This is a genomic window from Pedobacter sp. AK017 (assembly GCF_014200825.1).
Lineage (GTDB): Bacteria > Bacteroidota > Bacteroidia > Sphingobacteriales > Sphingobacteriaceae > Pedobacter > Pedobacter heparinus.
This window is the reverse complement of the sequence record NZ_JACHCW010000020.1, coordinates 1-57,671: the sequence shown is the minus strand read 5'-3', so window position 1 is coordinate 57,671 and position 57,671 is coordinate 1. Positions and strand designations below refer to the sequence as shown.

Annotated in this window: 46 protein-coding genes (1 of these 46 running past the window's edge); 36 read left to right on the top strand and 10 right to left on the bottom strand. The window is 40.6% G+C overall.

What is annotated here, in order from left to right; genetic code table 11:
• Nucleotides 1–4,232: the 5' portion of a translocation/assembly module TamB gene (locus HDC92_RS22185; RefSeq protein ID WP_183877152.1), read on the bottom strand. 907 nt of this gene lie to the left of the window's left edge; the window shows 4,232 of its 5,139 coding nt (coding positions 1–4,232); the start codon lies at nt 4,230–4,232; the stop codon falls past the left edge of the window.
• 255 nt (nt 4,233–4,487) lie between these two features.
• Between HDC92_RS22185 and HDC92_RS22180 the strand changes: the two genes are divergently transcribed.
• Entirely contained in the window at nt 4,488–7,421 is a 2,934-nt protein-coding gene (locus HDC92_RS22180) for a DNA gyrase/topoisomerase IV subunit A (protein WP_183877151.1), read from the top strand.
• Nucleotides 7,422–7,423: 2 nt separating this feature from the next.
• On the opposite strand, the gene HDC92_RS22175 is transcribed toward HDC92_RS22180, so the two are convergent.
• Both HDC92_RS22175 and HDC92_RS22170 read right to left on the bottom strand, forming a co-directional pair.
• Nucleotides 7,424–9,760, bottom strand: a complete 2,337-nt coding sequence (locus tag HDC92_RS22175; RefSeq protein WP_183877150.1) for a M1 family metallopeptidase — start codon at nt 9,758–9,760, stop codon at nt 7,424–7,426.
• 23 nt (nt 9,761–9,783) lie between these two features.
• Complete coding sequence (locus HDC92_RS22170; RefSeq protein ID WP_015809270.1) at nt 9,784–10,371, bottom strand: HupE/UreJ family protein; 588 nt, start codon at nt 10,369–10,371, stop codon at nt 9,784–9,786.
• A gap of 63 nt (nt 10,372–10,434) precedes the next feature.
• On the opposite strand from HDC92_RS22170, the gene HDC92_RS22165 reads away from it, so the two are divergent.
• The 3 genes from HDC92_RS22165 (at nt 10,435) to HDC92_RS22155 (ending at nt 13,096) form a co-directional block, all read left to right on the top strand.
• Nucleotides 10,435–10,920 carry a DUF6702 family protein gene (locus HDC92_RS22165; protein WP_183877149.1) on the top strand — a complete coding sequence of 162 codons (486 nt, stop codon included), beginning with the start codon at nt 10,435–10,437 and terminating at the stop codon, nt 10,918–10,920.
• Between the two features lie 74 nt (nt 10,921–10,994).
• A complete protein-coding gene (locus HDC92_RS22160) occupies nt 10,995–11,345 on the top strand; it encodes a VOC family protein (RefSeq protein ID WP_183877148.1) in 351 nt (116 codons plus the stop codon).
• A gap of 95 nt (nt 11,346–11,440) precedes the next feature.
• Nucleotides 11,441–13,096 carry a hypothetical protein gene (locus HDC92_RS22155; protein WP_183877147.1) on the top strand — a complete coding sequence of 552 codons (1,656 nt, stop codon included), beginning with the start codon at nt 11,441–11,443 and terminating at the stop codon, nt 13,094–13,096.
• A 48-nt stretch (nt 13,097–13,144) separates the two neighbouring features.
• On the opposite strand, the gene HDC92_RS22150 is transcribed toward HDC92_RS22155, so the two are convergent.
• The 4 genes from HDC92_RS22150 to HDC92_RS22135 form a co-directional block, all read right to left on the bottom strand.
• Nucleotides 13,145–14,200: a hypothetical protein gene (locus HDC92_RS22150; protein WP_015809266.1), complete on the bottom strand. Its 1,056-nt coding sequence runs from the start codon at nt 14,198–14,200 to the stop codon at nt 13,145–13,147.
• Between the two features lie 105 nt (nt 14,201–14,305).
• Nucleotides 14,306–15,187, bottom strand: coding sequence for a class I SAM-dependent methyltransferase (locus tag HDC92_RS22145; RefSeq protein WP_015809265.1), 882 nt, complete (start codon nt 15,185–15,187; stop codon nt 14,306–14,308).
• Nucleotides 15,188–15,203: 16 nt separating this feature from the next.
• Nucleotides 15,204–15,956 (bottom strand): ABC transporter ATP-binding protein, encoded by a 753-nt coding sequence (locus HDC92_RS22140; protein ID WP_015809264.1) that lies wholly within the window; start codon nt 15,954–15,956, stop codon nt 15,204–15,206.
• Nucleotides 15,953–16,687: an MlaE family ABC transporter permease gene (locus tag HDC92_RS22135; protein WP_015809263.1), complete on the bottom strand. Its 735-nt coding sequence runs from the start codon at nt 16,685–16,687 to the stop codon at nt 15,953–15,955. The genes HDC92_RS22140 and HDC92_RS22135 overlap by 4 nt, the downstream gene beginning before the upstream one ends.
• A 162-nt stretch (nt 16,688–16,849) precedes the next feature.
• Between HDC92_RS22135 and HDC92_RS22130 the strand changes: the two genes are divergently transcribed.
• From HDC92_RS22130 to HDC92_RS22095, 8 genes are all read left to right on the top strand, one after another.
• A complete protein-coding gene (locus HDC92_RS22130) occupies nt 16,850–17,539 on the top strand; it encodes an SDR family oxidoreductase (protein ID WP_183877146.1) in 690 nt (229 codons plus the stop codon).
• Between the two features lie 22 nt (nt 17,540–17,561).
• The gene (locus tag HDC92_RS22125) at nt 17,562–18,296 is read left to right on the top strand and encodes a PspC domain-containing protein (RefSeq protein ID WP_183877145.1); all 735 of its coding nucleotides are present in this window, start codon (nt 17,562–17,564) and stop codon (nt 18,294–18,296) included.
• Between the two features lie 2 nt (nt 18,297–18,298).
• A complete protein-coding gene (locus HDC92_RS22120) occupies nt 18,299–19,234 on the top strand; it encodes a LiaF transmembrane domain-containing protein (RefSeq protein ID WP_183877144.1) in 936 nt (311 codons plus the stop codon).
• Nucleotides 19,235–19,852, top strand: a complete 618-nt coding sequence (locus HDC92_RS22115) for an RDD family protein (protein ID WP_183877143.1) — start codon at nt 19,235–19,237, stop codon at nt 19,850–19,852. It begins immediately after the preceding gene.
• Nucleotides 19,853–19,913: 61 nt separating this feature from the next.
• Complete coding sequence (ispG, locus tag HDC92_RS22110) at nt 19,914–21,848, top strand: (E)-4-hydroxy-3-methylbut-2-enyl-diphosphate synthase (RefSeq protein ID WP_183877142.1); 1,935 nt, start codon at nt 19,914–19,916, stop codon at nt 21,846–21,848.
• Nucleotides 21,849–22,056: 208 nt separating this feature from the next.
• Nucleotides 22,057–22,647 carry a TetR/AcrR family transcriptional regulator gene (locus tag HDC92_RS22105; protein ID WP_183877141.1) on the top strand — a complete coding sequence of 197 codons (591 nt, stop codon included), beginning with the start codon at nt 22,057–22,059 and terminating at the stop codon, nt 22,645–22,647.
• Between the two features lie 35 nt (nt 22,648–22,682).
• Nucleotides 22,683–22,907, top strand: coding sequence for a hypothetical protein (locus tag HDC92_RS22100; protein ID WP_183877140.1), 225 nt, complete (start codon nt 22,683–22,685; stop codon nt 22,905–22,907).
• Nucleotides 22,908–22,953: 46 nt separating this feature from the next.
• The gene (locus HDC92_RS22095; RefSeq protein ID WP_183877139.1) at nt 22,954–24,216 is read left to right on the top strand and encodes an MFS transporter; all 1,263 of its coding nucleotides are present in this window, start codon (nt 22,954–22,956) and stop codon (nt 24,214–24,216) included.
• Here HDC92_RS22095 and HDC92_RS22090 read toward each other — a convergent pair.
• A complete protein-coding gene (locus tag HDC92_RS22090; protein WP_183877138.1) occupies nt 24,206–25,027 on the bottom strand; it encodes an alpha/beta hydrolase family protein in 822 nt (273 codons plus the stop codon). The genes HDC92_RS22095 and HDC92_RS22090 overlap by 11 nt on opposite strands.
• Nucleotides 25,028–25,198: 171 nt before the next feature.
• On the opposite strand from HDC92_RS22090, the gene hemA reads away from it, so the two are divergent.
• The 22 genes from hemA to HDC92_RS21980 all read left to right on the top strand — a co-directional run bounded on the left by hemA (nt 25,199) and on the right by HDC92_RS21980 (nt 52,014).
• Nucleotides 25,199–26,428 (top strand): glutamyl-tRNA reductase, encoded by a 1,230-nt coding sequence (gene hemA, locus HDC92_RS22085; protein ID WP_183877137.1) that lies wholly within the window; start codon nt 25,199–25,201, stop codon nt 26,426–26,428.
• A 24-nt stretch (nt 26,429–26,452) separates the two neighbouring features.
• Nucleotides 26,453–28,033: a hydroxymethylbilane synthase gene (gene hemC / locus HDC92_RS22080; protein ID WP_183877136.1), complete on the top strand. Its 1,581-nt coding sequence runs from the start codon at nt 26,453–26,455 to the stop codon at nt 28,031–28,033.
• A gap of 7 nt (nt 28,034–28,040) precedes the next feature.
• Nucleotides 28,041–29,009, top strand: a complete 969-nt coding sequence (gene hemB, locus HDC92_RS22075) for a porphobilinogen synthase (RefSeq protein WP_183877135.1) — start codon at nt 28,041–28,043, stop codon at nt 29,007–29,009.
• Between the two features lie 20 nt (nt 29,010–29,029).
• A complete protein-coding gene (gene hemL / locus HDC92_RS22070) occupies nt 29,030–30,403 on the top strand; it encodes a glutamate-1-semialdehyde 2,1-aminomutase (RefSeq protein ID WP_015809250.1) in 1,374 nt (457 codons plus the stop codon).
• 32 nt (nt 30,404–30,435) lie between these two features.
• Nucleotides 30,436–31,302: a sensor histidine kinase gene (locus HDC92_RS22065; RefSeq protein WP_036674225.1), complete on the top strand. Its 867-nt coding sequence runs from the start codon at nt 30,436–30,438 to the stop codon at nt 31,300–31,302.
• Nucleotides 31,303–31,304: 2 nt separating this feature from the next.
• Nucleotides 31,305–32,009, top strand: coding sequence for a response regulator transcription factor (locus HDC92_RS22060; protein ID WP_015809248.1), 705 nt, complete (start codon nt 31,305–31,307; stop codon nt 32,007–32,009).
• On the top strand, nt 32,009–32,524 hold the full coding sequence (locus tag HDC92_RS22055; protein WP_183877134.1) for a hypothetical protein: 516 nt from the start codon (nt 32,009–32,011) through the stop codon (nt 32,522–32,524). Before HDC92_RS22060 ends, HDC92_RS22055 begins: the two co-directional genes overlap by 1 nt.
• Before the next feature lie 25 nt (nt 32,525–32,549).
• Nucleotides 32,550–33,572, top strand: a complete 1,023-nt coding sequence (gene hemE, locus HDC92_RS22050) for a uroporphyrinogen decarboxylase (protein WP_015809246.1) — start codon at nt 32,550–32,552, stop codon at nt 33,570–33,572.
• A 7-nt stretch (nt 33,573–33,579) separates the two neighbouring features.
• A complete protein-coding gene (gene hemJ, locus HDC92_RS22045; protein WP_015809245.1) occupies nt 33,580–34,128 on the top strand; it encodes a protoporphyrinogen oxidase HemJ in 549 nt (182 codons plus the stop codon).
• 65 nt (nt 34,129–34,193) lie between these two features.
• Nucleotides 34,194–34,883, top strand: coding sequence for an outer membrane beta-barrel protein (locus HDC92_RS22040; RefSeq protein WP_183877133.1), 690 nt, complete (start codon nt 34,194–34,196; stop codon nt 34,881–34,883).
• 17 nt (nt 34,884–34,900) lie between these two features.
• Nucleotides 34,901–35,893: an ABC transporter ATP-binding protein gene (locus tag HDC92_RS22035; RefSeq protein ID WP_183877132.1), complete on the top strand. Its 993-nt coding sequence runs from the start codon at nt 34,901–34,903 to the stop codon at nt 35,891–35,893.
• Nucleotides 35,894–36,098: 205 nt separating this feature from the next.
• Nucleotides 36,099–38,615, top strand: coding sequence for a DUF5686 and carboxypeptidase-like regulatory domain-containing protein (locus HDC92_RS22030; protein WP_255484640.1), 2,517 nt, complete (start codon nt 36,099–36,101; stop codon nt 38,613–38,615).
• Nucleotides 38,616–38,678: 63 nt separating this feature from the next.
• A complete protein-coding gene (locus tag HDC92_RS22025; protein WP_015809241.1) occupies nt 38,679–38,987 on the top strand; it encodes a GNAT family N-acetyltransferase in 309 nt (102 codons plus the stop codon).
• A gap of 22 nt (nt 38,988–39,009) precedes the next feature.
• A complete protein-coding gene (gene yiaK, locus HDC92_RS22020; RefSeq protein ID WP_183877130.1) occupies nt 39,010–39,993 on the top strand; it encodes a 3-dehydro-L-gulonate 2-dehydrogenase in 984 nt (327 codons plus the stop codon).
• Nucleotides 39,994–40,088: 95 nt separating this feature from the next.
• Entirely contained in the window at nt 40,089–41,210 is a 1,122-nt protein-coding gene (locus HDC92_RS22015; protein ID WP_221271002.1) for an alginate lyase family protein, read from the top strand.
• A 17-nt stretch (nt 41,211–41,227) separates the two neighbouring features.
• Nucleotides 41,228–43,072, top strand: a complete 1,845-nt coding sequence (locus HDC92_RS22010) for a glycoside hydrolase family 97 protein (protein ID WP_183877129.1) — start codon at nt 41,228–41,230, stop codon at nt 43,070–43,072.
• Nucleotides 43,073–43,084: 12 nt separating this feature from the next.
• A complete protein-coding gene (locus HDC92_RS22005; RefSeq protein ID WP_183877128.1) occupies nt 43,085–45,022 on the top strand; it encodes a glycoside hydrolase family 127 protein in 1,938 nt (645 codons plus the stop codon).
• 84 nt (nt 45,023–45,106) lie between these two features.
• Nucleotides 45,107–46,330 carry a glycoside hydrolase family 88 protein gene (locus HDC92_RS22000; protein WP_183877127.1) on the top strand — a complete coding sequence of 408 codons (1,224 nt, stop codon included), beginning with the start codon at nt 45,107–45,109 and terminating at the stop codon, nt 46,328–46,330.
• A gap of 9 nt (nt 46,331–46,339) precedes the next feature.
• Complete coding sequence (locus HDC92_RS21995; protein WP_183877126.1) at nt 46,340–48,253, top strand: glycoside hydrolase family 97 protein; 1,914 nt, start codon at nt 46,340–46,342, stop codon at nt 48,251–48,253.
• A 15-nt stretch (nt 48,254–48,268) separates the two neighbouring features.
• Entirely contained in the window at nt 48,269–49,507 is a 1,239-nt protein-coding gene (gene fucP / locus HDC92_RS21990; protein WP_183877125.1) for an L-fucose:H+ symporter permease, read from the top strand.
• 147 nt (nt 49,508–49,654) lie between these two features.
• Nucleotides 49,655–50,290 carry a PAS domain-containing protein gene (locus HDC92_RS21985; RefSeq protein ID WP_183877124.1) on the top strand — a complete coding sequence of 212 codons (636 nt, stop codon included), beginning with the start codon at nt 49,655–49,657 and terminating at the stop codon, nt 50,288–50,290.
• Nucleotides 50,291–50,379: 89 nt separating this feature from the next.
• A complete protein-coding gene (locus HDC92_RS21980) occupies nt 50,380–52,014 on the top strand; it encodes a glycoside hydrolase 43 family protein (RefSeq protein WP_183877123.1) in 1,635 nt (544 codons plus the stop codon).
• A gap of 3 nt (nt 52,015–52,017) precedes the next feature.
• Here HDC92_RS21980 and HDC92_RS21975 read toward each other — a convergent pair whose 3' ends face one another.
• Together HDC92_RS21975 and HDC92_RS21970 are read right to left on the bottom strand one after the other, a co-directional pair.
• Nucleotides 52,018–52,647, bottom strand: a complete 630-nt coding sequence (locus tag HDC92_RS21975; protein ID WP_183877122.1) for a DUF6266 family protein — start codon at nt 52,645–52,647, stop codon at nt 52,018–52,020.
• A 214-nt stretch (nt 52,648–52,861) separates the two neighbouring features.
• Nucleotides 52,862–53,782, bottom strand: a complete 921-nt coding sequence (locus HDC92_RS21970; protein ID WP_183877121.1) for a glycosyltransferase family 10 domain-containing protein — start codon at nt 53,780–53,782, stop codon at nt 52,862–52,864.
• A 445-nt stretch (nt 53,783–54,227) separates the two neighbouring features.
• Here HDC92_RS21970 and HDC92_RS21965 point away from each other — a divergent pair, with 445 nt between their 5' ends.
• Together HDC92_RS21965 and HDC92_RS21960 are read left to right on the top strand one after the other, a co-directional pair.
• A complete protein-coding gene (locus HDC92_RS21965; RefSeq protein WP_183877120.1) occupies nt 54,228–54,737 on the top strand; it encodes a UpxY family transcription antiterminator in 510 nt (169 codons plus the stop codon).
• Nucleotides 54,738–54,878: 141 nt separating this feature from the next.
• A complete protein-coding gene (locus tag HDC92_RS21960; RefSeq protein WP_183877119.1) occupies nt 54,879–57,260 on the top strand; it encodes an outer membrane beta-barrel family protein in 2,382 nt (793 codons plus the stop codon).
• The last annotated feature ends 411 nt before the right edge of the window (nt 57,261–57,671 follow it).

Below are 57,671 nucleotides of genomic sequence, written 5' to 3'. Positions count from 1 at the left end.
CTTCCATTGGATACATCATATCTGCCGGTTAAACTGGTTTTTCCACTCGGGTCCATTGTCGCAGTCAGGTTTGCTTCCCCCTTAATTTTCAGGTTATCACCATTTGCGGGGTCAACTACGACATTCAATTCTGCACCAGGGTCTATGGTAATCGTGGCGCTCAAATTAATCCCTTTAATTGGGGCTTTACTCACCGAATCTGAAACTGAAAGGGCTTTCGTGCCGTTAAAAGGTGGTGCATTAAAGTCAACAAACTGCACAATACCTTCCTGATCGATAATTGTTGGATCATCAGCCGGCATGGCAAAGAAAAATTTGGTTTTGTCCTCAACCCTGATGGTCATGTTCACATCCGGCTGGTTCATGTCGCCACGTACCTTAATGTTACTGGTTAAATATACAGTCCCGTAGATGAGCTCATTATCTTCAGCAGTAGAGTTCAGTGCCCTGAAATTATTGGTCCTGATGTCCATATTGAACTTAAAGTCGCGATAATTGTTAGTCAGTATACCCCCAGTAATCACTGCTTTCTGGTTTAGGGAGTCAAGGATAGTAAACTTATTGAAATTTATGCCTGTATTCGTAAAACTGATACTTTCGTTTGGCATCCTGAAGAAAGAGTTTACATACGCAATATTGAAACCTGCCTGGTTAAATTTCAGGTCGCCCAGTACTTTTGGGGCATCCAGGCTACCTTTAACAGAAAGTTGTCCGCTTACTGTTCCTGTTCCTTTCCTGATCTGGCCCATAGAAAGGCTTTCTACTGCTTTTAAATCTATTTTATCGATATTTAATGTCATGTCCAAAGCGCTTTCAGGTGCAGTATAATAAAAGCCACTGGCTCTTAATTCATGTACACCAGATAAAGCAATATTGGTTTCATAAGTGTTTTCTGTATTGTTGTTTACCGCAATGCGCAAAGTACCCAGCATGTCTTTCTGGTACCGGAGCTGGTCTACGGTCAGGTTGGCTTCAAATTTAGGGCTGCCGGCCAGGTCTTTCACATTTACAATGCCGTTAATTAGACCACCGGCCATCGCACTGTCGGCCTCCGCAAAACGGGTAAGGGTTTCTATCTGGAAATCTTTAAATTCTACTTTAAGTGGGGCATTAGGGGTATTGGTTTCACTGTTGATACTCAGCAGTTGTTTGCCCTGGCTCAGGTTAAACTGGTTGGCCAGTATACCAGATGTACCAAATTGCAAATAGTTTTCGGGGGCTACAATCCATTTTTCATAGTTTAATAACAGCTTTTGCGGGTCAAAGCTAAACCTGTAATTTTTATTGAAAGATTTAAATGTACCACCAAGCATGTATTTATCCCTGCGTTTGCTATCCCTCAAAAATATATTAAGATCAAGGTTATTGTCATCTGCTGCCCCACTGATCTCATTGTTGAAGAAGGATAAGGATGGGCTTTGCAGGCTTTTGATAGTTAGCTTATAATTTAGCTTCTGGTCTGTATTGTTAACATTCAGCCTTGTACTGTCGACCCGGTAACTTCCATACACAAGCTGAGGAAATACAGCATTCATGACCAGACTGTCTTTTTGGGTGTCCAACAGGCCCCACATGCGTGAGGGAGCAAAGGTACTGAGTTCCGGTACAAAGTTCTTTAAGATTTTGGGGTTATAAAAATTTACATAAAACCTGAAGCGCTGTTCCGGTATTTTTGTTACGGTCCCAAACTGATAATATTTGTTGATCTGATTGATCATGGCGGCAGCTAGATTGCTAAGCTGGTATTTACCATCTATTTTAGCCCTCAGGAATTCTGATTTTAGAGTAAGCAGGTTATGGTCGGCCGATGCTTCAGAATGAACAATGATGGTATCGACATTAAAACGTTGCCCCTCTTTAACTACCTGCAGGCCATTTACGATGATGTCGCCATTCAGGTAATCCGGATCAGCGGTTTTTACATCAGCTTTAATTGTTCCGGCCAGTTTGAACTCAGTCGGACTAAAGTTCAGCTTTTGCAGGTCAACCTGTTTCAGGTTAGCATTAGCTTTTATATAAGGATATTTGCCCGAAATATCGACATGGGCCGTAAGGGCAAAATTGGCATTGGTATCGGCCATGCTGCTCTTTAAGTCCAGTTGCTGTTGCTTATAGGAACCGCTCAGCAGTAAGTTGCGGTAATTGTATTTGTTGTAATAGACATTTATTACCTGCCCGTTTAGGGTGGCATTGGCTTTTTTAGCATCCAGCCCTTTTCCCTTAATATTAGCTTTTACAGTAATGCGGCCAAGCTGTGGTTCCATTTTTAACAATCTGCCCACATTGAAATTGTTCAGGTTGATGTTAGCTGTATAATTTTCCCGGCCTTTGGGCCCTTTCATACTGGCCAGCAGGTTGGCCGAACCCATATCGGTACTGATGTTAAAACCCGTATTGAAATTGGTCATGGATCCTTTAAATTTGCCCCTGGCATTAATGGTATTGGGCAGTGTAATGTTTGCAGGCAATGATTTCTTTGGGATTACTACAAGCAGGTCACTTTTGCTGAGTGAAAATCTCTTAACGTTTAGGTCAAGCACTACTTTTTCTATATCAGGTAATCCTTTTGCGGTGCCACTTACATCAATATGGGTGCTTTTCAAGCCATCTACCTGAAGTTTCGGGATCACCAGGTTATTCATATAGCCACGGGCAAGGGCATTTACTTTTATTTTCTCGTTTCGGTAGCTTGTCGGAAAGGCCTCACTAAAATAGGCTGCATCCTTTAAACTTATCGTGGTATTCTTTACCTGTGCATAAATTTTTACCCTTTCAGGATGTTTGGTCAGGTCTTCGATAGCCGTATAATCCAGTTGTGCATTGCTTTCAATACTGGTATTCGGGGTTTTAATCGTAAGATTGTTAACTTTGGTCTGCTTTTCAGAATAGGCTATGTCGCCCTGCAATGTGTTAAGCTCAAAACCACTCTTTTCTTTCATAACTCCAGCTTTTACATTCAGCTTTATGCCTGCATCGCTATAAGCCAGATTTTTAGCTTGCAAGCCAAGCTGAGTAATCAACAGATGGTTAAAGTCCATCCCTTTAGCGGGTTTTTCGGCGTAATTGTCAAATTTCACCTTGTTCTGCGCCAGGCTCAGGCTGTTTACCCGCAGCGCAATTCCCGGGGTTTTGGTTGTTTCAGCTGTTTGTGTATTGTTTTTAGTGGCAGCGACGGGCTTAGCCGGTTTGAATGAAAAAGCAACATCCGATCTGTTTAATGCTACATCACCCAATTCGTATTTGCTATGCTGCACATCTGCAATCAGTTTATTGAACGATAATTCTTTTAGGTCTGCATTCGCCTTCATGTCCGATTCACCGGAACTGAAATTTACCCTGCTGTTGCTTAATGTGGCTTCTTCAATGTTGTATTTACTATTGGTCAGGTCAACAAATAATTTGCTAAGTGTAAGGCTGTTTAAATCTACATCTGCGCTTGTTTTCGACAGCCTGTCATCAAAACCGATTTTAATGTTGTTAAAGGCAAAGTCCTGTATTTCTACCAAAGGTAATTTTCCCGAAGCTGTTTTGGCAGTATCAATACTGTTCTCCAGGTGTGCCTGCAATTGGGTAAGCGGTTTTTGCTGCAGGTATTTAACAGAGGTGTTTTTTAAGGACAATGTTTTGATCACATAGTGCTGGTTGTCGAGGTCAAAATTTTTAATGTTGGCTTTAAATTCTCCCAGGTTTAACCGCATGTCGTTGCCCGCAACATCATCATGGTAAACAATACCAATGTCTTCCAGATTAATCTTGCTCACCGAAAATTTAAGGGTGGAGGTACTGTCCTTTTTTACTTCTTCTTCGGTTTTGGTCTGGTCCGACATAAATGCGTCTACTAAAAAGGAAAAATTAAAAGAAGTGTCGGGGTTAATGCGGGTTACATTTGACCTTATTTTCTGCAAAGTGATGTTGTTCACTTCAACTTTATTATTTAACAGCTGGAACAGGCTAATGTCTACTGCCATTTTTTGTGCATAAAGTAAAGTGTCACCTTTTTTATCTTCAATATATAACTTGTTCAATATAATGTCCTTTGGAAGACCGATTTTTATACTTTCCAGGGTGATTTCAGTTTTCGTTTTCTTTTTCAGATAGCCAATGGCTTCATCTTTTACAAAATTTTGAACAAAAGGAATATTTAAAGAAAAGGCAATAAGGATAACCAGCAGGACGATACTTGCGATGATCCAAAGCAGAATTTTTAGGCTTTTGCGTATATATTTATTCAAACTAATTTAAATTGAGTGCTCTGAACCTCATTAATAACCAAAATCATGCCACCAGAAGCAAAATTTTGGGGATTCTATATATCTACAATCTAAATAATTAAATTGTTTAAAACAATGTTAATAGAGGCCTGTTTTTTGAAAACAAGTAAATACTTAATGACGTGTATGGATAGTTCTGCTGCTGCCAACTGTTAAAAACTCAGTTCTTAAATTTCGTTTTCAACCCTTATATTTACAGCATACAATCCTTTTTTGATGAGCGAAGAAATAGAAAACAACATAAACGAAGAGAATAAACATACCGTAATTCCAATCAACGGACTTTATGAAAACTGGTTCCTCGACTATGCTTCCTATGTAATTCTTGACCGCGCTGTGCCACACATCAATGATGGCTTGAAGCCGGTGCAGCGACGTATCATGCATTCTTTGAAAGAGATGGATGATGGACGCTTCAATAAGGCAGCCAACGTGATTGGAAATACAATGAAATACCATCCGCATGGGGATGCTTCCATAGGTGATGCCATGGTGCAGATTGGACAAAAAGATCTGCTGATTGATTGTCAGGGTAACTGGGGAGACCCGATTACCGGTGATAATGCTGCTGCGCCGCGTTATATTGAAGCCCGCTTATCTAAATTTGCCAATGAAGTTGTGTTTAATGGTGATACAACCATCTGGCAGTTGAGTTATGACGGACGTAACAACGAACCGGTTACCTTGCCTGTTAAATTCCCCCTGTTGCTTGCCCAGGGAGCTGAAGGTATTGCCGTTGGTTTAGCAACCAAAGTAATGCCACATAACTTTATCGAATTGCTGGATGCTTCTATTGAAGCATTGCAAGGGCATCGGCCTAACATTTTGCCTGATTTTTTTACAGGTGGTATGGCCGATTTTTCTGCTTACAACGAGGGAATGCGTGGGGGCCGTATCAGGGTGAGGGCCAAAATCACCGAAAAGGATAAAAAAACACTGGTTATTACAGAAATACCTTACAGCACGACTACCGGATCGGTAATTGACAGTATCTTATCGGCTAACGACAAGGGCAAGATCAAGATCAAAAAGATTGAGGACAATACCGCTGCCCATGTCGAGATCGTGATCCAGCTGGCACCAGGTATTTCTCCTGATGTGACCATTGATGCCTTATACGCCTTTACTTCATGTGAGGTTTCAATATCACCAAATACCTGCATCATTAAGGATGAAAAACCTCAGTTTTTAAGTGTTAATGATATCCTGATAGAGAATTCGATGCACACCAAGGCCCTGTTGAAAAAGGAACTGGAAATTAAGCTGCATGAATTACAGGAAAAGATATTTTTCAGCTCATTGCTAAAGATATTTATTCAGGAAGGGATGTATAAAAATGCTGAATATGAAAATTCAGTCAATTTTGAAATGGTGGTAGAGGTTTTGAACAGGTTGTTTGAGCCTTTTAAACCAGGTCTTTACAGAGCAATACTTCCTGAGGATTTTAAAAAGCTGATTGATAAACCCATGAGCAGCATTACCCGCTTTGATGTTAAAAAAGCGGATGAACAGATGAAAGCCCTTTCTGATGAGATCAAAGTGGTTAAAAACCATTTACGGCATTTAACGGAATATGCCATTGCCTGGTTTCAAAAATTAAAGGACAAGTATGGTAAGGGCAGGGAGCGTAAAACTGAGATCCGTTTGTTTGATCGGGTTGAGGCATCTAAAGTAGCCTTAGCCAATGTTAAACTTTACATGAACCGTGAAGATGGTTTCATAGGGACCGGATTGCGGAAGGATGAATTTGTTGCCGATTGTTCAGATATTGATGAGCTCATTGTTTTTAGGGAAGATGGTAAATGCATCATTACGAAAGTTGCCGATAAAACTTTTGTAGGTAAGGGTATCCTGCATGCCCAGGTATTTAAAAAGGGGGATGAACGGACCATTTACAACATGATCTATAAAGATGGGGCGAGCGGGGTTTCTTATATTAAGCGTTTTGCCGTTGTAGGGGTTACCCGTGATAAGGAATACGATCTGACAAAAGGGAGTAAGGGCTCAAAAGTGCTGTATTTTACAGCTAATCCTAATGGAGAAGCCGAAATTGTGACTGTACAGCTTAAACCACATAGCAAGTTAAAAAAGCTGCAGTTCGATCTCGATTTTGCTGAAATTGCGATAAAAGGACGCGGTTCACAGGGAAATATTGTTTCTAAATATCCGGTTAAAAAAATACTGCTGAAAAGCAAAGGCGTATCTACACTTTCGGGACTAAAAATCTGGTATGATGATTTGCTAAGAAGGTTAAATGTGGACGGAAGGGGCAAATATCTTGGTGAATTTGATGGCGAGGATAAAATATTGCAGGTACATAAAGACGGCTGGTATGAACTGAGTACTTTTGAGCTGAGCAACCACTTTGATGCCGATCTGATCTTAATTCAGAAGTTTGACCCTGAAAAACCTTTTGCAGTTGTGCAATATGAGGGTAAAGCCAAAAACTATTTTATCAAAAGGTTCGTTTTTGAGCCGATTGCTGTAGGCAAAAAAGTAAGTCTGATTAGTGAGGAGAACGGATCGAAGTTCCTTTACCTCAGCAGCAATCCGGCAGCGGTTTTAACAGTTGATGTATTGAAAGGAAAAACCCAGGTTCCGGAAACACTTGAAATTGTTCTTGCCGAATTTATTGATGTAAAAGGAATTAAAGCCAATGGAAACAGGCTTACTGCCCATGAAGTTAAAAATATAACCATTTCAAATCACACGGAAATTGAACCTGCTGAAGAAGTTAAAGTTGTTTCTGTGGCAAATGAGGCTGAGGATGAGTTTCAAGAGGATGAAGCCGCTGCAACGAATATAGAAAATGGGGAAGAACTGGTTGATCCTGCATTGAGTAAAGATGCAGATGAGGAGGAAGCTCCGTTACCTGAACCTGAAATTCCCGCTACTGAAAAGCCTGCTGCGGCCGAAAAACCTAAAAAACAATGGGACAGCGGGGCCACCAAACCTGCCGAAGCACCTAAGCCAAAAAAAGAAACGGGTCCTGCCAAAGAAAAGTCTGCTGATGAAACAAAACCGAAAAAAGAGCCCATAGCCAAACCTGAGCCGGAACAGGAAGAGAAACCCGCAAAAAAAATAGATTTTGAGATCACCAATCCGGATGATATCAAAATTGATGATAAAGGACAGCTAGGGTTCTTTTAGTCCTATTGCCTTTGTCTGGATTGCTGCATTGGGTTGGTCTGTTCAGTCGATGACCCACGGGGTGCCTGCTGTTGTTTAAACAGTTCAAATCTGGTTGGCTGATTTTTTCTTGGCCATGAGTTATTGCTTTCATCTATATCGGCAGTTTCGCGGTATGGATCCAGTTGTACAGCAATTACTTCTTTATCTTTCGCAAAAACTTTGGTTACTTTATTTTCATTTTTTCTCCAGATATAGGCAGGAATGCGGTCCACCTCCTTGCTGCCATCCTTAAAGGTCCATTCAATAATGATGGGCATCACCAGTCCCCCTATATTCGAGAAATCCAGTTCATAAAAGTTCTTCTTGCTTTCGTAAAGTTTTTTTTCTGCTGCGGAAAGGTTGCTGAAGTATTGCTGAAATTCTTGATCGGCAGACTTACTCACCTCAAAGCGGTTAAATTTATTGTAAAAATCCTGTAGGCTTGTATCTTGTTCTATAGCGAATTTTATGCCTTCTTTGCGGTTGCGTTCCCTGCTGATATTGTAAAGGTCCTTGTCATAAGCCTTTTTAAGTTCTACGTTTTCAATAGCCGCATTCATACTGTTCATACGGTAGTAGCGTACATCATCCAGTGAAATGTCTACCGGGTCAGTACTAAAAAACCAGCCTCTCCAAAACCAATCAAGGTCTACCGCCGATGCGTCTTCCATCGTCCTGAACAGATCTGCAGGGGTAGGATGTTTAAAGGCCCATCGTTTTGCATATTCTTTAAAAGCATAATCGAAAAGCTCACGGCCCATAACGGTTTCCCTTAAAATATTCAGTGCCGTAGCTGGTTTTGCGTAGGCATTTGGTCCAAAATTAACGATGTTTTCAGAGTTGGTCATAATGGGCTCCAGCTGGTCTTTAGGCAATTTCATGTAATCCACTATTTTATGTGCAGGGCCGCGCTGCGAAGGGTAGTTAATGTCCCATGCCTGCTGGGCCATGTACTGGCAAAAAGTATTTAAACCTTCGTCCATCCAGGTCCATTGTCGCTCGTCCGAATTCACTATCATCGGGAAAAAGTTATGCCCAACTTCATGTATAATTACACCGATCATACCATATTTAATGGCCTCCGTGTAAGTGCCGTCTTTTTCTGTACGTCCGAAATTAAAACAGATCATCGGGTATTCCATTCCGTTGGCAGCCTCTACAGAAATGGCTACGGGATAAGGATAGGGGATAGTGTGCTGGGAATAGATCTTTAAAGTATGTGCTACCACTTTGGTCGAATACCTGCTGTAAAGTGAATAAGCTTCCGGGCAATAGTAAGACATAGCCATTACCTTTTTACCTTCTATACTGGTTGCCATGGCATCCCAAACCAATCGCCTTGACGATACCAGTGCAAAATCCCTTACATTTTCGGCAAGGTAGGTCCAGGTTTTTTTAGCAGTCGATTTTTTGGTGATGGCTGATTTTGCTTCGGCCAGGTTTACAATTTCAATAGGTACTTTTGTAGATTGTGCGGCATTCCATCGTTTTAAACTGGCAGCACTCAGCACTTGGGCATAATTCTGACATTCGCCTGTAGCACCTACCACATGATCGGCCGGTACAGTCATGTTTACCTTATAATTGCCAAATACAAGTGCAAATTCGCCCCTACCTTCAAACTGTTTATTTTGCCAGCCCTGGAAATCAGAATAAACAGCCATGCGTGGAAACCACTGGGCAATGGTAAACAGATAGTTGTCGTCCTCAGCAAAATATTCATAACCACCTCTGCCTCCATCTATTACGCGGTTGATGATTTTGTAATTCCAGGTTATTTTAAGTTTATATTTTTGTTTGGACTGTAATACATAGGGCAGGTCTATACGCATCATGGTATTGTTGATGACATAAGGCAGGGCAGTCCCCTTTTCATCTGTAACCTTTAGTATTTTAACGCCCAGGTCATTTTCAGGGTTAATGATATCTGATAAGGCCTTATAACCCATCTGATCTGTCATCCTGCTCTGTTCTGTCAGCTTATTATCGCTGCTGGCCTTATGCTCATTTTCATCCAGCTGTACCCATAAATAACTTAGTGGGTCGGGAGAGTTGTTGTAATAAGTAATGGTTTCTGAGCCGCTTAAACGCAGGTTCTTTTCATCCAGTTCTGCATTAATTTCATAATCAGCACGCTGTTGCCAGTATGCTGGGCCAGGTGCACCGGAAGCCGAACGGTAGGAGTTAGGGCCGGAAAGAATGGTGCCAAGCTGTTCAAATTTGTTCCCGTGATTAGAACTGGGGTTATGAAGTATATGCTGACCGAAAGCTTTGGCGCTACATAAAAGCACAATAAAAAACAGCAGTATCTTATTCATTGGTGGAGGTGAAGTTTAAGTTATTATCCTAATAATGCCGGGAAACGTTCTGCCGCCATTACAAATGATATTCCAAATATAGCAGATGAAAGAAAGAAATTCCAATCCCATCGTTTTATTTTTACCATCCAGATCAGGATAAATGATAAGATCAATGTTGCAATAACGATCAGTATCTGGCCAAATTCCAGTCCGATATTAAAAGCAAATAGTTCGGCGGTAATGCTGCTGCTTTTACCCAACAAGCTTTTCAAGTAATTAGAAAAGCCTAAGCCATGAATCAGGCCAAAGAAAAGGGTCATGGTATACTTGAATTTCTGACCTTTGGGTTTTTGCCTTTTGCCCAGTATGTTGGCTGCAGCGGTAACCATTATGGTAACGGGAATTAAAAATTCGATTAAAGGCGTATTTACAGTTATGATTTTGAATACACTTAAGGCCAGGGTTATGCTATGGCCAATGGTAAAAGCTGTTATCAGGATTAGTACTTTTTTCCAGTCGGTTAGCATATAGGTCCCGCACAGCACCATCACAAATAAAATGTGATCATATCCCTGCCAGTCTAAAATGTGTCGCCAGCCTAATTGAAAATAAAGTGGGAAGTCCTGCATTGAATAAATTTGTAACTTAGCTAAATCTATAGCAATATCCTCATTTGAATTAAGAAAAACAAAATGCTGCAGTGTATATTATTTTTTTGGTTAAATATATTTCATCCCTTTTATGTGAGTGTAACAGAAGTTGCACATAATAAAAGTACCGGAACGTTACAGGTTAGCATCCGTATTTTTTTTGATGATTTTGAGAAAGCCCTGGAAAAAAAATACAATACAAAAGTGAATATCCTGAAACCGTCCGACAGGAAACAAGTGGATGCACTGATTGCTTCTTATATAAAGGAGCATTTTAAACTCAATGCAGACCGTAAGGTACTCACCTTAAAATATCAGGGTTACGAAATCGAAGAAGATGCAGCCTGGTGTTATTTTGAAACCGACAAAGTGTCTGCAATTAAAGAATTGGGTATAAAAAATGATATCCTGTTTGAACAGCATAATTCGCAAAGCAATATGATCCATGCAATAGAAAATGGTATACGTAAAAGCACCAAACTTGATAATCCGAAAAGCGAGGTTGTATTTGTATTTGGGACTTTGTGACTAAAGAAGTAAATATAATCTACTGATAATTTAAGAAACGTAATCTTTATAATAAAGTATCCCTATCTTAGTTTATGGTCAAACGAATTGTAGCAAATCTTCATACAGAAAACATTGCCAAAGCCGAAGCCTTTTATAAAAATATACTAGGGCTTGAATGCTTAATGGATCACGGCTGGATTACAACCTACGGAATTGAAAATCAAAAAATGACTGTTCAGGTCAGTTTTGCTTCCGAAGGTGGTTCAGGAACATTGACACCAGACCTTTCAATTGAAGTGGATGATTTCGAAGAAACTTTAAACCGCACAATGGAAGGGGGATTTGTTATTGAATACGGCCCCATAGTTGAGCCCTGGGGAGTAAAAAGATTTTATACCCGTGATCCTTTCGGCAAGCTCATTAATATTCTATGCCATGTCTAAAAGCCGTTCTTTCCGTATTTAACTTGTCAATTCCATACTCATTCTGTCCGACGTAACAACATTTTCAATTAAATAATCATCATTAGAAAAATCTTATGAAAAAGCATATGCTCCTTATGTTTCTCTTAAACCATATATTGTTTACGCAGGCACAAGAAAGAAACTCGCCTGAGAATAATGTAGTGATCACATCGCAGGGGCAGACAACCCAGGTATATACCAACGAAAAACGGGAACTGACTGTCAATATATCGCCAAAAGATGTAGCTAAGTTCAAAGCTGCCGGCCTGGTTCGCTACAGTGATTTAGGTGCCAAAGGTGATGGAATAACGGATGACATTGATGTTATTGCCGCAACTCATGCATTTGCCAACCTGCAGGGCCTTCCGGTTAAAGCAGACGCTGGAGCCACCTACTATATTGGAGGGCAGGAACGCACTGTGGTCATCCAAACTGATACTGATTTCGGCACTGCGGCCTTCATTATTGATGATACCGAAGTGAAAAACCGTACTGCGGCTATTTTTACAGTAAGTTCAGACCTGAAATCCTTCAAACTTGCAACCATATCCTCAATTAAGCGAAACCAGCAAAAAATCGATCTGCCCCCCTTACCAGGTCGCTGTTTAATCTCGGTCACCAATTCCAATGTAAAACAATACATCAGGTTTGGGCTAAACCAGAATAATGGCTCTTCGCAAACCGACCTCTTTATTGTTGACAAAGACGGTAAGGTAGATATGAACGCACCAATCATCTGGGATTTTGAACAGGTTACAGATATCACCGCTCTGCCCATCGATGAAAATTTGCTGAAGATTACCGGAGGCAATTTCACTACAATTGCCAATAAAGCCGAATCCAAGTCTACCTATTATAACCGCGGCATTGCGATCAGAAGATCTCATGTACTTGTTGAAGGGTTGAAACACTACATCGAAGGCGAAGGCGACTACGGTGCGCCTTATGGAGGCTTTATCAACATTGGTAACTGTGCTTATGTAACGGTAAAAAACACCATCCTAACCGGACACAAAACTTATAACACCATTGGTGCCGCCGGCAAACCTGTCTCAATGGGTACATATGATCTTTCCGTCAACCGTGCAGTTAATGTATCTTTTCTGAATTGCAGCCAAACCAATGACATCGACGACAACAAGTACTGGGGCATTTTAGGATCAAATTTCTGCAAAAACCTTGTTTACGATCATTGTACACTCTCCCGGTTTGATGCCCATCAGGGAGTTGCCAATGCCACCATCCGCAACTCAACCCTGGGACATATGGGGGTAAATGCCATAGGTAGTGGACTTCTGACAATCGAAAATTCGACTATTCGCGGCCGAAGCCTTGTTAACCTGCGCCCCGACTATGGCAGTACATGGCAGGGAGAACTGGTGATCCGTAACTGTACTTTTGTACCGGCGGGCGGCAAACCCTTTAGTGCCTCTTTGATCAGCGGATCTTATTCAGGTCAGCATGATTTTGGCTATACGTGCTATATGCCGGAACGGATCACAATTGAAAATCTTCAAATAGACGATTCCAGTCATCCAGACAATTACCAGGGGCCGGCCATTTTCGCCAATTTCAATCCGCAAATGACAGACACTGCCTACCAGGAAAAGTTTCCCTATGTTAAAACTAAAGAGGTCATTCTCAGGAACATCACAACTACCAGTAAAAAAGTATTGAGGATCAGCGATAATCCTTTCATGTTCAGGGATGTTAGGGTCAAAACTAATTAGAAATACAATTATGAATGTAATTGTTCTAAAAGTAATGCCCCTTTTTGCCTACTGATATTGAATATAAATTGGCACGGGCTTTAATTTCATCAGGTCTTCCGGTGTCATTAGCCTATTGGGTGCTTTTTTCAGGTCGTTTTTATAAAACAGTTTAAATCCGGTAAACTGTACCGGTTCCGAATAGATAAAGTGACGGTATGTGCCCTTTTTAAGTTCCGGTTCGCCCCATCCATCCATATGCATTACAATTTGCACTTCCGGACGTAGTTTGATGTTCTGATAATTGGTTACCATTTTCTTGGTAAAACGGTGCACAGTAAATACTTTAGGTGGCAGATTGTATTTTTTCACTATATCCGCAAGGTATTGAGAAACATAATTGATATCTGCTGCATCATAGGTACCGATCTTTTTTCCCGGAAGTGAACCATCTTTCATAGAAAACTCCGGATCTATCCCTAAATGAACATAAGGTAGTTGTAAATATTTTTCGATATGAGGAAGCTCTGCTTTAATACTGCTCAGTGCAACCTGCAAATCTAAAAATACAATGGTATTCGGACGCATTTTGGCTATTGCCAATACAGAATCGATTTGTGAGTTGGCCATACGGTTAATGTATTTGCCATCTTTTCCTGCTGTACCACTGGCCACAGCAGCAATATAATGCAGGCCTGCCTGTACAGGGGTGCTGGGATCTACTTTTTCCCAGTGCTTAATTTCAACATTCAGCCTTTTCCACATTTCTTTAGGAGCGTATTCGCCCAGGGCTCCCATTTTTTTAGAATGGAGGTTTCCGTAATACACCACAATACGTTTAAAAGGAAGTATAGCACCTGCAAGGGGGTAAGGCTGGTTTTTTACAGGCCATTTGCCAGTAGTATCACCATTTGCCAGTTTTTTTAACAATGTATTATACTTAGCTGTATCAACCGGCACACGGGTATTCGTTTCTTCAACTGCCTCTTCAACCGCTACAGTATCACCAGAAGCCGTGATCTTTGTTTTTCCCGTCGCTTTTTTTGCGTCGGACGCACAGCTGGTAAATAGCCCTATTGTTGTTGCACTAATTAGGATAATGCCTGCCAGATGATTTAATTTCATAGAATGTAAGATTAAAATTATGCAAGTATACCATCTTTAAAAGGAATAAAAAAACAGCTGTAAAGGTATTCCATAAATTTATTTAATGTTTAATTACCGTAATAATCAGAAACTATTGAATTTACCGAAAACCCCAAGCGGTAGTTTAATGCCGGATGTGGCCTGTAAATACAGTTCGCCGGTTTCGAGGTTTTTAACCTGAGGAAAGGAGGTTTTAATTAAATTTTCAACAATCACAGATGAAAAGCCAAGCGAATAGGTGTTCAGGATTAAAAAGTGTTCCTGCTCATCCAGCAGTTGTACCACTTCCAGCATCATTTCCTGGATATGGTCTTCCAGTTTCCATTTTTCGCCATTTGGGCCGTGGCCAAATGCTGGAGGATCTAAAATGATTCCATTATATTTTTTGCCACGTTTAAGCTCTCTTTTTACAAATTTCAGGGCATCTTCAACTACCCACCTCACATCTTTCAGCTTAGAAAGTTCCTGATTTTCGTTTGCCCAGTTTACAACCTGTTTTATCGAGTCTACATGTGTGGTATCCGCACCGGCAGCTTTGGCAATTAAAGAGGCCGCACCGGTATAGGCAAAAAGGTTCAATACCTTAGGTACCGGAGTTTTAAATTTTTTAATAGAGGATGAGATATAGTCCCAGTTTACTGCCTGTTCGGGGAATACGCCGACGTGTTTAAACGAGGTAAGGCCCAAACGCAGGTTTATGGTTACGTCATTATTGGCATATTCTACATTCCACCTGTCAGGCAACTTTACCGAATTTTTGATCCACTCTCCTGAAGTGGCCGACCGACCCTTAAAGCGGATGTGAGTTTGTTTTTTCCATTCCTGATCAGACAATGTCTTTTTCCATACGGCCTGGGGCTCTGGCCTGGACAAGACCAAATTGCCAAAGCGTTCTAATTTTTCAAAATCACCACAATCAATTAACTCATAATCTTTCCAGTGTGTGGGGGTTAGCAGGCTTATCATAAAAATGGGGTATGTATTAAAATTTTCCTTTGGCAGCCTTCATAAAGCGGCTGGCAAAAACAAAGTCGTTTAGTTCCTGAACATCAGTATGGGCAATTTCTTTATTGGAACCTTCCCAGAATTTTTTACCCTCATGAAGAAAGAGGATGTAATCGCCGATTCCCATTACCGAGTTCATATCATGGGTAACTACAATTGTTGTGGTATTGTACTCTTCGGTTAGCTCCTTGATCAGTTCATCAATTACGATAGATGTTTTAGGATCAAGGCCGGAATTGGGCTCATCAACAAATAAATATTTTGGGTTCATCGCAATGGCACGGGCAATACCCACACGCTTTTTCATCCCTCCCGAAAGCTCTGCAGGAAAAAGTTTGTTCTTACCTTCCAGGTTTACCCTTTCCAGGCAAAAGTTTACCCTTTCCAGTTTTTCCTTACGGCTTTGTTCGGTAAACATATTTAAAGGGAACATGATGTTCTCTTCAACTGTCATGGAATCGAACAGGGCAGAACCCTGGAAAAGCATGCCAATCTCTTTCCTGATCTCGATCTTTTCTTCAAAGTTCATAGTGGTAAATTCGCGGCTATCATATTCTACACTACCTTCTTCGGGCTGGTGCAGGCCTATCATACACTTTAGCAGGGTGGTTTTACCAGATCCTGATCCGCCAATGATCAAGTTGGTTACTCCAGCTTCAAACTTGCCTGATATACCCTTGAGTACTTCGTTATCACCAAACGATTTATGGATATCTTTAATTTCGATCATAGCAATAACTGGGTTACAATGTAATCACAGGCCAGGATAGAGATACAGCTGACTACTACTGCCCTTGTACTGGCCTGCGCAACTTCCAAAGCGCCCCCTTTTACATAAAAACCTTCATAAGCGGGTACAGAGGTAATGATAAAACCAAAAACAAATGCCTTAACCAGGGCAACGGTAATGGTATAAGGATTGAAATCTGTGGTGATACCCTGGATATATTCGGCAGGGGATACCGCGCCGGATAAGGTACCACCAATATAACCACCGGTGATGCTTAAAAACATAGACATGATAACCAGTAAGGGTACCATAGTAATGCCTGCAATAATTTTAGGGAGGATGAGGTAACCTGGAGAATTGATGCCCATAATCTCTAAGGCATCGATCTGTTCACTTACCCGCATGGTCCCGATCTCGGAAGAAATGGCTGACCCGATTTTACCGGCAAGCACAATGGCACTGATGGTAGGGCTAAGCTCAAGTATACTGGAGTCGCGGTTTACAGAGCCAATAATCGTTTTAGGTATGAAATCGCTAACCAGCTGGAAAGCAATTTGTAACGTCATTACCGCACCAATAAAAGTAGATATAATGGCAATCAGGCCTAAAGAGCCAACGCCGATAAAATCCATTTGTTTAAAAATAGCTTTCAGGTATATTTTAAATTTTTCAGGTCTTCTAAATACGGCCTTCAGTAAAAGGAGGTATCTGCCAAAATTGGTAAAATTCATTCAATGAAATATTAACTACAGTATTTACGCAATGTTCATACAAAGAAACAATAAAAAGTTGAAACCTTCACAAGCCGATATTTTTCTAACAAATCTTTTGCTGCTAAGTTTTAGGCTATGTCAGTTTTTTGTAATATTGTGGCTGATCAAACAAGTATAACAATGAATGCAATCATAACCGGAGCCACCAGGGGTATTGGAAAAGCCATTGCGCTTAAACTGGCAGAACATGGATATAACCTTGCCGTATGTTCAAGAAACAGCCAGGAGCTGGAAAAATTTGCTGAAGAGCTGAAACATACAGGGGCGCGCATCCTCACCATTAAAGCAGATTGCAGTGTTAAAGCTGATGTATATGCCTTTTGCGATGCTGTGCGCGAACAATTTGGTACTGTGGATGTTTTAGTAAACAATGCAGGGACATATTTACCTGGGCTTTTGCTCGATGAAGCCGATGACAGGCTGGAAATACAGTTAAATTTAAACCTGAATGCTGCTTATTATTTGTCCAAATACTTTGGTAAAATGATGCGGGAACGAGCTTCAGGGCATATCTTTAACATCTGCTCTATTGCCTCGAAAGCTGTTGTAGAAAATGGGGGCAGTTATTCTGTAACTAAATCGGCCTTGCTTAGTCTTAATGATGTATTGAGAGAGGAATTATCAAAACACAACGTTAAAGTGACCGCGATATTACCCGGTTCTACATTAACTTCATCCTGGGAGGGAACAACAATCCCGGCTGAACGTTTTGTACTACCAGAAGACATTGCCAGTAGCTTATACACTGTTTTAAACTTAAGTAAAGGTGTAAATGTTGATGAGATCGTTTTAAAGCCGGTACAGTTTTAAAAACAACAGGAGGGAAATTATCATGGAAAAGAGATTATTTAGAAATGAACACGACAAGGTAATTGCAGGCGTATCATCTGGTGTTGCCGAGTATATGGAGGTGGATGTGACCATTATCAGATTACTGTTTGTGCTTTCGACTATCTTCTTAGTGGGTACGGGAATTTTGGTTTATGTGATCATGTGGATCGTTGTGCCGGTAAATAATGATCCGGCAGCTCGCTTCTCAAAATTTAATGAATTTTTTAAGGGGCAGCAAAATCCATTTCAGGCATCAAATCCGTTTGAGCCGCAAAAGAAAACAACAGAAAATACCGGGCCCTTTCAGAACCGGACTTCTTCAGGTCTAAATGATACAGGTGTAGGTAATGAAAGTTTTGAGTCATGGAAAAAATCTGGTGATTTTAAACCTTACAAGAAAAATAACAATGAAACCGGACGTACCGTTGCAGGTTTGTTTTTGCTGGTTATAGGAGTGTACTTTTTTATGGATGAGTTTGACTTGATCCCTTTTCATTTTCAGCTTACTAAGCTCTGGCCCCTGGTATTTGTAGCGATAGGTGCAAGTTTTATCATCAGGGCCAAAAATAAAAATGCCTGGGAAAACTGGAAAGAGCAAAATATGCAGCCCCAGGAAAATTCAGGAAACACAGCGGATGCACCCGGTGCAAATGTAAATCCAGTAAAACCTGAAGACCCAGATGCATCCGAAGGCAACACCGGAAGTAGTATTGATTTTACAAAAAAGGAAATATAGTTATGAAGCTGGACAGAATAATGTGGGGTATCATTCTGCTTTTTATTGGTGGAGTGCTTCTTTTGGAAAATTTCGGGATAATTAACTTTTACTGGTGGAGTGTGTGGCGTTTCTGGCCTATATTTCTGATCATCGCTGGTGTAAACATCCTTTTTAACAGAAATAAATCACAGATCGGGAGTATTGTATCTATCGTTGTTTTGCTGATTACCCTAGTCCTGCTTTTTTTTAAGGGTCAGGAAGTACCTGCCCATAAAAAACGTGTATCGACAGAACAGCGTATAGACGGTGGTGATGGCGATATGGAAGATGTTGTGGAGCAGACCTTCAGTCAGCCCTACACCGATTCTGTACCTGCCAGAACCGTTCTGAACATATCAGGTGGCGGGACCTCTTTCGATCTAAAAGGCCATACAGATAGTCTGATTAGTGCTACTGTTCAGAGAAGAGGTGGGGCGTTCTCTTTAAAAAATGAATTTGCAGATAGTGTGCGTACTTTATCCTTTAAGATGAAGGGCAACAGCAGCTGGAATGTAGGTGATGGAGGTAACAATGTAGATTTAATGTTAAATACCCTGCCGGTTTGGGAAATTCATGTAAATATGGGAGCCGGAGAGGTTGATTTCGACCTCTCATCTTATAAAGTACGGGAATTTAGTTTTGATGGTGGTGCCGCTGCGCTGGATGTGAAACTCGGAAATACTTTACCCATTACCGATGTGAAAGTGAAAACTGGGATTGCCGATGTGAAAATAAACATCCCTATGGCATCCGGTTGCAGGATAAAAGCGAAGACAGGACTTTCTTCCAGGGCGTTTACCGGCTTTACTAAAAAAGCTGACGGTACTTTTGAAACCTCGAATTATAGCGCTTCGACTAATAAAATATTTATTAATCTTGACGGTGGATTGAGTAGCTTTGAGGTGAAAAGATATTAAGTGGATCCCAACGATAGTGAATATACTGTAGTCATCAATGGAAAGCCTGAGGGGCCGTATAGGCTAGATCAGTTAAAAATATTGCACATTGAGACCGGAACTTTTATCAGAAAGCCGGGTATGGACGATTATAAAGAAGCGCACGAGTTCCCGGAACTGCGTGCGCTTCTTGGGTTTACCTATCAACAAACTGCTCCGCAGTATTTTGCTGCTTTCGATCAGCGGCTGCTGGCCTGTGTAATTGATTATTTTTTTATATTCACGGCATACGTACTGCTGATCCTGGTCAGTTTTATTTTTGTGGAAGAAAAAGCCCAGCGCATCATGATAGCCCTGTCGGGAAGCCCCTTAATTCTGGTTGCTAAATTCTTTTATGGCAGCATTACCGAGGCTTCTGAAAAACAGGCCGGACTTGGAAAACGCCTGATGAATATCAGGGTGACAGATTTAAATGGTAATCGCATCAGCTTAAACAGAGCTTATGCCCGCAACCTGGCTAAATTATTGTCAACAGCCCCTTTCTTTTTTGGATACCTTTATAGTTTCCTGAATAAAAAACTACAGTGTTTTCACGATATCGTATCGGATACCCTGGTGATAAAGGACAGGCTCATATAAGCGGTATCCTTAGCGTACAGTTATGATTTAATCTTTATCTTTGCAGCAGATTTTGATAGTCATGGAAGATACAGTATTATATTCAAGGTTTTTAACACGTGAAGTTGCCATAGGAGATGTCCCAATGGGTGGTTTAAACCCCATCCGTATTCAGTCTATGACTACTACAGATACCATGGATACCATAGGCACCGTGGAGCAGACCATCAGAATGGTGAATTCCGGTTGCGAATATGTACGGATTACTGCCCCAAGTATGAAAGAGGCAGAAAACCTGGCCAATATTAAAAAGGAACTGAGGTTAAGGGGATATAACGTGCCCCTCGTAGCTGATATACATTTTACCCCGAATGCAGCAGAAGCAGCAGCACGGATAGTAGAAAAGGTAAGGGTAAACCCAGGTAATTATGCCGATAAAAAACGCTTTGAAAATATTGAATATACCCATCAGGCTTATCAGGCTGAACTGGATCGCATCTATAAGAAATTTACACCTTTAGTAAAGATCTGTAAAGAATATGGTACAGCCATGCGCATTGGCACCAACCATGGCTCGCTTTCCGACCGCATCATGAGCCATTATGGAGATACTCCCCGTGGCATGGTAGAATCGGCCATGGAGTTCATCCGTATGTGCGAAGACCTGAACTACTACAACCTGGTCATTTCTATGAAAGCCAGTAATACCCAGGTAATGGTAGAGGCCTACAGGCTGTTGGTAGAAACTATGGTAAAAGAAGGTATGAATTATCCTTTGCACCTGGGAGTTACGGAGGCCGGTGACGGTGAAGACGGACGGATCAAATCGGCGGTGGGCATTGGTACCTTACTTGAAGATGGTCTTGGTGATACGATCAGGGTCTCTTTAACTGAAGATCCTGAATTTGAGGCACCTGTTGCCAAAGCACTGGCAATGAGATATGAAAAGCGTGCCCTTGATCTGTATGGAAAAATGCTGTTCAGTGAAACAAAAACCATTGTTCCCGGGCAGCTTCCTTACTCTCCTTTCGAATACCAGAGAAGAGTTACAGTTCCGGTACAGCACATTGGGGGACATTTTCACCCGGCGGTAATGCTGGATGTTAGCCATGAAAATTTAAAGGATCCTTACTTTCTGGCTGCTGTGGGTTATCAATACAGTGCCGGACTGGATAAGTACAATATGGCCGATCAGGCCTGTGATATAGTTTACCTGGGCGATCAACTGCCCTCATTTTCTTTTCCCGGAAACTTAAAGCAGGTATATAACTACAGTACCTGGCTTTCCCTAAAGGACAAGAACAACTGCCATCCTTTGCTTTCCTATGATGAATATCTGTCAGGGGAGCTTCATGATGAGCAATTAAACCTGGTTAAAATTACTGCAGAAAATGCGCTGCAGATCGATCTTTCTGCTTTAAAAGATAAAGTAGTACTCGTATTGGAAACTTCATCATTAAATGGGGTGGCTGCTCAACGGGCATTTTTCAATGCGCTGATAGAAAAAGGGCTGCAGATACCGGTTATCATTAAACGCAGTTATACTGCTGTTAATACCGATGACCTGATGTTATATGCTGCAACGGATATGGGTGCATTGTTAACGGACGGAATGGGGGACGGGGTGTGGATTGATGCTGATGCTTTGCTGGGTTTGTCTTTAATTAATGCTACCAGTTTCGGAATTTTGCAGGCCACACGTACCCGTATCTCTAAAACAGAATACATTTCATGTCCAAGCTGCGGAAGGACGTTGTTCGATTTACAGGAAACCACGCAGTTGATCCGTTCCCGTACTGACCATTTAAAGGGTATCAAGATTGGCATTATGGGCTGTATCGTAAATGGTCCTGGTGAAATGGCAGATGCAGATTATGGTTATGTAGGGACCGGACCCGATAAAATAACATTATACCGCGGTAAGGAAGTGGTGAAAAAGAATGTAAATGCTGCCCGGGCACTGGATGATTTGATCGATTTGATCAAGGAGGATGGAAATTGGGTTCAAAAAGTGTAAAAATAATCGTTTAATTTCCTTGCAAAACCAGAATTATTCTTCATCCTGAAGTCCGATCCGGTTGCCTTCGCTGTCTGTGATCATAGCAATCGGTGATGTAAAACAAGGAATTGCAGGCAACTACAAAAAGCCAAATCTGCAAATATATGAAAATAAATTTTATAAATGAATGAATATTCATTTATATTTGTATCGCAATTAAAACACTATGCGTGCAAGGGATTTAAATAAAGTAGAACTGGTTAAACAAAAAGCGATAGAGCTATTAGTTGAGGTTGGTTTTGAGGGTTTTACGATGAATAAGCTTGCTAAGGCCTGCAAAATATCTGTGGCAACCTTATACATTTATTATCAGGACAAGGACGACCTGATCTTAAAGGTAGGTATAGAGGAAGTAGAACGGATGAGTGCGATCATGCTGGAAAACTTTGACCCTGAGAGTTCATTTGAAGAAGGATTAAAACAGCAGTGGAAAAACAGGGCGAAATGTTTGTTTGAAAACCCATGGTCCGCACAGATGATAGAACAGCTGCGTACTTCTACCTACCAGTTAAAGGTTTTAGAAGTTTTTGGGAAGAACTTTAAAGAACCTCTTGGTAAGTTTATGCACAATTCCATTGAAAGGGGAGAAATTGACCAAATGCCTTTTGAAACTTATTGGAGTATAGCTTTTGCGCCTTTGTATAACCTGATCAGGTTCCATAATGAGGGGCAGAGTTTAGGCGGAAAACCATTTGTGCTGACAGATGAAATTCTTTGGAAAACATTTGAGCTGGTAATTAAAGCTTTAAAAAAATAAATGGCCGCAAAGGCCGGAGAACTAAAACTACAATTATGGACATCAATATTGAACATATTTTGCTTTTTAAAACGGATATACGTACGGAAGGAGATAAACGCTATATCGGTAAGATCATGGAAGAATACCAGATTGATCAGTGGACGGTCGATTTGCAGGATATAGACTGCGTACTGCGCATCGTATCACCTACCCTTAAGCGCGAAGAAGTGATTAAACTGGTTGCAGAAAATGGCTACCATTGCGAGGAACTTATTTAACACCTCTCTTAATTTTAAACAAAAACTGATTTAACCCTGATCAACAATGCAACAACCTCAAAAAAATATAGCCGAACCCTTTAGTTCTTACCAACTGCTGGTTATTGCCTTGCTGGCTTTACTGCAGTTTACAATTGTACTGGACTTTATGGTACTTGCGCCACTTGGCGACTTTTTAATGAAATCGTTATCCATGAGCCCGAAAGGTTTTGGATTGGTCGTCTCTTCCTATGCTTTTAGTGCAGGTGCTTCAGGAATTATGGCTGCCGGTTTTGCCGATAAATTTGACCGTAAAAAGTTGCTGCTGTTTTTTTACAGCGGTTTTATTATAGGAACTTTGTGTTGTGCGCTTGCCACTAATTACGAGATGCTACTTGGTGCAAGGATTGTAACCGGTTTATTTGGTGGTGTAATCGGCGCCATCTCTATGACAATCATTACAGATATTTTTGCCGTTCACCAACGTGGCAGAGTGATGGGGGTTGTGCAGATGGGTTTCGCTGCAAGCCAGGTACTGGGTATACCCATTGGTTTGTATTTTGCCAATATATGGGGCTGGCATTCTTCATTTCTGATGATTGTGATATTGGCAATAATGATCGCAATTGCAATTCTGATCAAGATAAAACCAATTGACAAGCATCTGGCCATACAATCAGACAAAAGCGCCTTCCAGCATTTGTGGCATGCGGTTTCTAACCGTTCCTATCAGACAGGATTTATTGCAACTGCATTTATGGGTGTTGGTGGTTTTATGTTAATGCCATTTGGAAGTGCTTATCTGATCAATAACATCAACATTACTGAAGCGCAACTGCCATTGGTATTTATGTTTACCGGCCTGGCTGCTGTTGTTGTAATGCCATTAATTGGAAAATTAAGTGATAAAGTAGACAAGTTTATGGTGTTTACTGGTGGGTCATTGCTTGCAGTGGTAATGATTCTGGTATACACTAACCTTAGTCCGGTTCCATTATGGCAGGTTATCGTGATCAATATGGTCTTATTTATGGGGGTGATGAGCAGGATGATTCCTGCAACTACACTTACGATGAGCATCCCTGATCTAAAAGACAGGGGGGCTTTTATGAGTGTCAATGCTTCTATACAACAAATGGCCGGTGGTATTGCTGCGTTATGTGCTGGTTTGATCGTTACACAGAAAACAAAGAGTAGTCCACTGGAGCATTATGATACTTTAGGTATAGTGGTATCGGCACTTATACTTTTATGCATATTTTTGGTTTACCGTGTAAGTGTAATGGTGAAAAAGAAAGACGCTGTATTGAAAATCCCAGCTAAGCACTGATAAAGGCCAGGGTCTTTTCTGCAACTTCCTGCAAATGCATTGGTAGCTGATTGGCTGCATAAGGATGGGAAGCCCCATAAACATGGTTTGCGCCTTGAATTTTTTGTATTTTTGCCTTAAGCTGCTTTTGTGCCAGTTGTTGAGCAACACTAAATTTCACGTTTACATCTTCATCACCATGAAGAATAAGCCAGGGGATATGTATTTTTTTTGCTGCTCTTATGATGTCGACCTTTTCTTTGTTTTGATTAAAATCATCAAGCAGGGTGTTGTTTAATGGCATTTTTTCTTTTGTCCTGGCATTCTCTACAAAAATTTGTCCGGTTGCTGCCCATTCCTTTTCCTGTTCTTTTTTCCAGAGACTGGAGAAATCGGAAATGGCCGACCAGGTAATGAGTTTATGGATGCGGGTATCTTTTGCAGCCTGTATAATGGCCAGTCCACCACCCCTGCTGTGCCCTATCAGACTGATGGCAGCAGTTGGCCAGGTAGCCGCAACATAATCAATTACTGCATTAACATCGGTCAGTTCTTTGCTGATCGTATTGGCAGCAAAAGTTTCCATGTCCGTTACATCGTATTGATTTTGTGCGGTAACCCCACTGTGCGACAGGTTAAATTTGACATATCTGTAGCCTTTTGAGGCAAAAAAAGAAGCAATGAGGTTATGCGCCCCCCAGTCTTTAAAGCCTTTAAAGCCATGAATAAAAATTATAATGTCCTGATTTGTGTTTTTATCGTCATAAGTACAATCGCCGTAAATGGTTTTTTGGGCTGCGCCACTTATTGAAAAAAGCTCTTTTATGATCATATCTATCTACATGTATGGTGTTTAGCTCATATAACAAAATTAAAATGCGGATGTTTAACTTACCTTATTTATTTAAAATCTTTCTAAATAGCTCTTAATTACAGCATAATGACAGTGGAACAGCCTTGTCTTATTACTTTTGTTTCGCTAAAAATAACAGGATAATAAATTTTGGAATATTTAAAGATCATTGCTTTTACGCATAAACAGATTGACTTAAAATCCTTAGGTAAATTAGTGATATGTGAGCAGACATTAGACGACAGGTTGAGAAACATTCAATCCGAGTTAGGTGTTAAAGAAATATTCTATGTAGGAACGTGTAACCGGGTCGAATTCGTATTTACTTCTCCAAGTATTTTAGATAAAGATTTTATCCTGCGGTTTTTAACGGTACTGGACATGGGGCTGCCCGCACAATATATGGAGCAGTTTATTGAAAACGTATCAGTTTATGAACAGGTTGATGCATTCAATCACCTGTTGCGGACCTCCTGCTCACTCGAAAGCCTGGTTGTCGGAGAGAAAGAGATCCTGGCACAGATCCGCAAAGCTTATGAAGCTTGTCGTGTAGCCGGATTTACCGGTGATTATATGCGAATGATCATGAACCGGGTGGTCAAAACAGCCAAAGAAGTATATACACATACCAATATTTCTAAGAATCCCGTCTCCATCGTTTCGCTTGCTTACCGCAAGCTGCGGGACCTTAAAATGTGTTCCAGTGAGGCCCGCTTGCTTATTGTTGGCGCAGGTGAAACCAACAAACTCCTGGCACAATACCTTAAAAAACACAAATATTCTAACTTTTCTGTTTTCAACAGGACCCTCAAAAATGCTGAAGCCCTGGCTAAAGAGCTAAATGGCAAAGCTTATCCACTTACAGCACTTGAAGATTATAAACAGGGATTTGATGTCATCATCACTTGTACAGGTGCCACCGAACCGATCATTACTGAGGAAATTTATACAAAATTACTGAATGGTGATACAGGTAAAAAGGTAATTGTTGACCTGGCCATTCCTAATGATACCGCTGCTGAAGTGGTTAAAAACTTCCCAATACACTACATAGAGGTTGAATCTCTGAAAGAGATTGCCCGAAAAAATATTCAGGAACGCTATGATGAACTGGTGAATGCCGAACACATCATCGAACAAAACATCAAAGATTTTGAACTGGTATTGCGCCAACGCAAAATTGAAATCGCGATGAGCTGCGTTCCGCAGAAAATTAAGGAAATCAAGCATACCGCTATCAATGGTATTTTTGCTGATGAGATTGATAAGCTTGATGAAAATTCGAGGTTATTATTGGAAAAAGTGATGAATTACATGGAAAAAAAATACATCAGCGTTCCAATGGTTATGGCAAAGGAGATATTGGTAAAGAATAGCTAAATTTGCCAAAAAATTAGCATCAACGTGAAAAGACTTATTATAGGTACAAGAGGTAGCGACCTGGCTTTATGGCAAGCCAATTTCATTAAAGATAAATTAGCAGCTATCGGTGTTGAAGCTGAACTGAAGATCATCAAAACCCAGGGCGACAAAATTTTAAATCTGAGGCTCGACAAGCTTGAAGGTAAGGGGTTTTTTACGAAAGAACTGGAAGAAGAACTTCTGGGTGGTACCATCGATATTGCTGTACATTCCCATAAAGATTTACCGACGGTACATCCTGCAGGCTTAACCATTGCTGCGGTAACTGAAAGGGAAGACCCATCTGAGCTGTTGCTGATCCTTAAAGATTGTGTCAGCATCAATCATAAGCTGTCGCTGAAAAAGGGGGCTATGGTTGGAACTTCATCCAACAGGCGCAAAGCCCAGTTACTGGCGCTTCGTCCTGATTTAAATATTGAAGATTTAAGGGGCAACGTACCTACCCGCATACAAAAGTTAAGGGACGAGGATTACGATGCCATTCTACTGGCAAGAGCCGGGGTAAACCGTTTGAATATTGACCTTTCTGAATTCCATGTTGAGGTAGTAGATACTACTGAACTGGTTCCAGCTCCTGCACAGGGCGCGCTTGCCATTCAGATCAGGGAAAATGAAAATGAGCTTTTTGATATTCTGCAGCAAATAAACCATCCCGAAACTGCCGAAGAAATAGCCATTGAACGTAAAGTGCTGAACCTGTTTGAAGGAGGCTGTCATATGCCTTTAGGCTGTTATTGCAAAAAAGAAGACGGACAATATGAAGTCTGGACATCAAAGGCCGAAACAGATGAAGACTTTCCTGATCGCTTGTTTTACAGGGTAGAAAAACTGGACGGACTGGCTGAAAAGATTGTTGCCAAATTTAGTGCTGACAGGAAATTTCCGGCTAAAGTTTTTATTTCCCGCGAAGTAGGAGAGCATAATTATTTTAGAAAAGCACTTGAAAAACACCATATAGCAATAGAGGACAGATCGCTGATCCGTACTTTCCCGATCGTAACGGTACTGGATCCATTTTACTTGAAACACATAGACTGGATCTTTTTCAGCAGCAGGAACAGTGTTGATTATTTCTTTAACCTGAAACCTATGTTGCCTAAGCATGTTAAGTTTGGAGTGGCAGGACGTGGCTCTGAAGATTCACTAAGAAGAACTGGTCATTTGGCCGACTATGTGGGTGAAGGCGGGGATATAGACGAAGTGGCAGAATTATTTGCAGAAGAGGTATCTGGTAAGACGGTATTATTTCCCAGGGCACAGGATTCTTTATTAAGTATCCAGAAAGCCTTAAAACCGGACACCAAGGTGATTGACCTGCCGATTTATGAGACCGTTATTGAAGAAGATATAGACCAGACTTATGCGGATGTGCTGATATTTACCAGCCCATCTAATGTAGACGCGTATTTTGTTGACAATTTATTGGAACCAGGACAGCGGGTAATTGCAATCGGAAATTCTACAGCCAAAAAGTTTGAGGAGATGGGGGTAGATTGTATTTTACCTTATTCTCCGGATGAAATCGGTTTAGCTGAAGCTGTTTTCGGGATAGATATAAAATAATATACTTATGTTACAACGTCCACGTAGATTAAGAAAAAATCCGGTTGTGAGAGAAATGGTAGCTGAAACCCGGTTAACCAAAGACCAGTTCATCTATCCATACTTTATTGTACCTGGTAAAGATGTGGTCCGTCCGCTGGATGCGATGCCCGGAATCAGTCATTTTTCTGAAGATACATTGGTAAGAGATGTGGAGAAAGGACTAAAGCTGGGTGTAAACAAAATTATGCTGTTTGGTGTGGGTGATGAGAAAAGTGAAAATGCGGCGGCAGCTTATCACGACCATTCTTTGGTACCTTCTGCTGTCCGTATGTTAAAAAAGAACTTTGGTGATGACCTTTACGTGGTAACGGATGTTTGTGTTTGTTCTTATACTACCCACGGACATTGCGGCATTTTAAGGGATGATTATGTGCAGAATGACGAAACAGTGGAGGTTATAGCCAGAATGGGACTAACCCATGCCCAGGCTGGTGCCGATATGCTGGCTCCATCGGATATGATGGATGGGCGGGTAGCTGCAATGAGAACTGTACTGGATGGAGCGGGTTACGTAAATACTGCCATTATGTCTCACGCTACCAAATTTGCCTCAGCTTATTACGGACCTTTCAGAGAGGCAGCCGATTGTGCTCCGGGCAAGGGCGACAGGAAAGCTTACCAGATGGATTTCAGGAATGGTCATGAAGCGCTTAGGGAAGCTTTGCTGGATGAAAGCGAGGGTGCTGATGTGTTGATGGTGAAACCGGCACTGGCGTATATGGATGTGATCCAGAACCTGAAACAACATACTGATCTGCCGATTGCCTGTTACAATGTATCCGGAGAATATTCGATGGTTAAAGCTGCTGCGCAAAAAGGCTGGATAGATGAGCAAAAAGTAGTGATGGAAACTATGTATGGCTTTGCACGTGCAGGTGCAAGTATCATCACCACCTATCACATTAGGGATATGGTTGAAAAGAATTGGATATAGTGAGTTATAAAGCATAAATAATGTTAGAATCTTTAAAAAAAATGTTTTCCGGAAATGAAGGCGAAGTGCCTGTAAATACAGGCAGTAAACCGGATATTTCCAGAGAAAAGTCGGCAGAACTCTATGAAAAGGCGAAAAACTATTTCCCAGGTGGGGTAAACTCTCCGGTAAGGGCTTTTAAATCGGTTCACGGTACACCCCTCTTTATTCAAAAAGGAGATGGTTGCTTCGTTTGGGATGCAGACGGCAATCAGTTTATAGATTTTTGCGGCAGCTGGGGGCCATTGATCTTAGGTCACAATCACCCTAAAGTAAGAGAAAAAGTTACTGAAGTGATGCAGAACGGAATGAGCTTCGGTGCACCTACGGCATTGGAAAATGAGCTGGCCGAACTGATTATAAAAAATAACAGATTTGTAGAAAAAATCCGTTTTACAAGCTCTGGTACTGAAGCGGTCATGTCGGCTATCCGTTTGGCCCGGGGTTTTACTGGCAGGGACAAAATTATCAAGTTTGATGGTTGTTACCATGGCCATAGTGATTCCTTGTTGGTAAAGGCGGGATCAGGACTGGTAACTTTTGGTGAAACCTCATCAGCTGGTGTGCCGAAAGCATTTGCACAGGAAACAATAGTTTTGCCTTTAAATGATGTTGAAGCATTGAAACAGGCTTTTGAACAGTTTAAAGATGAGGTTGCCGCTGTAATCATTGAAGGTATACCAGCCAACAATGGTTTACTGATGCAGGACCAGGCTTACCTGGAATTCCTGCAGAATTTATGTAAAGCGCATAAATCCTTATTGATATTTGATGAAGTGATAACGGGTTTCAGATTGGGTTTTGAAGGTGCTGCAGCACATTATGGACTTAAACCCGATATTGTTACTTATGGCAAGATCATCGGCGGCGGACTACCGGTTGGTATGTATGGTGCATCTGCCGAAATTATGGCACACATTTCTCCTGACGGCGGAGTTTACCAGGCAGGTACCCTTTCCGGAAACCCGATAGCTATGGCAGCAGGGATTGCCCAGTTAACTGAATTGTTAAAATCGGGTTTTTACAAAGAACTGAACAATAAGGCTACAGAATTCGCAGAAAGTTTACAACGTTTTGCCACAGCAAGGAATTATAAAGTAAAAGTATTTCATGTGGGTTCTATTTTCTGGATTGCCTTTACCGATAAAGATAAGATCCAACGTGCTGATGATATAGAACACAGCAGCATGGAAAAATTTAAAATGATGCACAGAGAGTTGCTGAACAGGGGGATTTATCTGGGCCCCTCAGGCTATGAAGTTGGTTTTGTTTCTGCTGCACACACAAAGATAGAGCTGGAAAAGGCAAAAAGGGCCATATTTGACAGCCTTGATGTTGTTTTCAGGAACAAGTAAATAATGGTATATTAGCTAAAACACTGGTAATCTTGAAGAAGTCGATTGTTATATTTTATTTTATGCTGTTGTACGCTTTAGTGCAATTGATCTCCTGGGGAACGCTGGTTGTTCGGCTGGAACCTGCCAGAATGGCAATGGTGATGGGCGAAGGCTCAGTGTTTTTATTTTTACTATGTATAGGGGCCTATTTTTTACATCAGTCTATCAAAAAAGAAGAGCGTCTGCGTGAACAGCAGCAAAATTTTTTGCTCTCTGTAACGCATGAGTTAAAATCACCTTTGGCTGCTATAAAATTATCAATTCAAACCATCATCAAACGTGACCTTGATAAGGCGCGGCAGACGTCCTTACTGAGCAATTCTTTAAAAGATATTGAACGTTTGGACGACCTGGTAGAAAACATGTTATTGGCTACAAAGATAGAAAACCGCTCTTATTCCTTCCCTAAAGAGGAATTTGACTTCTCGGAGTTGGTTACCAAAATCACTGACAGGCTGCAGGTCCATTCCTGCGGATGTGAACAGTTGATTACACCGGTTATCAAACCAGGAATTAAGGTGATGGGCGATCAGTTTGCACTCTCGTCGGTAGTGACTAACCTGGTCGAAAATGCAGTAAAGTATTCGGGTCCCTGCGCTGATGTGGCGGTTGAACTGACAGAAAAAGACGGCCATCCTTTTTTAAGGGTAGCTGACAAAGGGCCTGGTATTCCCGACAGTGAAAAGATGCTGATTTTCGATAAATTTTACCGGGTTGGTGATGAGAATGTCAGAAAATCAAAAGGAACGGGTTTAGGCCTGTTTATTGTTAAGGAAGTATTACAAAGCCACGACGCTGATATCAGCGTTAGAGATAACGTACCGCAAGGTGCTATTTTTGAAATAACATTTAGTTGATTATGCAACAGAAATTAAGAATACTGCTGGTTGAAGATGAAGATCACTTATTGGATGCCATAAAATTGAACCTTGAGCTTGAAGGTTATAAAGTACATGCCGTAAAAGATGGTAAAACTGCGTTGAAAGTTTTTAAAGAAGAACGCTTTAATCTCATCATTCTGGATGTAATGCTCCCTGAAATGGACGGTTTCCAGGTATGTGAAACCATCAGGCTGGAAAATACAGAAGTGCCCATTCTTTTTTTAACGGCTAAAAATACCAGCGAAGACAGGGTAATGGGCCTGAAAAAAGGTGCCGATGATTACCTGGTAAAACCTTTTAACCTGGAAGAACTGATCCTGAGGGTTGGTATCCTGGTAAAACGCAGTATGAAAGCGGATGACTTAAAAGAAATCAATTCCTATAAAATTGGCGACAAAACTATTTATTTCAATTCATTTGAACTGAAACAGGATGATGGGGTGATTGTACCTCTGACCAAAAAAGAGACCATGCTTTTAAAACTGCTGATTGAGCGTAAAAATGAGGCCGTGTCCCGCGAGCAGATTTTAGAGACCGTATGGAACTATGATGTTTATCCATCTACAAGAACTATAGATAACTTTATTCTGACGTTCCGCAAGTATTTTGAACCCGATCAGAAAAACCCTGTTTATTTTCACTCCATCAGAGGTGTAGGCTATAAGTTCACAGATATTCACTAATGTATAATTCAAAAGGCAGGTATGCCCTGATGGCGCTTTTTGCCATCGCAGCTTTGGTATGCCTTTTTTATGTTCAATATCAGCTGGCTGCACTGGCCGGCTTTTTGTTTGCCTTTGTAATACGGAGCCATTTTAAGCACAGTTCCATTTTACTGGCCTCAAAACATTTTAAGAACGGTAATTATGTACGTGCCGAAGCTTTGCTGGCAGAGGTACCAAACCCCGACAGACTTGCCAGAAACAGACGTGGATATTATGAATTTATGCGGGCCAATATTGCTCTAAAAAAGGAAGATTATGAACTGGCCGAACATCATTTTCAGATTGCCAGCCGCTTTCCGCTGGGTGGAAAAAACGACAAAGCTTTTGTACTGATCCATCTGGCCAACCTGGCTTTAAGAAAAAAGGACAAGGAACGCTGTACCGCATATTTGAGCAAAGCCAGGGAATTGGCTATAACTTCCAAATCGCAGGATATTATCAATAAAATAGAAAAAGAAGCATACAGCTTATAAAAAAATAGAAGACAAATCAGAACACATGAACACGTTATTTTTAGATGCAGCATTTTCAAAGCAAACAGAACGCCCACCAGTGTGGATGATGCGCCAGGCTGGCCGTTTTATGCCGGAGTATTGGGAAATTAAAAACAAATACTCTTTTCTGGAGATGTGCAAAACACCGGAAATTGCTGCTGATGTAACGATGCTTCCGGTTGATTTGCTTGGGATTGATGCCGCTATTTTGTTTTCGGACATCCTGGTAACAGGTGAAGCTATGGGTGGAGACCTGAGCTTTACGCAAGGTATAGGCCCTAAATTTGCTAACCCGGTGCGTACACTTAAAGATGTGGAGGCTTTAGAAGTAGATGTGCTCGACAGGCTGCAATATGTGGCTGATGCGATCAAAGTGATCCAGCAACGTTTAAATGGTAGTATTCCTTTAATTGGTTTCGCCGGAGCACCATTTACAGTAATGAGCTACCTCGTTGAAGGTGGTTCTTCCAAAGATTTTAAGCTGACCAAATTGCTGATGCACAACCAGCCGGAAGTAGCACATAAACTATTGGCTAAAATTGCTAAGGTTACTGCCGATTACCTGAACCTGCAAATTGCAGCAGGTGTAAATGCCATTCAGATCTTTGACAGTTGGGCATTGGCCCTGTCATGGAACGATTATCAGGAATTTTCGCACCGCTACATCCAGGAAATTATTGCCAACCTGAACAGAAAAGACATCCCAGTGATCTCTTTCTGCAAAGGCAGTTCGGTATTTGCCCCGATTATGGCTGAAGCTAAACCAGATGTGATTTCGGTAGACTGGAACGCGGATCTTTTAAATATTAAAAACAGTTTGCCTGCAGGTATCGCTGTACAGGGTAACCTTGATCCGCATATTTTATATGCGGATAAACCTGTCATTAAAAAAGAAATCCTCAGACTATTTGAGCGCATGCGCGGACAAAACGGTTTTATTTTTAACTTAGGTCATGGTATTATGCCTGATATTCCTTTCGACAACGTAAAATATGCAATAGAAGTAATTAAGGAGTTTAAATACTAAGTTTACTATGGATAAATACTACTATTACGTCCTTTCTGTTCATATCATCTTTATGGTAAGCTGGATGGCGGGGTTGTTTTATAGTGTACGTTTGTTCATTTACCATACCGAGGCCAACGACAGGTCCGAAATGGAGAAAGCCATTCTCCAAAAAGAGTATGAAAAAATGGAGCGCAAGCTCTGGTACATCATCACTACACCGGCCATGGTATTAACAGTGCTGGCCGGTATCACCATGCTTTGCATCAGACCAGCATTGCTGCAAATGCCCTGGATGCATGTAAAACTTAGCTTTGTAGTTTTACTGCTCATTTACCACTTTATTTGTCAGCGTATCATGAAACAGCTAAAGCTGGGTACCTGTAAAATGAGTTCCTTTAAGCTGCGTTTGTGGAATGAAGTGGCCACCATTTTACTGGTCGCCATTGTATTTACAGTGATCTTAAAAAATGCTGTAGACTGGATATACGGCCTCATTGGTCTGATCATTTTTGCTGTGGTTATCATGGCTGCAGTAAAATGGTATAAACATTACCGGAAAAAACACGATTCCTAAAATTAATCTATCTTTATAGTATGAAACGTCTATGCTCAACCGCAGTTTTAATTAGCAGCCTTATTATGGCCACCTCATTAAATTTATTTGCGCAACAGGATAGTGTCAAAACATTAGCCAACCGGAAGGGCCGTTTTGTGGGTGGTATTACACTTACACGTATTGATCTTGGTTTCAGCAGGCTTATTGACAACGGAAGCTTTAGCCTGTCACCGGCAAATGATTTTCTGGACTATAAGGCATTTAAAACCAGTACCTTCTCTTTTGATGTGCTGGACTACGGATACCGGTTCAATTCAAATTTTAAAATATATCTGGCTGCTGGGTTAGACTGGACAATGATCCGACTAAAAAGGGACATTACGATAAGAAGAAACACCCCTACATTGGAATATGATCCGGAAACGGGTATCGAATTTTCTAAAAACAGATTTTCCAGTTTTTATGCCCATATACCAATGGGTTTCCAGTTCCGTACCAATGAGAATGACCGTGGTAAAAGGTTCTATTTTGTTGTCGGACCGGATATAGGCTTCCTGCTCAATGGAAAAGTAAAACAAATAAGTAAAGAGAACGGTAAACAGAAATTCAGGGACGATTATAATTTCGAAAAAGTGCGTTTGGGCGGATCATTGCGCGTAGGTTATGGGGCACTTGGAATTTTTACTAAATATTATTTTAGCGATATGTTTGATAGTGCACCACAAAAAGGGTTAAAGAATATGTCATTCGGAATAACACTGGGGTTAAATTAATACAATATCTTTATCCCGTGGAAGAGCAAATCATTAGTGTTAAAAATCTTAGTAAACAATATCAAACCGAACAAGCGGGCGGTATCAGTAACATTAGTTTTGAGGTTAAAAAAGGAAATGTTGTAGCCATTCTGGGTGAAAGCGGCAGTGGAAAATCTACACTGTTGAAGTGCATCTATGGTTTGCTAAGGGTAGATGGAGGGGAAGTTTCTTTCAAAGGAAAGCGTATCTTGGGACCTGATGAACAACTCATCCCGGGCCATAAGGAGATGAAAATGGTTACCCAGGATTTTTCATTGAATATATATGCTAAGGTTTATGACAATGTAGCGTCCATGCTATCCAATACCGATGTGCAGGCCAAACAAGCCAAAACTATGGAAATGTTGCAGCATCTGCACATTGAACATCTGAAAGATAAAAAGATTACCCAATTGAGTGGCGGCGAACAGCAGCGCGTGGCCATTGCTAAAGCCATGGTAAGCGATACTTCAGTTTTGTTACTGGATGAACCTTTTAGTCAGGTTGATGCTTTGCTTAAAAACCAGTTGCGTGCCGACATTAAGCGGGTAGCTGCAGAAACAGGTGTTACGGTAATTATGGTATCCCATGATCCGGCAGATGGCCTCTTTCTGGCAGACGAGTTGCTTATTTTAAAAGACGGAGCTTTGTTACAATCAGGTCAGCCCAGCCAGGTTTATAACCATCCCGATCACATTTATACAGCCCGGCTGTTGGGCAATGCTGTGGTACTGGATGCCACAGATGCTTCAATATTGGGATTGGATATCCCTGATGGGCATGCCGTGTTTTATCCGGAATGGGTAGAATTGAAGAGCTCCTGGAACAGCAGGAGATTTGAAGTGAAAGATGTTTATTACAAGGGTTTTTACGAAGAATTGCTGCTTGAAAGAAACGGTGTAAAAATCAGGGCCCTTCAGCTGAATTGGGGAGAGCATAAAAAAAACGACCATGTACAAGCTAATATCAGTCAGTTTCTAGCCCTGTAAATCCATAAAAATCAATCGCCTATATTCAGTTTTTTCATTTTCGTGTCATAACATTTAATTATTGGCTTTACCCTGACTTTTTTACGCGGATATTCAGAAGTTGAGTATTAACTTTGCTGTGCTTAATTTTTTTTAGGCAGCACAATATTAATTTGTATACATGTTTCTTCGTTCAATAACAGTCAGGTTTATTATTTTGTTAGCTATGGTTATACCTGGTTTTCAATCTTATGCACAGCAAACGGCTGTTAGCGGAACGGTTACAGACGCCAGCACTAAAGAAACCATTCCTTATGCATCTTTTATCATTACCGGAAGTGGAAAAGGAGGGCGCACAGATGCCGATGGAAAGTATAATATTACCATTAGTGGCAATTATACCCAGCTTAAATTCAGTTATATAGGTTATAAAACCCAGGTTAAAACCATTAAGCCGGGGCAGGCCCAAACCATTAATGTACAGCTGCAAAATGAAGCCATGCAGATGAATGAGGTAGTGATCAAAGGTGGCAAGAAGCCCCCTTACCGCAATAAAGAGAACCCTGCAGTTGAACTGATCCGTAAGGTAATTGCCAATAAACCGAAAAACCGCATGGAAAGCTATGATTATGTAGCTTATCAGAAATATGAAAGAATGTTGTTCTCTATGAGCAACCTTTCGGAGAAATTTAAGAACAAAAGGATATTCCGTAATTATCAGTTCCTTTTTCAGGAACAGGATTCTACAAAAATAGGTGGCAAAAATATGCTTCCGGTGTTTCAGCAGGAAAAGCTTTCTGATAACTATTTTCGCAAAAATCCGGAGAAGTTAAAAACTGTGGTCATAGCCGATAAGCAGGTGAACTTCGATGAGCGTTTTATAGACAACCAGGGTTTAAGTTCTTATTTCGACAGGATGTACCAGGATATTGATATTTATGACAACAATATCTCTGTAGTAAGCAACCTGCTGCTAAGCCCGATTGCTGATGGCGCACCTGGTTTTTACAAATTTTTTATTACCGATACCATCCGTACACAACAGCCCCAGCTGATTGAACTTTCGTTTACACCCAGAAACAAGATGGACCTTTTGTTTGAAGGTAAGCTGTATGTAACCATGGATGGAAATTATGCAGTCCAGAACGCTTTTTTAACCGTAAATAAAAACATTAACCTGAATTTTGTACGGGCTTTGGAGGCCAAGCTTGAATTTGAACAGAATACGGACAAACGTTACCACTTAAGTAAGAGCAACCTGATTGTTGATTTTGGCATCACCAAGAAAAGCGGGGCTGGTTTTACAGGCGAAAGGACCGTTACCTATAAAGATTACAAAATAAATGAGCCGATAGCCGATAGCGTATACAAAGGCTCGGCTGCCCTGGTTGTGGTACCGGATGCGAAAAAGAAATCTGAGCAGTTCTGGACCAGTAACCGTCCTGAGGCGCTGAGCACCACCAGTGCTAAAGTGTACCGTAATCTCGATACCCTGCAAAGCATTCCATCGTTTAAACGAACTATGGATATTGTAACACTGTTTTTTGCGGGATATAAAGATTTTGGTCCTTTTGAAATGGGGCCGGTAAATACCTTTTATAGTTTTAACAGTGTTGAGGGCTTTCGTTTGCGTTTAGGTGGCCGTACCACAACTGCTTTAAGCAAGCGCTATTATTTTGAAACTTACGCAGCCTATGGCTTTGAGGATCTGAAATGGAAGTATTTCCTGAGCGGGACCTATTCCTTAAACAACAAGTCAATTTATGCTTTCCCTCAAAACTATGTGCGCGCCAGTTTCCAGCGGGATACCAAAATTCCCGGACAGGAGCTGCAGTTTGTACAGGAAGATAACTTTTTGCTTTCCTTTAAAAGGGGGGAGAACAACATGATGCTGTACAATGATTTTTACAGGCTTGATTATGTCCATGAATTTGAAAATCACTTCTCCTATAGCCTTGGCTTACGTAAATGGAGCCAGACACCAGCAGGTTCTTTATATTTTAACAACTCGGCGCAAACACTGTTTTCAAGAACCAACCAGATCAATACATCCGAGATCAGTGTGAACTTAAGGTATGCGCCGCACGAAAAATTTTACCAGGGTAAGGTTTACCGCACGCCACTGGTTGATAAGTATCCGATATTTAACCTGCGTTATACTGCAGGCCTGAAAGGTGTTTTAGGCGGTGAGTATAACTACCACAATTTTATGGGTAGCATCGATAAACGTTTTTATTTATCGCAATTGGGCTATACCGATGTAACAGTTGAAGGTGGATATGATGTGGGCAAATTACCTTTCCCGCTGTTGTCTATCCACCGCGCCAATCAGACTTATGCTTACCAGTTGCAATCGTATAACCTGATGAACTTTCTGGAGTTTGTAAGTGACCATTATGCAAGTATCAATATAGACCAGAATTTTAATGGTTTCTTCTTTAATAAAATCCCTTTGCTGCAACATTTAAAGTTAAGGGAAGTGATGTCCTTTAAAGCTTTATATGGCGGCCTGCGCAATGAAAATAACCCCGCCAAAAATACAGATGCCATGCAGTTTGTACGCAATAGCGATGGTATACAGATTACCAATGCACTGGACAATGGCCCGTACATGGAAGGTAGTGTTGGTGTAGGAAATATCTTTAAGGTGTTAAGAGTTGATGCCGTAAAACGTTTCAGTTACCTGGACCATCCAAACGTTTCTTCATGGGGAATCCGGGCCAGGGTTAAATTTGATTTTTAATTAAGTTCTTACATATTATTCAGGTAAATTAGGGTCTGGAATCAGCACCTTAAATAATTTCTTATGAATGAAGAATATGTAAACCTGCCACTGGTAAAAAATTCGGTAGATAAACGCTTTGAACTGAAGGTTGGCGACTATACCACATTTATTGATTATAAAGAACATGGGCAAAAGATCTGGCTAATCCATACCGAGTCGCCTACCGAATTGCAGGGTAAAGGAGCTGCTACTGCCGTAATAGAAAAAACCTTGTCGTATATTGAAGAGAACGGTTATAAGCTTATCCCTTTGTGCCCCCTGGTGGCAGCCTATCTTAAAAGACATCCGGAATGGGATAGGATTCTGGACGATAGTGCAAGACCTTTTTAAGCCAAATCTTCATTTTATCGATATGCGTATACCATTTCAGGAGCTTAAGGCCGAATTTAAAAGAGTATTGTTAAAATTATCATTTCCGCCGGAAACTGCCGATAGCTGTGCCCTGGTATTTGCCGCCAACAGCAGGGATGGTGTTTATTCTCATGGATTAAACAGGTTTCCTGTTTTTGTAAAGCTGGTGCAAAAAGGGCTGATAAAGGCAAATGCCTTGCCTGCCTTACTGGAAAGAAATGGAGCAATAGAGCGTTGGGTCGGGAATTTTGCACCAGGTATGTCAAATGCCAGCCATTGCATGGCCCGCGCTGTCGAACTGGCAAAAATAAATGGAATTGGTTGTGTGGCCATCAAAAATACCAACCATTGGATGCGTGGTGGAACTTATGGCTGGCAGGCTGCAGATGCTGGTTGCATAGGTATATGTTTTACCAATGCTACCGCCAATATGCCTGCCTGGGGTGGTAAAGATCCGGTGTTGGGCAATAATCCCCTCGTAATCGCAATACCAAGGAAAGAAGGGCATGTGGTGCTCGATATGGCCATGTCGCAATTTTCCTATGGTAAAATGCAGGAATATGAATTAAAGAACGAAGCCTTACCCTTTCCCGGAGGATATGATGAACAGGGAAATTTAAGTACAGATCCTGCAGTGATCCGTAAAACAAAACTGGCCCTGCCAATTGGTTTCTGGAAAGGTTCCGGCCTGTCCCTGGTGCTGGATTTATTGGCCGTAGCGCTTAGTGGCGGCAATTCAACCGGAAAAATATCGGCTCAGGCCGATGAAACAGGGGTGTCCCAATGTTTTATTGCCATCCGGCAGCCAGACATGCATGATGCGCTGATTGCAGAGGTGCTTGCTTATACAAAAAATAGTGAGGCCGTTAAAGCGGGCGGACAGGTAAGCTATCCGGGCGAGCGTACCTTACAGACCCGATTGGAAAATGAAGAAAAGGGGATACCTGTAAATGAAGAGATCTGGATGCAGGTAAAAAATTTTTAGTGCACCTGAAGCGCTGGCAATTGAGTATATAAATCAATTTCTATTGTCATATCGATATGAATGGGGATAATCTCAATATAAATTAATTCCAGTACGTGAAAAATCAAATATTTTTACTTTTATTTTTAGCTGCAATCTGTGCCCGGGGGCAGCGTACTTTTGTACATCCCGGAGTTTTACATTCCCAGACTTCATTAAACAGGATGCAGGATGTGGTAAAAAATAAAACATTGCCTGGATATGGGTCATACCTCTTACTGTCTGCACACCCTTGCGCAAGTTCATCCTATCGGTTGAACGGTCCGTATCAAACTATTTCCCGTGATGGTGAATTTAGCTTTACCAAAAGCAAAATGGAGATGGACTTTAGCGCGGCCTATTTAAATGCACTGATGTGGATGGTTACAGGGAACAAAGATCATGCAAAAAAAGCGATACAAGTGCTGGAAGCGTATGCAGATGTTTTAAAAATAATCCCCCCAACCAATGATGCCCCATTGCTTGCCGGTCTGGAAGGCTCAAAAATTGTCAATGCAATGGAAATCCTGGTGCATTCCAATAGCGGCATTAAAAAAGAGCAGATCACAAAGATCAATAAGATGATCACTAAGGTGTTTCTTCCGGTTTGTGAGGCCTTTTATCAAGTAAAAGCTTATACAAATGGAAACTGGGGTGCAATAGTAACCCGCATGTACATTGGAGCTGCAATCTATTTTAATAACGAAAAGATGTACAATAAAGCCATTGATTTTTATAACAATGGCAATGACAATGGAACGATAAAAAATTACATCAATGACACAGGGCAGATCCAGGAGAGCGGCCGCGATCAGGGGCATTCGCAACTCGGTTTGGGAGCGCTTGCATCAATTTGTGAAATCGCATGGAACCAGGGAGACGATCTCTATCAGGCGCTGGACAACAGGTTGCTGAAAGGATTTGAGTATGTAGCCAAATACAATCTCGGAAATGATGATGTCCCGTATGTAGTTTGGAAAGATGTTACAGGTAAATACAGCACCTGGACTAAAATTTCAGACATCAGCAGGGGAAAGTTTATTCCGGTATATGAAATGGTTTACAACCATTATGTTCAGCGTAAAGGTTTAATAATGCCATTTACAAAGCAGGTGATTGATAAAATCAGACCTGAGGGGTATGACAGGGACCAGCCTGCCTTCGGAACATTACTGTTCAATAATTCAGAAAATAAATAAGTTAACCTATCCGTATCATGATCCTGAACAAAGTCCACCACTTTTTTACATTATTTCTTGCATTGTCTTTATCCTGTATAGGATGGAATACTTTTTCCCAGACTAAGCCACCCTACAAAGTAACTTCACCTGATCAATTGACAGCAGTTACCGTCAATACAGCTACAAATGGTGATTTGAAATACATGCTCAGTTATAACGGGCAGGCCATCACTGGCTGGTCTGAACTAGGACTGGAACTCAATAAGGTTACAATCGGTCGGCAAGCCCTGATTACAAGTGCTACTCAACAAAAACATACAGAAAAATTCGAATGGACTTTAGGAGAAAATGAATTTGTGGAAAATAATTACAATGAGTTAAATCTGAGCTGTACTTCCGGAACTATTAAATATAACCTTTTGGTCAGGGTATTTAACGGTGCTATCGCATTCAGGTATATTTTGCCCGCGCAGCGGGATATCAGTGATTTTGTGGTTAAACGCGAGCTTACCGCCTTTAACTTTAACCAGCCTTACAAAATCTATCAGTATCATCATGAATCTATATTTACACCTACTGACATTGATTCTTTGGCTACCAGCTGCGATTTTCCGGCTACGCTAACAAATGGTAAATTTTACATGAGCATTGGTGAAGCGGCTAACCTTAATTATACCAAGGCAGAAATTGCCAAAGGAGAAAGTTCCAATTCACTCAAAATCGTTTTTCCCCGGGATATGGAACTGAAGTTCTCTGGTGCTTTTGAAACACCATGGCGAACGGTAAGTTTTTCCAATACCGCTATAGGCTTACACCAATACAGTGATCTTTATTTAAAATTAAACCCGGCTTCAGCAGTAAAGGTACCTGAAAGTATTGTGCCAGGAAAACTGATCAGGGCACAATTGAACACACAGAGTGGATTAGATTGCATAGATTTTGCCAGGAAAATGAATTTCAAGCATATTATGTTTGACGCGGGCTGGTATGGCCCCGAGCGGGCAAGCTCATCCGATCCCCGCGTGGCTATTCCGGAAATAGACTTGCAAAAAGTAATTCAATATGGAAAAGAAAATGGTATTGGGGTTATTTTGTATGTAAACTATATTGGTCTGCAAAATTACCTGGATCAAATTTTACCCTTATATAAAAACTGGGGCGTAGCGGGTATAAAGTTTGGATTTATAGATGGTTTCAGTCAAAAGGGACTCACCTGGTTAAGTTCAGCAATCAGAAAGGTAAATGATCAGGGACTAATGCTAAATATCCATGATAACTATAAACCAACCGGACTGAGCAGAACATTTCCGGCATTGTTAACACAGGAAGGTATAAGAGGGGATGAAAATAGCCCTGATGCTTTCCATACCACAGTTTTGCCTTATACCCGGTTTTTGGCAGGCGCCGCTGATTTTACCTTCTGCTTTCCTAATCCTAAAAATAGTTTTAGTAAAAACATCAAAGTCAGCAAGGCCCAGCAGCTTGCGCTTACTGTTGTTTACTTTAGTCCCCTGCAAGCTATATTCTGGTATGGAAAACCTACAGATTATACCAATTGGGATGAAATAGAATTTTTCAGGGAAGTACCTACAACTTGGGATGAATCAAAATATCTGAAAGGTGAAATAGGCGAAAGTATCAGCGTTGCCCGTCGCAAAGGTACAACATGGTTTGTGGGTAATGCGGCCGGTTTTCAGGATTGGAAAGGTGATATCATCCTTGATTTCCTTAGTGCAGGGAAAAAATATACAGCCACCATCTATGAGGATTCGCCGGATGGTAGCATTTCAAAGCGAACAGTTCCCGTAAAAAAAGCAGACCGCTTTTCATTTGAAGTAAAAGCAAAAGGTGGCCTGGCCATGATAATTGTACAGCAATAAAAGATTAAATTGATGAGGATATACAGAATTAAATTGATATACTGTTTGCTGATTTGGGCTGTTCCCACACTGCTGTACGCCCAGTCGCACTATCCTGGCCAGCATAAAGGCAAGTTTGCCATTGAAGATAAATTAAAACCTGCTGTATACAGTTTTGATCTGGATGCTGTCAGATTGCTGGACGGCCGTTTTAAGCAAAACATGGAGCGCGAGCAAAAATGGCTGGCAGGCATAGCTGCTAAACGCCTGTTACATAGTTTTAGAACCAATGCAGGGATATATGATGCCAATGAAGGTGGTTATTTTGAAATTAAAAAGCTTGCAGGCTGGGAATCGCTTGACTGCGAATTGCGCGGGCATTCTACCGGGCATATTTTATCGGGCCTGGCTTTAATGTATGCCTCAACCGGGGATGAGCAATACAAGGTTAAAGCGGATAGTCTGGTAACCGGACTGGCAGAAGTACAGCAGGTATTGAATCAGAACGGTTATCTGAGTGCTTTTCCTCAGGAGCTGATCAATAGAAATATGGAAGGCAAAAGGGTTTGGGCGCCCTGGTATACCCTGCATAAAATTTACAGTGGATTAATTGACCAGTATCTGTATTGCAACAACAAACTGGCTCTTGAAATTGTAAAAAAAATGGCCGCCTGGGCCTATCAAAAATTGCAGGTAGTTGGTCCGCAACAACGCAGCCTTATGCTACGCAACGAGTTTGGAGGGATCAATGAATCATTTTATAACCTTTACGCGATTACAGGTAATCCTGAGGCTAAATGGCTGGCAGAATTCTTTTATCACAATGAAATGCTGGATCCGCTAAAGGAGGGCAAAGATATTCTGGAGAAGAAACATGCCAATACTTATATTCCTAAATTGATAGGGCTCAGCCGCGATTATGAAATAGAAGGTAAGGGTGATGGAGATAAAACAGCTGGTTTCTTTTGGCAAACAGTTAACGATCATCATTCATTTGCTACGGGAAGTAATAGTGATAAAGAAAAATTCTTTAAACCGAATAACCAGTCGGCCCATTTAACCGGGTATACCGGCGAAAGCTGTAACGTATACAATATGCTTAAGTTAAGCCGACATTTGTTTACGCATACAGCTGATATCAAATATGCAGACTATTATGAAAAAGCATTATACAATCACATTTTAGGTCAGCAAGACCCGGAATCAGGCATGATCTCTTACTTTCTGCCTATGCTTCCCGGGGCACACAAAGTTTACAGCACGCTCGATAGTTCATTCTGGTGTTGTGTAGGCAGTGGTTTCGAAAACCAGGCTAAATATGGGGAAGCTATTTATTATCATACAGAAAATGACATATATGTAAACCTGTTTATTGCCTCAGAACTGGATTGGAAAGAAAAGGGTTTTAAGTTGAAACTGGAAAGCAATTTCCCTGAAACGGGAACAATAAAGTTTAGTATTCTTCAAAGTCCGGCCACACCTGTAGGTTTACAGCTCAGGTATCCCTCATGGGCAACCCATGGTGTAGTTTTGAAATTGAACGGTAAAATAGTGCCAGTAAAACAAAAACCGGGCAGTTATATACTCATCAGTAGAAAATGGAAAGCCGGCGATCGGGTAGAAGTAAATTATCCAATGGCTTTACAGGCGGTACCTACCAATGATGATCCTGACGTAGCTGCAATAGCTTACGGGCCTATTGTTTTGGCGGGAGAGATGGGCAGATCTGATATGAAAGCCCCCGCACCTTTCTCGAATCCTGAATTATACAATGACTATTATACCTATGACTATAGGGTGCCATCAGGAATCGTTACTTCACTTACATTAAAGAAACACAATTTAAGTGAAGCGATACAACCGGTAATGGGAAAGCCACTTACATTTAAAACATTAAAGGAGGGAGTGGTATTACGTCCGCTTTATGACATCCACAGGGAAAGGTATGTGGTATACTGGAACTTAAAATAACTGCTATTTTTAAAAGTAATAAAGGAAATGTGAGTATATAATCGGCTTTTTACTGTCATTAAGGTAAAACACATTTAACTGATCATGACCATTTTCCGAAGCCTGTTTTTAACTGCAATTCTTTTATTTATTTTTTGTATTGGGAATGCCCAGGTAAATACTTCAAAAGCAATAGCTTATTGTGCAGTTCAAGCTGATAAAACCCTTAAATCAATTCCTGTAAATGGGATCAATATTCCCCGTAACATTGCTCAGGGCAAAAAGAAATGGAATTACATCGGTTATAAAGATTGGTGCAGTGGTTTCTGGCCTGGAATATTGTGGTATGCCTACGAAGGTACTCAAGAACAAAAGTTTAAAACAGCGGCCGACAAATTTTCGCGTGAACTTACACCACTTTCTATGATGAAAGCGTTTGACCACGACCTTGGCTTTCAAATCTTCAACAGCTTTGGCAATGGTTACCGTTTAACAAAGAACCCTGGATATAAGAAGATCATACTCGCTGCTGCAGATACTTTGGCCACCTTATTCAATCCTAAGGTAGGCACGATCTTATCCTGGCCACGACCGGTACCCAATATGGAATGGCCCCAACACAATACCATTATTGACAATATGATTAACCTGGAAATGTTGTTCTGGGCTTCAAAAAATGGTGGCAGTAAAAGGCTTTACGACATAGCGGTCTCACATGCCAAAACTACCATGAAAAACCATTTTAGGCCAGATTATACCTCCTATCATGCGGTGGTTTACGATAAGCAAACAGGGAAAAAAATAAAAGCGGTAACCCATCAGGGATATGCTGATAATTCCATGTGGGCCAGGGGACAGTCATGGGCAATATATGGTTATACCGTATGCTATAGGGAAACTAAAGACCCTGTATTTTTGGATTTTGCAGAGAAGGTGACAGATGTATATTTAAAAGATCTGCCGGCTGATCTGGTTCCTTATTGGGACTTTAATGATCCCGCCATTCCGAATGCACCCCGTGATGCTTCAGCTGCCGGTGTTGTTGCTTCTGCACTGTTGGAACTTTCAACATTAAGCAGGAACAAGACTAAAGCAAAAACATATCGGAAAAAAGCTGAACAGATGTTGACCTCTTTATCCTCTGCGCAATACCAAAGCCGGGAAAAGAACAGTGCCTTTCTTTTGCACTCAACGGGGCATAAACCCAATGGCTCGGAAATAGATGCCTCAATTATATATGCCGATTATTATTACATCGAGGCGTTATTGCGACTTAAAAAGCTTCAGAATGGAGTAAGCATTTATTCAACATCCCTTTCAACAAATTAATCCGAAAACATGACCCGATTATTCAAAAGCCTTTTTCTTGTTTTAATAAGCTGTAACCTTTCATTTGCGCAGGGTATAATAAAAGGAACAGAAAGCATATTGCTTTCTCCGGACAAAAATACAGCGCTTAAATTTTATCAGAAAAGTGATCCTGCTGGTAAAAGAACCCTTTATTACCAGGTAAGCTATAAAAATAAGGTTGTCATCTCCGAATCAGTAATGGAACTTCAGCTGGACAACCATTTATCTGAAAGTGCAATGGCTCTTCCTGTAGATAAACACCAGCGATGGTTCGAGAACCTGCAGGTTAAAAAAATCATGACTTCTACTAAAGATGCCTCCTGGAAGCCAGTGTACGGGGAAAAAGAGACTATTCGTGACCATTTTAACGCGGCAACAATTGAAACCGTTAAAGATGACAATCCAATTTACTTAATGAATATTGAGCTTAGGGCTTATAATGATGGTATAGCTTTTCGTTTCTTTTTTCCTGAAAATGAAAAAGGGACTTATTATCGTATAATTGCTGAAAATACCGAATTCAGTTTGCCGGAAGGAACAAAGGCCTGGGTGGCCAAATGGGCTCAGGCACCTTATGAAAAACTGCCTTTAAGCAATTGGGAGCGCGAAGCCGAACGGCCTTTAACGTTGGAATTGCCCAACGGTCTGCATGCCGTTTTGGCCGAAGCACAAATGGTAGATTATGCACGTACCAAGTTCAAACTGAGTAAAACAAAGCCTAATACCATACAAACCGCGATGTTCACACCCGCTGATCTCATCTCCCCTTTTGCTACTCCATGGCGGGTAATTATGGTGGCCGAAAGCCCTGCACAGCTTGCTGAAAACAATCACCTGATCCTGAACCTGAATGAACCCTCAAAAATAAAAGATGAAAGCTGGATCAAGCCTGGAAAGATCATCAGGGTAATGTCGCAGACCACCAAAGATGCTTTGGAAAACATTGATTTTGCTGTTGCACGCAACCTGCAATATATCCTGTTCGACTGGAAATGGTATGGTCCTGCTTTTAGCTTCAGTGCTGATGCTTCAAAAGTGGCCATTAAAGATTTTGACCTTCCTGCCATTATAAAATACGGAAAAGAAAAAGGGGTTGGTGTATGGCTGTATGTGAACCAGCAAGCCTTATTGATGCAAAGTGACAGTTTGTTTTCCATTTATAAAAAATGGGGGGTGGCAGGTGTGAAATTTGGTTTTGTGCAGTCTGGTTCTCATCGCTGGACTACCTGGCTGGAAAAAGCCATACAACAGGCGGCGGCCAATCAGATTATGGTAAATGTTCACGACGACTGGCGACCGACAGGTGAGCAACGTACCTGGCCAAACCTGATGACTTCAGAAGGGATCAGAGGCAACGAAGAAATGCCTGATGCCACTAACAATACCGTTATGCCTTTTACCCGTTACCTTGCAGGTGCTGCAGATTACACCATTTGTTACTTTGATAAACGCATTAAAACTACCCATGGCCATCAGCTGGCATTGGCGGCTATTTATTTTAGTCCGATACAAACCCTTTACTGGTATGATAAGCCCTCTTTTTACCAGAATGAACCCGAACTGGAATTCTGGGATAAAATACCGGCCAGCTGGGACGAAACAAAGATATTGCAGGGAACTACCGGCGAATTTGTAAGCGTTGCCAGGAGAAACGGGAACCAATGGTTCCTGGGTACAATTACCAATACAGCAGCTAGAACTATAAAATTAAAATTTGATTTTTTACCGAAAGGAAAAACTTATCTTGCTAAGATTTACAGTGATAACGATAAAATGAATACGGCTACTAAAGTGGGAATTGAAACCAGACAAGTAAACGCAGGCACCGTGCTGGAAATTAAATTAAAGGCTTCAGGCGGGCAATCCATCTGGCTGCAGCCAAGTAACAGATCAACCAAATAAACCTGATAAAATAAAATGAGCGAATCAACAACCAAAGCTGCCTTTACCGACAAGAAATTTATAATCACCCTTGTCTTTGTCACCTCCCTTTTTATGTTCTGGGGCATTGCCATTACAATGGCCGACGTACTGAACAAACATTTTCAGCAAACCATGAGCCTTTCCAAATCACAATCGGCCTTTGTGCAGTTTGCAGTTTTTGGTGCTTATGCAGTAATGGGTATACCAGCCGGTTTATTTATGAAGCGTTTTGGTTATAAAAAAGGAGTACTTTTAGGACTATCGCTTTTTGCCACCGGAGCCTTTCTCTTTATTCCGGCAGCCAATATTTCTTCCTTTGCCTTTTTCGGTGTCGCATTGTTTATTGTAGGATGTGGACTATCAACCCTTGAAACCGTTGCACATCCATTTGTGGCTTCGCTGGGTGACCAGCGTACGAGCGATCAGCGCATTAATTTTGCCCAGTCCTTTAATGCAGTTGGTGCAATGCTGGGCCCGGCAATAGGAAGTTACTTTTTGTTTGGCAAGCATGTGCAGGGTAGTACAGATCTTACTTCTGTTAAGGTACTTTATGCTGTAATTGGCCTGGTAATTTTGCTGGTTGCTGTCTCTTTTTCGTTTGTAAAAGTGCCAGCTACAACAGATCCCCATGCCGTTGCAGCAGACGCTGATGCGGTAAATATCGATGTGGCCCCGGATAAAAAACTGTTTGATCATAAACATTTCGTCTGGGCGGTTGCCGCTCAGTTCTTCAACGTAGCTGCGCAGGCCGGAACATGGGCTTTTTTCATCAATTACGGACATGAAAAAATGGGCTTTACGGATAAGGAAGCCGGGAACTACATGGTGTTGTTTATGGGGATGATGCTTGCCGGTCGTTTTATCGGTACCTTTTTGATGCGGATAATTGCACCAAACAAATTGCTGGCTTCATTTGCATTGGGTAATATCCTGATGTGTATCATCGTAGCACAAAGCCTGGGCTGGCCATCTTTCATTGCTTTACTGATGATTAATTTCTTTTTCAGTATCATGTTCCCAACGATATTCAGCCTTGGGCTTAAAAATCTGGGCGCCCGTACACAACAAGCCGCCTCGTTCTTATCAATGGGTGTGGTTGGGGGAGCATTTTTTCCTTTTATCATGGGAGCACTTGCAGATAGTGCAGGAATTGCGTATGCTTATTATGCCCCGATCATCTGTTACATAGTGATTTTCCTTTTTGGCTATAAATTCTATAAAGTAAAACACTAATTATACAATGAAATATCCGGGTTGCTTAATGCCCTGGCTGGACATTGTGGCAGCTGTTTAATCTGCCTTGGTTCACTTGTAAAATTTAAATCAAACATATACTGCCTATATCCGTTGTACAATAGGTTGTTGGACTAATAGGCTACTATGCAAAGGGATATAAATAATGCGCTTCAGGAAATAACAGATTTAAAGAACGAAGCGAAAAGCTCAAAAAATAAACTGCGTTCATTTTTTGAGAGTTCAAGCGTGATCCATTTGCTGATAGATACGGACCTACGGGTGATTGATTATAACAGGGCAGCCGTAAATTTTATAAAGAAGCATTGTAAAATCAATATAAAGGTTGGGACAAAAGCATCCAGGTTAATACATAAAGATCAGGTAGCCAGTTTTATGGAAAACTATGTCAAGGCGCTTGATGGCGTACCCGTACGTATGGAACAGGAGTTTAAATATGGGGGTGAAAGGATTTTATGGTTCCTGAATTATGAACCTGCATGGGATTGTGACGGAAATATTTTAGGCATGTCGTACAATGCCGTTGACATTACCGAGAAAGTAGCCAACGAAAATAAGATTGTTGCCCAGTATTATTCATTGGAGAGTATAGCTTATATCCATTCACATCATTTTCGGGCCCCTGTTACAAACATTATGGGGCTGATGAATATCTTTAAAATTAATGGCTACAAAACTACAAAACAGGAGCTGTTAATGATGCAAAGGGCTGTAAATGAGTTGGAAGTCCAGATGACCAGGATTGAAAACCATCTGGTGTAATTCTCCACATTTATAATAATTTTCATCATTAAGAGTATATAATCAGTTTTTTACTGTCATTCCAGTACACTATTTCCTGTTTAAATAATATGACGAAGATATTTGATACCTTGTTTCTTTGTTTAACCTTTTTAAGCCCCGTACTCCCTGTTTTTTCACAAGGGATCAGCAAGGTTTGGGTAGCAGATCAAGGCAACGGCACCTATAAAAATCCGATACTTTATGCTGATTATTCAGATCCCGATGCCATTAGGGTAGGTGACGATTATTATATGACCGCCTCCAGCTTTAACTGTATTCCGGGCTTGCCTATTTTGCATTCCAAAGACCTGGTAAACTGGAGGTTAATTAACCATGCCTTAAAAAAACAAGAACCGGAAACACTATACAACGTCCCGCAACACGGTAAAGGTGTTTGGGCACCCAGCATTATTTTCCATAATGGAGCATACCGCATCTATTATCCTGATCCGGATTTTGGTATTTTTATGGTAAAAGCCAAAGATCCTGCAGGGGAATGGAGCAAGCCTGAGCTGGTAATGGCCGGAAAAGGGTTGATAGACCCCAGTGCTTTCTGGGATGACGATGGCAAAGCATACCTGGCAATTGCCTGGGCAGGCAGCAGGGCAGGGGTAAATAGCTTGTTAACCATTTATCCAATGAACAGCGAAGGTACTCAGGTTACCGGAAAAGGCAGGCACGTGTTTGATGGCCATGAAAGGCACCATACAGTAGAGGGCCCCAAGTTTTATAAACGCAACGGTTATTATTACCTGTTTGCTCCGGCCGGCGGTGTAGCTACGGGCTGGCAACTGGTTTTGCGGTCGAAAAATATTTACGGACCATACGAGGAAAAGGTTGTTATGGACCAGGGAAAAACGACCATAAACGGGCCACACCAGGGGGCATTGCTGCGCACGCAGAAAGGAGAAGACTGGTTCCTGCACTTTCAGGACAAGTTTGCTTACGGGCGTATTTTACATTTGCAGCCTGTAAAATGGGTAAAGAACTGGCCGGTAATCGGATCGGACCCGGACGGCGATGGTAAAGGTGAGCCTGTACTTTCGTTTAAAAAGCCGGATGTAGGTAAGGTTTATCCTTTAGTTACCCCGGCAGAGAGCGATGAGTTTGATGATGATGAACCTGGGTTGCAATGGCAGTGGCATGCCAATGAAAAGATACAGTGGAGTGCTCAACTCAGAAATTCGGGTTACTTGCGCCTGTTCGCCTATCCCGGTCCAAAGGATGCCTTAAACTTATGGCCTGCACCAAATTTGCTGCTGCAAAAACTGCCTGCACCTGATTTTACCGCCACCACAAAAGTTAAGTTTAGTACCGAATGGGATGTATGGCAAGGTAAAAAAGCCGGATTGCTGGTTATGGGAAATGATTATGCTTACTTATCCATATCAAAAAATGAAAAAGGATATAAAGTAAGCCAGGTACTTTGTAAAGAAGCTTTGAATGGCGCTTCGGAAAGCCAGATCGAGGAAAAGGCGATAGCCGGAGCTGAAGTTTATTTAAGGGTAAAGCTATCCGCTCCGGACGCGCTTTGTACATTCAGTTATAGTGAAGATGGTACCAATTTTAAACCTATAGGAATTTCTTTTAAAGCCCAGCCAGATAAATGGATCGGTGCTAAAATAGGCTTGTTTTGTATAAGTGAACCTGATGTGCGCACCGGTGGCTATGCAGATTTCGATTGGTTCAGAATAGATAAATAGTGATCATTCAATCAACCAAACACTGTTGCTGATATTTTTGCCATTACTCGCCCTAAAAGCAATATATAAATGTATTTCTCGTCCCAGATAATTTGCCGGCAGTTCTATTTCATCCTGCCCGGTAATCCTTGTTGCACCGCTTAGTACGTAGATTGCCTTATGTAATTCCGGGCAATATACAAGGAGCATTGTCCGGTCGTTTTTAATGCCCCAGTTCATTTCGGGGCTTACCTCCCAGGTAATGCTTAGGGTATGGCTGCTTAAGCGTGCTTGCGGATTGATTGCAGGCTCCAATGAGCCCTGGCTCAGCAAGACCTTGCTGTAATCGATGCTGATGTTTGGATAATCACCTTGCAGGGCATTCTTGTAAATGTAGGCTGTGGCTTCATTGTGCGGATGCCGGTCTGTGCCAGCTACGGACATTTCAAAACCAACGTTAATGAAAGGTAGTAAGGGCTTTAAAAAATCAGCCGTTACTTTCATTTTTTGCCGGGCAGTCAGCTGTTTTAAGCTGGGTGGTTTATTGGTTTTACCAATTCTTCTGATCACGTTTTTTCCTTTCAGCTGATAGCTGACCAGGTTTCCTATGCGGCCTTTGAATATTCCAAAGATGCCATCTTCAAATTTCCCCATGTTCTGTTTAATATGAGGTGCAGTTTCAATGGTTTTTAAGTGGGTATTGTGAAGGGGTTGGATGGGGGAGGAACCATAGGAAACCCCTTACAACACCAAGCCAACAGGCTTGCAATACCTATATAAATATAAGGAGAAATAGGCGAAAATCTGTTTTTATTTTTTTTGTTTCAATAGGGTGTTATTCAAACTGTCGATCATTTTAGATTGACACTCAGAAAATGAGAATATTCTTTCTTTCTTTAATTACTTTATACAATCTATGAAATAAAGAAATATCCGAATCATTGATTAGGGTATTGAACGGCTCTTTAAAAGGATGTTTTTTCCATTCAAAATAGGCATTATATGCTAATTCATCTTCATTAAGCTTTTTTAAATACGAAGCCAAAGCGGCTGGATTTGCGAAATCATTTACATTAATATAGCAATGTTCCCCAGGGGATAAGTCCTCAATATTATCTGCACCCATATAAACAGGAACAGTTCCAGCTTCAAACGCATCATAAAACTTCTCTGTTACATAGTCTGTTCCACAAGCATTTTCAAATGCCAAAAAAAACTTATATTTGGCTATTGTTTCTATTTTAGATTTACGTCCCGTATCTGAGCTTAACTTTTTATTTCTGAGCATTTTCCCGTAGGAATCCACTTTGATATGCTTAATTAGCTCTCTGATATACCCCAGGCGGCCACTTTTGTTCATTGAGCTTGATATAAACATACTTACAAGCATGTCGGATGATTTAGTAGAAACAGGCCCACGAAAAGTTTGGCGAAATTTAGGATCAAGATAGCTATGATTAACATCTGAATCCAAATGATATGTCATTCTTATATCGAATTGCGACATCGCATTCTTGTCAAGCATCTCTGGATAATTCTGATCACACTCCTGGCACCATAAAATCCACATTTGACCAGGCCGTTTATTTATATGAGAAATATCCCCCATATCCGGGAGATGGAACACAACAGCATCAGCCTTACTGATCCGGCCTCTATCAGCACTAATCTCACAAGATGTTCCCTCCAATATTTCATATGGATAGTAAAATGAAAGCGGAGCTCCAAACCCCGTGTTATAAAAAACTATCAAACACCCTGAATTCTCATTATCAATACATTTCGTCATTGTATTTAAGTTAGATTTTACGCTATAACATTTGGTTGTCTTAAAAGAATCATTATACTAATCTATATAATAGAATTATTTTTTTCTATAATACTATATCCAGCAGAAACATTAAATGGGTTCTAATCTGCATAATATGAATAATACTGATGACGGCTTTGCTATAGCCATTAGCAAGTATATAATTCAAATTATCATTCACCACAAAAAATGCACTGTTCACCACGAAATTTCAATCATTAGCGTAAAATAATTGGAATCAGCATTTTTCTTGTATATTTTTATTTACTTAGTTTTTAGTTTTAATTAAGAACAGAACGTTTCAAATAAATCACAAGGTTTATGTGATTTATTATCAGCGAAGCTTTGCGCTGACACGATAATACTCTAAAATAGGACATTGACGATACTATAAAAACATATTGTTCTTAACAACGCATCTCACATGAACGCAAAGCTAAATGAGAAAAAATGGCATGTAATTTATACAATGCCACAGTCAGAACGCAAAGTAAAGGCAGCTATTGACGCCATAGGAATAGAAACATTTTTACCTCTACAATCAATTATTAAACAATGGAGTGATAGAAAGAAAAAAATGCAGGTGCCACTTTTTCCAAGTTATATCTTTGTAAAGGCAGAAGCGAATATGCTTGGAATGCTGCTTTCAATAAAGGGTGTAGTAAGGTTCGTTTCTATTCAAAAAAAAACCGTGGTTATCAGAGAAAAAGAAGTCCTAGCATTTAAACAAATACTAACACGCTGTGAAGGGATTTCAACCGAAGATTTCTTTACTCAGGGAATGAAAGTGCTAATTAGCGTGGGGCAATTCTCAGGCTTGGAAGGCATTATTTTACAAAAAAACGGAAAGAAAAGATTGTTGATTAAAATAAATGTATTAAACAGAGCTTTTTCAGTTAATATAACCAATCAAATGGTGGTAGCGACCACTTAATATCTGTACATTATTATGATTATGTGTTTTCAATACCGCAGATTATTTTTTTAATTTCAGGATACTTGATTTCAATTTTACAGTTGATTACAATTTGATAAAAAGAATTTGAATTACATTATTAAACATATATACTCCAACTTGAAAAAGCTATTTATAATAGCGATTCTTTTTATTTTTAATAACAATGCATTTGCTCAATATACAATTAGCGGTAAAATAAAAGATTCCGTAACAAATAATCCCATAGAGCTGGTAACGGTAATTTTAAAACATGAACTTCTCACTGTACAGACGACTGTAAGTGATAGCCTTGGCAATTTTAAGCTAATTAACATAGACCCTAAAACTTATAATATTGGTTTCTCGTTGACTGGTTATAAACTAAGAATTCAAAACCTTAAAGTAAATAGTGACACCTTGATTAATGTAAATTTGACATCGCAAAACATTGAGTTGCGAAATGTTACAATTACCAGTTCCAGACCTCTAATAGAAAGGAAGATAGATAGACTGGTTTATAATGTAACGGATAATCCGGCATTAATGGGTGCAGCTGCTACAGACATTTTAAGAAGTACTCCTTTGGTTAGTATTGATAATGATGAAATAAATATCATAGGTAAAAGTGGAGCAAGGGTAATGGTTAATGGAAGACTTGTAAATCTAAGCGGACAGGATTTGTACAATTATTTAAAAACTATTCCGATAAATACAATTTCAAAGATTGAAGTGATCACAAGCCCACCTGCAAAGTATGATGCCGAAGGAAATTCTGGCCTTCTGAATATCGTTACAAGCAAGCAAAAATCGAAAACCATGTATGGGAATATTGGATCTGTTTATCAACAAAACTATTATGGGAGCAGTGAAATCAACGGAAGCATAAACGGCAGTTTTAAGTTAATAGACTTTAACGCTGGCTTGAGTTATAGAAAAGGGAAATCAAGACCATCTGAAAACTCGATTATCCAATATACAAATCAGGACTGGTATCAAACAAATATTCGAAACCAAGATATAAACAGGTTAAATTTCAATTCAGCGATAAGTTTTAAAATCAATAAAGCAAATGTGCTTTCATTAAACTATACCGGATCTTTTATGGATCGACTGGAAAATGCAAAAGCCAGAACGGATATATATAATAAAGCAAGTGTGCAAGATTCATTCCTGCTTTCGACAAATATAATTGATCAGCAAACCGATATCCATGATTTCAATATTTATTACAGATCGGATCTTAAAGAAGGAAAGGCTTTAGAAATAGCGGCCAACTATTTATTATATGATCAGGCCAAGGACCAGGAACTTCGCGGGGTCAACTATTTCTCAGATTTTACTACAACAGGTGAAACTGTAAATGATAGAAGTACCTCACCTCAGAATATTCATGTGTTTACAGCCACTGCTGATTACGAGCAGACATTTAAAAAAATAAAATTTAATTTTGGGTGGAAAAGCTCTTTTATAGACATTGACAATAACTTTAGTTATTACAGAAGCATTGGCAGCGAATTTATAATCGATAATACCAGAAGTAATCAATTTTTATATGCTGAGAATACCCAGGCCGCATATACTTCCTCAACGTTTTCTATTAAAAGAATTGAGTTTAAGCTAGGGCTACGCGCTGAGAACACTCATCTGGAAGGTAATTCTGTGCAATATAATCAAGTCAATAAAACAACATATTTTAAAGTTTTCCCCAGCCTCTATATTCAGCACGCTTTGAAAAATTCAAATATAATCAGTTTTAGTTACGGAAAAAGAATCAGCCGACCGGGATTTTCGGAGTATAATCCTTTTAGATATTATTTCAATGCCTACCAATATGCAGAAGGAAATCCGTCATTGCAGCCTTCATTTAGTAACAATTTTGAATTGGCCTATACGATGCATCAAAAATATATCCTGACACTATTTTATCAAGGGGTTAATAACTCTTTCTTACAAACCCCTTTCATTGATCCTTTAACAGGGTTAGTTAATTATACACGAAGAAATGTTGGAAAAGAAGGAACGGCAGGAGTGTACGCAATTTTACCAATAAAAATTACTGAATGGTGGAACGCTAACAACGTTTTAACTGGTTTTATCAGATACGAAAACTCAATTGGACCAGGAGGAAATAATCTACGAAACAATATCGTCAGTGCCACATTCCAAAGCAATAACTTACTATATTTGAATGGTAAAAAGACTTTTATAGGGTCTTTCGATTTAAAGTATAAAGCACCTACCAGAACCTACATTTTTAACGCTTCTACAGTTTACACAATTGACCTTGGAATAAAGAGAATGTTTTTGGATAAGCATCTACATGTAGGGATTAATGCGTCGGATATATTTTACACGGGAAATCCAACCTACAATTCTATACCTAATACAATATCGCCGATCTATTCTGTAATTAAAGCTGATAATAGGAGCTTCAGAATCTCTTGTACTTATGAGCTTGGTTTAAGTAAAAAAGCTAAAAGAAGGGATTCTAATGCAGATGAATTAGACCGTTTGAATTAATTCCCTTCTTCTATAATTAATACAATCCTTAATTGCAACCAAACGGATGGTTTACGCCAGTAAATACCAGCATAATTCAAAACATTAAAATACAGCCTGTACATCTTTCGCAGATGAATAAACGCTTTTCTAGATTATTAATTGGAACTAGTATTCACAAGATGCGCATAGTGAAGATTATCATGAATTAATTTTTTAGAGAAAGACCGAGAACAATTGATGTCTTTAAACTAGGGTTTTTTAATCACTTAATTTATTCTCTAAAATAAAAAATGAAAAATTGAAAGAACTGTGTAAAAAAATTCAGTTAGATCCAGCGGTTATAAAAGTTGTTGGGTTCGTGTAGCAGGTGGGCTGTTGGGGTAATTTTGGTTTTTGCTCCATTTATCGGCTGGGTTTGGCTGTTTATAG

Excerpts from the sequence above, each read along its gene's own strand:
- HDC92_RS22180 (WP_183877151.1), top strand. The coding sequence starts at position 4,488 with ATGAGCGAAGAAATAGAAAACAACATAAACGAAGAGAATAAACATACC.
- HDC92_RS22175 (WP_183877150.1), bottom strand. The coding sequence starts at position 9,760 with ATGAATAAGATACTGCTGTTTTTTATTGTGCTTTTATGTAGCGCCAAA.
- HDC92_RS22170 (WP_015809270.1), bottom strand. The coding sequence starts at position 10,371 with ATGCAGGACTTCCCACTTTATTTTCAATTAGGCTGGCGACACATTTTA.
- HDC92_RS22165 (WP_183877149.1), top strand. The coding sequence starts at position 10,435 with ATGCTGCAGTGTATATTATTTTTTTGGTTAAATATATTTCATCCCTTT.
- HDC92_RS22160 (WP_183877148.1), top strand. The coding sequence starts at position 10,995 with ATGGTCAAACGAATTGTAGCAAATCTTCATACAGAAAACATTGCCAAA.
- HDC92_RS22155 (WP_183877147.1), top strand. The coding sequence starts at position 11,441 with ATGAAAAAGCATATGCTCCTTATGTTTCTCTTAAACCATATATTGTTT.
- HDC92_RS22150 (WP_015809266.1), bottom strand. The coding sequence starts at position 14,200 with ATGAAATTAAATCATCTGGCAGGCATTATCCTAATTAGTGCAACAACA.
- HDC92_RS22145 (WP_015809265.1), bottom strand. The coding sequence starts at position 15,187 with ATGATAAGCCTGCTAACCCCCACACACTGGAAAGATTATGAGTTAATT.
- HDC92_RS22140 (WP_015809264.1), bottom strand. The coding sequence starts at position 15,956 with ATGATCGAAATTAAAGATATCCATAAATCGTTTGGTGATAACGAAGTA.
- HDC92_RS22135 (WP_015809263.1), bottom strand. The coding sequence starts at position 16,687 with ATGAATTTTACCAATTTTGGCAGATACCTCCTTTTACTGAAGGCCGTA.
- HDC92_RS22130 (WP_183877146.1), top strand. The coding sequence starts at position 16,850 with ATGAATGCAATCATAACCGGAGCCACCAGGGGTATTGGAAAAGCCATT.
- HDC92_RS22125 (WP_183877145.1), top strand. The coding sequence starts at position 17,562 with ATGGAAAAGAGATTATTTAGAAATGAACACGACAAGGTAATTGCAGGC.
- HDC92_RS22120 (WP_183877144.1), top strand. The coding sequence starts at position 18,299 with ATGAAGCTGGACAGAATAATGTGGGGTATCATTCTGCTTTTTATTGGT.
- ispG (WP_183877142.1), top strand. The coding sequence starts at position 19,914 with ATGGAAGATACAGTATTATATTCAAGGTTTTTAACACGTGAAGTTGCC.
- HDC92_RS22105 (WP_183877141.1), top strand. The coding sequence starts at position 22,057 with ATGCGTGCAAGGGATTTAAATAAAGTAGAACTGGTTAAACAAAAAGCG.
- HDC92_RS22100 (WP_183877140.1), top strand. The coding sequence starts at position 22,683 with ATGGACATCAATATTGAACATATTTTGCTTTTTAAAACGGATATACGT.
- HDC92_RS22095 (WP_183877139.1), top strand. The coding sequence starts at position 22,954 with ATGCAACAACCTCAAAAAAATATAGCCGAACCCTTTAGTTCTTACCAA.
- HDC92_RS22090 (WP_183877138.1), bottom strand. The coding sequence starts at position 25,027 with ATGATCATAAAAGAGCTTTTTTCAATAAGTGGCGCAGCCCAAAAAACC.
- hemB (WP_183877135.1), top strand. The coding sequence starts at position 28,041 with ATGTTACAACGTCCACGTAGATTAAGAAAAAATCCGGTTGTGAGAGAA.
- hemL (WP_015809250.1), top strand. The coding sequence starts at position 29,030 with ATGTTAGAATCTTTAAAAAAAATGTTTTCCGGAAATGAAGGCGAAGTG.
- HDC92_RS22060 (WP_015809248.1), top strand. The coding sequence starts at position 31,305 with ATGCAACAGAAATTAAGAATACTGCTGGTTGAAGATGAAGATCACTTA.
- HDC92_RS22055 (WP_183877134.1), top strand. The coding sequence starts at position 32,009 with ATGTATAATTCAAAAGGCAGGTATGCCCTGATGGCGCTTTTTGCCATC.
- hemE (WP_015809246.1), top strand. The coding sequence starts at position 32,550 with ATGAACACGTTATTTTTAGATGCAGCATTTTCAAAGCAAACAGAACGC.
- hemJ (WP_015809245.1), top strand. The coding sequence starts at position 33,580 with ATGGATAAATACTACTATTACGTCCTTTCTGTTCATATCATCTTTATG.
- HDC92_RS22040 (WP_183877133.1), top strand. The coding sequence starts at position 34,194 with ATGGCCACCTCATTAAATTTATTTGCGCAACAGGATAGTGTCAAAACA.
- HDC92_RS22030 (WP_255484640.1), top strand. The coding sequence starts at position 36,099 with ATGGTTATACCTGGTTTTCAATCTTATGCACAGCAAACGGCTGTTAGC.
- HDC92_RS22025 (WP_015809241.1), top strand. The coding sequence starts at position 38,679 with ATGAATGAAGAATATGTAAACCTGCCACTGGTAAAAAATTCGGTAGAT.
- yiaK (WP_183877130.1), top strand. The coding sequence starts at position 39,010 with ATGCGTATACCATTTCAGGAGCTTAAGGCCGAATTTAAAAGAGTATTG.
- HDC92_RS22010 (WP_183877129.1), top strand. The coding sequence starts at position 41,228 with ATGATCCTGAACAAAGTCCACCACTTTTTTACATTATTTCTTGCATTG.
- HDC92_RS22005 (WP_183877128.1), top strand. The coding sequence starts at position 43,085 with ATGAGGATATACAGAATTAAATTGATATACTGTTTGCTGATTTGGGCT.
- HDC92_RS22000 (WP_183877127.1), top strand. The coding sequence starts at position 45,107 with ATGACCATTTTCCGAAGCCTGTTTTTAACTGCAATTCTTTTATTTATT.
- HDC92_RS21995 (WP_183877126.1), top strand. The coding sequence starts at position 46,340 with ATGACCCGATTATTCAAAAGCCTTTTTCTTGTTTTAATAAGCTGTAAC.
- fucP (WP_183877125.1), top strand. The coding sequence starts at position 48,269 with ATGAGCGAATCAACAACCAAAGCTGCCTTTACCGACAAGAAATTTATA.
- HDC92_RS21985 (WP_183877124.1), top strand. The coding sequence starts at position 49,655 with ATGCAAAGGGATATAAATAATGCGCTTCAGGAAATAACAGATTTAAAG.
- HDC92_RS21980 (WP_183877123.1), top strand. The coding sequence starts at position 50,380 with ATGACGAAGATATTTGATACCTTGTTTCTTTGTTTAACCTTTTTAAGC.
- HDC92_RS21975 (WP_183877122.1), bottom strand. The coding sequence starts at position 52,647 with ATGGGGAAATTTGAAGATGGCATCTTTGGAATATTCAAAGGCCGCATA.
- HDC92_RS21970 (WP_183877121.1), bottom strand. The coding sequence starts at position 53,782 with ATGACGAAATGTATTGATAATGAGAATTCAGGGTGTTTGATAGTTTTT.
- HDC92_RS21965 (WP_183877120.1), top strand. The coding sequence starts at position 54,228 with ATGAACGCAAAGCTAAATGAGAAAAAATGGCATGTAATTTATACAATG.